The organism is Pseudomonas sp. G5001 (assembly GCF_013385475.1).
Taxonomy (GTDB): domain Bacteria; phylum Pseudomonadota; class Gammaproteobacteria; order Pseudomonadales; family Pseudomonadaceae; genus Aquipseudomonas.
The window spans coordinates 55,831-112,166 of record NZ_JACAPZ010000018.1 but is presented as its reverse complement, the minus strand read 5'-3'; the positions used below and the strand labels follow the sequence as shown (position 1 = coordinate 112,166).

The window sequence follows — 56,336 nt, the reverse complement described above, 5'->3', positions numbered from 1 at the left end:
AAGAGCGGAACCAATATCAGCCGTTACCTAAAAAATGGACAAACACACTCATTCGGCTCCACATGTCAGGCGTGCATGCGAACCCACACGCTGACCAAAATCGTAGCCGCCATCAACCACGCTACCGCCGCCACCGCCAGCGAAGCCTCCAGACGCATCCGGTCAACCATCACATACAACGTCGCCAGGTACACAAAGTACGGAATGATCGACCACATCCCGAACACGATGGTGGTCTTCAGATCCTCCACCGACCGACCCTTGCCGACAATGTAATGCGCAATCAACGCGAACGTCGGAAACAGCGGCACCAACCCTGCAATGTAGTAGTTCTTGGTCTTGGCCAGCGCCGCCAGAATCAACACCACCCCCGCACCCAATGCTGCCTTCAACAATAAATCCACAATGCGCTCCTAGTGGCTCAGCCCGTACTTCTTGACCTTATCGAACAACGTGGTCTTGGCCATCCCCAGTTCCTGGCTGGCCTGGGTCAGGTTGCCGCCGCTGCGTTGCAAGGCATCGTTGAGCAGGTTGCGCTCGAACGCCTCCACCGCTTCGGTAAAGGCCAGCCCATGGTTGCCGCTGCTGGCGCCGCTCTTCTTGAACGCCGGCAAACCGAGGGCAAACCGCTCGGCCACGTTGCGCAGTTCACGCACGTTGCCCGGCCAGTCATGGCTCATCAGGCTGGACAGGGTCTGGTTGTCGAGGTCCGGCGCGGTGCGGTCGAAACGCAGCGACGACTGCTGCAGGAAGTGTTCGAACAACTGCAGGATGTCTTCGCGGCGTTCACGCAGCGGCGGCAGTTCCAGGGTCACCACGTTGAGGCGGTAGTACAGGTCGCTGCGAAACTGGTTGGCGCGGCTCAGGTCGTCGAGGTCGGACTTGGTCGCGGCGATCACCCGGCAATCCACCGCCACGCTCTGGTTCGAACCCAGGCGTTCCAGGGTGCGTTCCTGCAACACCCGCAGCAGCTTGATCTGCAGGTTCATCGGCATGCTTTCCACTTCGTCGAGGAACAGCGTGCCTTCGTGGGCGTGTTCGATCTTGCCGATGCGGCGCTTGCCGGCACCGGTGAACGCGTTGGCTTCGTGGCCGAAGATTTCGCTTTCGAACAGGTTCTCCGGCAGGCCGCCGCAGTTCAAGGCGACGAACTGGTGGGAGTGGCGCCGGCTGAAATCGTGCAGGCAGCGCGCGACCAATTCCTTGCCGGTGCCGGTCTCGCCCTCGATCAACACGTTGGCCGAGGTGTCGGCGACGTTGGCGATCAATTCCCGCAGGTTCTGCATGGCCGGGGAGCGACCGATGATCCGGCCTTCCAGCGAATCGCGCTCCGCCAGTTGCCGGCGCAGCGACCAGACTTCCCGGGCCAAACCGCGTTGTTCCAGGGCGCGGCGGGCTACGTCCACCAGGCGCTCGGGAGAGAAGGGTTTCTCCATGAAGTCATAGGCGCCGTTGCGCATCGCGCCCACGGCCATGGAGATATCGCCGTGGCCGGTGATCAGCACCACCGGCAGGCTTTTATCCAGGGCCTTGAGCCGGGTCAGCAACTCCAGGCCGTCGATGCCCGGCAGGCGAATATCGCTGATGACGATGCCGGCGAAGTTTTCACCGACGAGGGTCAGGGCCTCTTCGGCACTGCCCACGCCCACGCTGGGAATGTCTTCCAGGGCCAGGGCTTGCTGGCAGCCGAGCAATACATGGGGGTCGTCTTCGACGATCAGGACGGTCAGGTCGGTGGTTTTTTCTGCGTTCATTTCGACTCGACTTGTTGAGGGCTCGCCAGCGGCAAACTCAGGACAAAGGCAGTACCACCGCTGGCCGGATGCTCGACGGCGAGGTTGCCGCCGGTCGCCGCCGCGAGGCTGGCCGACAGCGTCAGGCCGAGGCCCAGGCCTTGTTCGCCGGGTTTGGTGGTAAAGAACGGTTCGAACAAATGCTTGCGGGTCTCGGGATCAATCCCGTGGCCGTTATCGCGTACCCGCAGGCGATATTTGCCGTCGGCGATGTCGCCTTCCAGCCACAGTTCGGGGGCCGGTTGCGCCTGCATCGCATCCAGGGCGTTGCCCATCAGGTTGACCAGGATCTGCTCCAGGCGTGTCTGGTCGATCTGCAACTGCGCGCTGCTGAAGTGGCGGTGCACCGTCAGCGGCAGGGTCTCCAGGCGACTGCCGAGGATCTGGAACGTAGCGTCCACCGCCTTGCCCAGATTGGCTTCGCCCTGGTCATCGCCACGCCGGGCAAAGGAGCGCAGGCTGGCGGTGATGCGACCCATGCGGTCGATCAGTTCGTTGATGGTCTTGAGGTTGGCACTGGCGGTGTCCAGCGCCCCACGCTCAAGGAAGCGCACGGTGTTGCCCGACAGGGTACGCAGGGCGGCCAGTGGCTGGTTCAATTCATGGGCGATGCTGGTGGACATCTGGCCGATGGCCGCGAGTTTGCCGGCCTGCACCAGCTCGTCCTGGGCCCGGCGCAAGGTTTCCTCGGCCTGGCGCCGCTCGCGAATCTGGCTCTTGAGCCGCTCGTTGCTGGCCCGCAGGTCGGTGGTGCGTTCGGCAATCCGTCGCTCCAGCTGGTTATTGGCTTCCTGCAGGGCTTCCCGGGCGGCGAGGCGGGTGGCAATCACCTTGCGGCGCTCGTTCCAGGCAATCAGCAGGAATGCCACCAGTGCAAAGGCTACGGCCACCAGGATGCCCTGGTTGATGGCGGCCCGGCGCAGGTCGTTCAGCGGGGTGAGCAGGGTGAAATTCCAGGGGGTGTCGTTCAGTGGGCGGGTCTGGGCAAGGTAGCTGACCTCATGCTCGTCGGCCACCACTTCGCTGTTGGCCGGGAAGGTCAATTTCTCGGTGCCTTCGTTGAGGCGTTCGCGGGCCAGTGGTTCCAGCTCGTTGAGCGTCGCCCAGTAGTATTGCAGGCTGTGGGCGAGGCGGTCCTTGGTGTCATCGCTCAATGGCCGTACGGACTTGAGGCGACGGGCCGGGTCGCTGGAGAGAATGATGATGCCGTTCTCGTCACTGACGAAGGCCTCCAGGCGCGCCCGCTGCCAGCGCTCTTCCAGCGCTTCCAGGCGTACCTTGACCACGGCGACGCCGATGATCTTGCCGTGCTCTTCCAGGCCATGGGCCAGGTAATAGCCGGGTTCGCCGTTGGTGCTGCCGATGCCGTAGAACCGGCCGGGCTGGCCGCGCACGGCATTCTGGAAATAGGCACGGAAGGACAGGTCTTCACCCTGGTAACTGTCGGCATCGCGCCAGTTGCTGGTCGCCAGCACACGGCCGGTGGTGTCCATCACGTAGATCGCCCGGCTGCGACTGCGCCGGTTCAGGCCTTCGAGGTAGTCGTTGACGGTTTTGCGGGTTTCTTGATTCGGGTCGGCCAACAGCCTGGAGACGCTGGATTCCAGCTCCAGGAGACTGGGCAGGTAGGTGTATTTGCTGAGTTCGCTCTCGACGGTGCGGGCGTGCAGTTCCAGCTGGCGTTCGCCGGTATCGCTGAGGGTGCGGATCCCATAGAACTCGCTGATCCAGAAGCCGACGTAACCCAGTCCGATCATCAGGGCGATGATCAGCGGCGGCAGGAACAATTGGCGAATCAGACGAGGCTTCACGGCAAGTGATGGCGGCGCGGCGCGAAAGAGGTTGGGGTCGCATTTCATCACAGATGCCTTGGGTCAACCAGTTGTGGTGAGTGGGGTTGCCCGACCCACCACAACAGGGCAGTGCTTAGTGCTGCAGGATTTTCTCGAGGAAGTGCTGCGCACGCTCGGAGCGGGCGCTGATGTCGCCGAAGAATTCCTCTTTCGGGCAGTCTTCGATGATCTTGCCGGCGTCCATGAAGATCACCCGGTCGGCTACCTTGCGGGCGAAACCCATTTCGTGGGTCACGCACATCATGGTCATGCCTTCCTGGGCCAACTGCACCATCACGTCGAGCACTTCGTTGACCATTTCCGGGTCGAGGGCCGAGGTCGGTTCGTCGAACAGCATGACGATCGGGTCCATCGCCAGCGCACGGGCAATCGCCACACGCTGTTGCTGGCCGCCGGAAAGCTGGCCCGGGTGCTTGTGGGCGTGAGCCGACAGGCCGACGCGCTCCAGCAGTTGCAGGCCCTTCTTGGTGGCTTCTTCCTTGCTGCGGCCCAATACCTTGATCTGCGCGATGGTCAGGTTTTCGGTGATGGTCAGGTGCGGAAACAGCTCGAAGTGCTGGAACACCATGCCAACGCGCGAGCGCAGTTTCGGCAGGTTGGTCTTCGGGTCGGCGATGGAGGTGCCGTCCACGACCACGTCGCCTTTCTGGAACGGCTCCAGGGCGTTGACGCACTTGATCAGGGTCGATTTGCCCGAGCCGGACGGCCCGCACACCACGATCACTTCGCCTTTTTTAACCTCGGTGCTGCAATCGGTCAGCACCTGGAAGTCGCCATACCACTTGTTGATATTCTTGATAGAGATCATACGGCAAACCTTTTTTGCAGACGCTTGACCAGCAGCGAGGCGGAAAAGCTGATGATGAAGTAGACGACACCGGCGAAGATCAGGAACTCATTGGAGCGGCCGATGATGTCGCCGTTGGAACGGGCGGAGTTGAGGAAGTCCACCAGGCCCACGGTGTAGACCAGCGAGGTGTCCTGGAACAGGATGATCGACTGTTGCAGCAGCAACGGGGTCATCTTGCGGAACGCCTGGGGCAGGATGATCAGGCGCATGGTCTGGCCGTAGGTCATGCCCATCGCTTGCGCCGCGGCCATCTGGCCCTTGGGGATCGACTGCACGCCGGCCCGCACGATTTCGCAGAAGTACGCCGCCTCGAACATCATGAAGGCCACGACGCAGGAGGTGAACGCACCGATCGGGGTGTCTTCGCCGGTGATCCAGCGCAGCACGAACGGCACCGCCAGGTAGAACCAGGTGATCACCAACAGCAGCGGGATCGAGCGGAAGTAGTTCACGTAGGCGCCGGCCAGGCGCGACAGCAGTTTGCTGGACGACAGGCGCATCAGCGCGAGGATCGTACCCAGCACGATACCGCCGACCACGCCCATGACCATCAACTGCAAGGTCATGACCATGCCGTTCCACAGGCCCGGGATGGCGGGGATGATGCCACTGAAATCGAATTCCATTATTTACCCCCCACGGAGATCAGGCCGGGCACGGCGACTTTCTTCTCGACCACGCGCATCAGCAGCATCAGGCTCATGTTCAGGGTGAAATAGATCAGCGTGGCCAGGGTGAAGGCCTCGAACAGGTTGGCCGAGAACTCGGCGGTCTGTTTGGTTTGCGCCAGCAGTTCCATCAAGCCGATCAGGGACGCCACGGAGGAGTTCTTGAAGACGTTGAGGAATTCCGAGGTAAGCGGCGGAATGATGATCCGGTAGGCCTGGGGCAGCAGCACGTTCCAGTAGATCTGCGGCAGCTTGAAGCCCATGGCGCGTGCGGCGGATTCCTGGCCCCGTGGCAGCGCCTGGATGCCGGTACGCACTTGTTCGCACACACGGGCGGCGGTGAACAGGCCCAGGCACACGACAACGCTCAGGTAGGCCGAGGTGGTCGGGTTGAGGTCTTGTTTGTACCAGTCCTGCAGGTTCTGCGGCAGCAGGTCGGGTATCAGGAAATACCAGATGAACAGCTGAACCAGCAGCGGTACGTTGCGAAACAGTTCCACGTAGCAGGTCGCGATGCCCGATACGATGCGGTTTGGCACGGTGCGCATGACGCCCAGAATGGACCCCAGCAGCAAGGCGATGATCCATGCCACGACGGCGATGGCAATGGTCCAGCCCAAGCCGGCGATGTACCAGTCGAGATAAGTCTCGCTGCCCACGCCGGTGGACTTGAAGAACACGCCCCAGTCCCAGTTGTAATTCATTAGGGTCTCCCCTCGAGATCGATCGATGTACAAGCACCCGCTTGGGGAAGATCCTTTCCCGCCCGACGGTGAACGCCAGGCACACGCGATCGGCTCGAAAACCGCCAGGTCGAGTGTTCCAAAATTAAAGCCAGCAGGTAGCAACAGACGCCTGAGGGAGGGTTGGCTCCCTCAGGACATAAGCTTAGTCAGGTATCAGATTTTTACGTCAGGCGCTGGCTTGTCGCTTGGGTTGGCGATCAGATCCTTGACCTTGTCGCTCATCGGGAAGTTGAGGTTCAGGCCCTTTGGTGGAATCGGGCTCTCGAACCACTTGCTGTAGATCTTGTTGATCTCGCCGGACTTGTACAGGCCGACGATCGCATCATCCACGGCCTTCTTGAAGGCTGGGTCGTCTTTGCGAACCATGCAGGCGTAGGCTTCGAAGGACTGTGGAGTACCGGTGATGACCCAGTCGTCCGGCTTCTTGGCCTTGGCTTCTTCACCGGCCAGCAGGGCGTCGTCCATCATGAAGGCAACGGCGCGGCCGCTTTCCAGCATCTGGAAGGATTCGCCGTGGTCCTTGGCGGAGATGACGTTCATGCCCATCTGCTTGTCGGCGTTCATCGCCTTGATGATGCGCTCGGACGTGGTGCCGGCGGTGGTCACGACGTTCTTGCCTTTCAGGTCGGCGAAATCGCTGTAGGACGGCTTGCCTTCCTTGTCTTTCTTGACCAGCAGGCGGGTGCCGATTTCGAAGATATTGACGGTGAAGTCAACCTGCTGGGCGCGCTCGGCGTTGTTGGTGGTGGAGCCGCACTCGATATCCGCGGTGCCGTTCTGGATCAGCGGGATACGGGTTTGCGAGGTGACCAGGTTGTACTTGGTCTTCAGGTCGGGTTTGTTCAGGTCTTTTTTCAGGGCTTCAACGATAGCCAGCTGAATGTCGTGGGAGTAGCCCACGGGTTTGCCCGAACCATCCGCGATATAGGAAAACGGAATGGAGCTGTCGCGGTGAGCGAGAGTGATCGTGCCGGAGTCGTTGATTTTCTTCAGTGTGCCGGTGAGTTCGGCGGCGAAAACTGGAGTGCTGATCAGAGCAGCAGCGATAGCTGCGCCCAGGATATGGGGAACGATGCGCATCAATACTTCCTCGACATTTGTTTTTTTTATGAGACCGGTTGGGACGGCCACGTTTTTATATAAACAGTACTGCGAAAGCCTGTGACGGCTCCTGAGGCGCCTCAGGCAATCGCCTACGAGTGTAGAGCATGAGTCGTGCCAGACCAGAAATAAAAGGTTAACCATATGATTTATATAGAGATTAACTTTGTGTTACGGGTTTTTTCTCCTGTTTTGGTCCGGCAAACCGAATAGGTTGAGCTATGGCGTTCGGAAAACCGAATGGCGGCGTGGGCCTGTATCGCCCATGAAAAAGCCCCGGGAGTGTGGCTCCCGGGGCTTTTGGGTGTGGCTCTGTCAGAACGTATAGTCGGCCGACACCACTGCCGCGCGGCCATCGCCGGGCACTGCCCAACCGTTATTGCGGATACGGGTGAGGTACTCCTTGTCGAACAGGTTGTTGATGTTCAGCTGCAGGTTCAACTGTTTGTTGACCTTGTAACCGAGCATCGCACGCTGCACCGCATAGCCGGGGGAAGTCGGCGAGTTGGCGGCGCTGACCAGGTACTGCTTGGTTTGCGCCGTGATGCCGTAGCCCACCTGGAAGTCGTAGGGCAGGTCGTACACCGTCCAGATGCTGGCTGCATGTTTGGGGGTGAAGGTCAGCGGCTCGCCTTTCTGCACGTCGATGCCGGTGGTCGCCAGGGTGTAATCGCTGGCGCTGCGCAGCACACGAGTGTTCAGGTAGGTGTAGTTGGCGAAGACTTTCCAGTGGTCAGTAAGTTGGCCGCTCAGGCCCAGCGCCACACCGTCTGCACGTGCCTTGCCGTCGAGGGTCTGGGTGCCGCTCAGGTTGCTCGGGTCATTGTCGGCGACTTTATAGTTGGTGCGGTCATTGCGGAAGATCGCGCCCGTCAGCGAGAGGGCATTGTCGAGCAGGTCCCATTTGGTGCCGATCTCATAGCTGACGGCGGTTTCCGGGGAAACATCGCAGTTGTTGGTGGCGATGCTTGAGCTTTTGGCCGGGGTGTAGCAACCCCCATTGACGCTGGCCTGGGACGGCGTCTTGCTGTTGCCGTAGGCGATATAGAAGCTGCCGTTTTCCACCGGTTTGTAGACCAGCGCCAGGCGGTAGGAGGTCAGGTCATCCGCCTGGCCGTAGCGAGTGCCGGGCGTTTCCACGCCAGTGCTGGAATAGGCATTGGTCACCGAGCTGCCGGCGTTGTGCTCGTAACGCAGGCCGCCGTTGATTTCCCACTGTGGGTTGAGCTTGAGCGTGTCGAAGGCATAGGCGGCGCGGTTGTTCAGCGCGCCGTCAATGTGGGCGGCCCGGGTGAAGTTGACGGGGCCGGACCATTCGGAGTTCGGGTCGCTGTAGCTGACCGGTGGTGGGACGATGGTGCTGCCGTTGGCGTTGGTCAGCCATTTACCGGTATCCGCCTCGTATTCCTCGCGGCTGATGGCGATGCCGGTCACCAGCGTGTGGTCGATGAACCCGGTGCTGAAGTGGCTGGTGACGTCGGTCTGGTTGGTGAACATCTTGTTCTGGGTGTTGCGCTCGTTACCCAGTGAGCCGCCGCTTGGCTGGAAGTAGCCTGGCTGCAGGCCTGCGGCGCAAGGGGCGCCGGTGATCTGGGTGCCGCTGGCCAGGCAGCCGGTCAATGCACCTTCGGGGCCGGAAGCGCGCAGGTCCTGGCGCACCCGCTCGACGCGGGTGAAGTTGCGCACCGAGACGGCGTCGTTGAAGTCGTGTTCGAGCTTCAGGCTGAACGAGTCCGAGGTGATTTGCTGGTCATTGATGTTGTGGTAGCCGTAGTAGTCACTCCAACCCACGCCCGGCATGGGCTTGCCGTTGTAGATAGGGATGCCGTACTGCGGCGTGTTGTTGTCTTTCTGGTGCTCATAACTGACGGTGACACGTGTCGGCGTGCCCAGGCCAAACGCGATGGAGGGCGCGATGCCCCAGCGTTCGTAATCTTCATAATCGCGGCCAGGTACGTCGTTACCATGGGCCATCAGGTTCAGGCGGAACGCGGTGGTGTCGTTCAGCGTCTGGTTGGTGTCCAGGGTGGTGCGCTTGTAGTTATCGGTGCCGATGCCCGCACTGATGGTGGTTTTGTCGCGTAATTCCGGCTGTTTGCTCACCAGGTTGATGGTGCCACCGACCGCGCCGGAGCCGGAATACACCGAACTTGCGCCGCTGACGACTTCGACCTGCTCCAGGTTGAACGGGTCGGTGCGGCTGTACTGCGCGCTGTCGCGCACGCCGTCCACGTAAATGTCGCCGCTGGCGGAGAAGCCGCGCAGGTTGATGCTGTCGCCATACCCGCTGCCACCTTCGCCGGCCCCGAAGGTGATCCCCGGCACGGTGCTGAGCACGTCGCGCAGGGTCAGCAGGTTCTGGTCATGAATGACTTCCTTGGGCACCACCGTGATGGTCTGCGGCGTGTCGCGCAGGGCCTCGGTGTACTTGGGGGAAGAAGGCGCCACAGGGTTGTAGACGCTCTGGCTCGGGGCCTGGCCTTCGATGCTGGTCGCGCCGAGTTGGATGACCCCTGTGTTGTCTTCTGGTGCGGGCTCCGCCGCGTAACTGAATCCTCCTTGCGCAGCCACTGCCAGGCCCACTGCCGACGCGAGCAAATGCCGCGATGAGAGGGGGGCAGAACTGATGCCGGTAGCCATTGAGTAATCTCTTGTTGGTGTTAGTGAGATGCGATCGTAATTGATAAGCGATCTCAAATGTAATACTTTGTAACCAAATAAATCATGAAACTTTTTGCGGTCCTTGATCGCTACTCGGGGCAGGAATGCAGAGCGCACAGCCAGGCAGCGAGCCCTCGGATATCGGTGATAACCCGCGTGCCTATGTGCGCTGGGTGATGTATGCGGCACAGCTGGGAGATGCCGACGCACAGGCGACCCTGGCCCAGCTGCTGCTCGACGGTCGTGGCGTGCAGAAGGATGAGGCGCTGGGGTTGAGCTGGTTTCGCATCGCTGCGCGGCAGCGTCACCCCATGGCGATCAACATGATCGGGCGCTGCCTGGAGAATGGCTGGGGCTGCGAGGTCGACTTGGAAGACAGTGCGCGGCATTACCGCAAGGCCGCCGATCTGGGGCTGGATTGGGGTTTGTATAACTACGGCCAGTTGCTGACGCGTGGCCGTGGTGTGGAGCGTGACCTTGTCGCGGCATATGAACTGTTCCGCCAGGCTGCGGCCAAGGGGCACGCCAAGTCGATGAACCTGTTGGGTCGGTTCCACCATGAAGGCGTGGTGGTGCCCAAGGATGTTCAACTGGCGCGCCAGTGGTATCAGCGCTCAGCCGAGGCCGGGGATTTCCGCGGGCAATACAACCATGCTGCGGAGCTGGCTCACGACGGCGACGAAGTGCAGGCCTGCCTATGGTTGGAGCGGGCTCTCGCGACGGCCACACCGGGCTTTTTGCAGGCGGCTTATCCCGTGTTGCTGGGCTCTGCCTTCAGCGGGATTCGTGAAATGGGCCTGCGCTATCAGCGTCATCTGCAGGCATGAAAAAGCCCCTGGACCTTTCGGTGCAGGGGCTTTTTTACGTCGGGCTGATCAGGCCGCTTCGATCTTGCCGCGGTTGTGCTCAACCTTGGACAGGTAACGCTGCACGTTCTCCTGCTCCTGCGGCGTGGTGAACAGGCCCAGCTTGCTGCGGCGCCACAGGATGTCCTGGGGCTGAGTGGCCCATTCTTCAGCGCACAGGTAATCGACTTCGCGGGTGTACAGGCCGCCACCGAGGTGGTCACCCATGTCCGCCAGCGATTGCACGCCTTCCAGCAGGCGCCAGGTGCGGCTGCCGTAAGTGGTGGACCAGCGACGGGCAATCTCGCTCGGCACCCAGTCGTATTTGCTACGGATTGCATCGGCCAGGGCTTCTGGCGTGCTCATGTTTTCGCCGCCGGGCAGGGTGGCTGTAGCCGTCCAGCTTGGGCGCATCTGCGTGAAGTAAGGCGCCAGTTGTGCCATCGCCGATTCGGCCAGCTTGCGGTAGGTGGTCAGCTTGCCGCCGAACACCGACAGCAACGGCGCCTCGCCCGAGGTGCCGGACAGCGCCAGGGTGTAGTCGCGGGTCACGGCCGACGGGTTGTCGGACTCGTCGTTGCACAGCGGGCGCACGCCGGAATAGGTGTGCACGATGTCATCGCGGCTCAGTTGTTTCTTGAAGTGCGCGTTGACCACGTTGAGCATGTAGTCGGTTTCACCTTCGGTAATCGCCACCTTCGCCGGGTCGCCGGTGTATTCGCGGTCGGTGGTGCCGATGATGGTCAGGTGATTCAGGTACGGAATGGTGAAGACGATACGCTGGTCTTCGTTCTGCAGGATGTGCGCGTGGGCGCCTTCATACAGCTTCGGTACGATCAGGTGGCTGCCCTGGATCAGACGGATGCCGTAGGGCGAATCCAGCTTCAAGTCATCCTTGATGAACTTGGCCACCCACGGGCCGGCAGCGTTCACCAGCGCTCGGGCGCGGATCGAGAACAGGCTGCCGTCGGCACGTTCCATGTTCATTTCCCACAGGCCTTTGCTGCGGTGTGCGCTGACGCAACGGGTCTGGGTGTGGATGTGCGCACCCTTTTCCCGCGCAGCCATGGCGTTGAGTACTACAAGGCGGGCGTCGTCGACCCAGCAATCGGAGTATTCGAAGCCTTTGGTGATTTCGCTTTTCAGCGGGCTGTCGGGGCCGAACTTGAGGCTCTTGGAGCCTTCGAGTTTTTCCCGCTTGCCCAGATGGTCATACAGGAACAGGCCGGCGCGAATCATCCATGCCGGACGCAGGTGCGGGCGGTGAGGCAATACAAAGCGCATCTGCTTGACGATGTGCGGGGCCTTGGCCAACAGCACCTCACGTTCAGCCAGGGCCTCGCGCACCAGGCGGAATTCGTAATGCTCCAGGTAACGCAGGCCACCGTGGATCAGCTTGCTGCTCGCGGAGGAAGTGTGGCTGGCCAGGTCGTCCTTTTCGCAAAGGAATACCGACAAACCGCGACCGGCTGCGTCTGCTGCAATCCCGACGCCATTGATCCCGCCACCGATAACGGCGACGTCATAGACTTCGGCAAGCGGTGGGGCAGGCAAGGTAGAAGGGTTCATCGGCTGGCCTCGCAATCTTTTTCGTATTGGAATTCGAACATAAATGTTCATTTGCGAAAATGGTAGCTTATAAACGCAGGCACAGCCAGCCCGCTTCGATTGAAAATACTGATCGAAGGGCGAAGAAAGGAAAATTTGTGAACATCAGGGGGCAGGACACCCCCTGTATAGGCTTACACCACTTCCAGTCGAATCTTGTGCTGATTCAACAGTTGCACCAGTGCCGGGACCGGCTGCTGATCGGTGACTAAACAATCGATCAAGCTGATCGGTCCCAGGCGAATCATGGCGTTGCGCCCGAATTTGCTGGAGTCCGCCGCCAGGATCACCTTGCGCGCATTGGCAATGATCGCCTGGGAAACCCGTACTTCCTGATAATCGAAGTCCAGAAGGCTGCCGTCTTCATCGATACCGCTGATGCCCACCAAGGCGAAATCGACCTTGAACTGGTTGATGAAATCAACGCTGGCCTGGCCTACCACACCGCCATCCCGGCGCACGTTGCCGCCGGTCAGGAGTACGTCGAAGTCGTCTTTGGCACTCAGCATCATGGCGACGTTGAGGTTATTGGTGATGATTTTCAGGTGGCTGTGGTTAAGCAGCGCACGCGCGATCGATTCGGTGGTGGTACCGATGTTGATAAACAGCGAGGCGTGATCGGGGATTTGCGCGGCGATGGCTTCGCCGATGCGCTGTTTTTCGTCGCGCATCTGGTCGGCACGCATGGCGTACGCGGTGTTTTCAACGCTGGAATCATAGGCTGCGCCGCCATGGTAGCGGCGCAACAGATTGGCTTCCGCCAGTTGATTGATATCGCGGCGGATGGTTTGCGGGGTGACAACGAAGAGCTGCGCCATTTCCTCGATACTCACATAGCCGCGTTCGCGAACCAGTTCGAGGATTTGTTGCTGGCGGGGAGGCAGATTCATGGTGCGTCCTTTGGGCTGCCGTAAAAAGTGGCCCATGATGACGCAGGAATCTGCTCCCTGCCAGTTACAACCCTATGCGCGTCCGGCGCTTGGCTTATTCAGCGCCTTCGTGGGGTTCCCAGTCGCGGGTGCGGCTGACTGCTTTCTGCCAGCCGGCGTAGAGTTTTTCCTTCGCCGCTTCTTCCAGCTGCGGTTCGAATTGACGCTCGATTACCGCCTTGCCACGCAGTTCGTCCAGGCTGCCCCAGAAACCGCACGCCAGGCCGGCCAGGTAGGCGGCGCCCAACGCGGTGGTTTCGCGCATTTGTGGGCGTTCAACCTGGGTACCGAGGATGTCGGCCTGGAACTGCATCAGGAAGTTGTTGGCGACCGCGCCACCGTCTACCCGCAGGGATTTGAGGCGTTCGCCGGAATCCTGCTGCATGGCATCGAGTACGTCGCGGGTCTGGTAGGCAATCGACTCCAGGGCTGCACGAATGATGTGATCCACGCGTACGCCACGGGTCAGTCCGAACAGCGCGCCACGGGCATACGGGTCCCAGTACGGAGCGCCCAGGCCGGTGAAGGCTGGCACCAGGTACACGCCGTTGCTGTCCTTGACCTTGCCGGCGAAGTATTCGGTGTCGGTGGCATCGGCGATGATCTTCAACTCGTCACGCAGCCATTGCACGGTGGAACCGCCGTTGAACACGGCGCCTTCCAGGGCGTAGGCCACTTCGCCACGCGGGCCGCAGGCGATGGTGGTGAGCATGCCGTGCTTGGATTTCACCGCCTTGTCGCCGGTGTTCATCAGCAGGAAGCAGCCGGTGCCGTAGGTGTTTTTCGCCTGGCCCGGTTCTACGCACATTTGGCCAAACAGCGCCGCCTGCTGGTCACCGGCGATACCGCCGATGGCGATACCGCTTTTGGTGCGACCGTAGATTTCCGAGGAAGACTTCACTTCCGGCAGCATTTCGCGCGGCACGTCGAGAATCTCCAGCATCTTCGCATCCCACTCCAGCGTGTGGATGTTGAAGAGCATGGTGCGCGAGGCGTTGGTGTAGTCGGTGACGTGGGTCTTGCCGCCGGTAAATTTCCAGATCAGCCAGCTGTCGATGGTGCCGAACAGCAGCTCGCCGTTACGCGCACGTTCGCGACTGCCTTCGACGTTGTCGAGGATCCACTTGAGCTTGGTGCCGGAGAAGTACGGATCGGTGACCAGGCCGGTGGTGTCGTTGATGTATTGTTCGTGGCCGTCGCGCTTGAGCTGCTGGCAGATCTCGGTGCTGCGGCGGCATTGCCAGACGATCGCGTTGTAGATCGGGCGGCCGGTGATTTTGTCCCAGACCACGGTGGTTTCACGCTGGTTGGTGATACCGATGGCCGCGACCTGGTCATGGTGCAGGCCGGCTTGTGCCAGGGCCTCGACCATCACCGCGCTCTGGGTAGCGAAAATCTCCATCGGGTCATGTTCGACCCAGCCGGCTTGCGGGTAATGCTGGGTGAATTCACGCTGGGCGGTGCAGACCACGTTGGCGTCACGATCGAAGATGATCGCCCGGGAACTGGTGGTGCCCTGATCGAGGGCAATGATGTAGTTCTTATTCTGAATGTCGGTCATGTCGATTGCCTTGGACGGAGAATAGGGAAGTCAGTAAACAGCCTGGGCCGCAAAAGGGCAGTACGGCCCAGGCTATCGCATCAGGAAGTACGGGTTTTGGCGGTGGCAGCCGCTTCGGTTGCATCAGTTGTAGCAGGTGCGGCGCTGGGCAGGTGACGGGCAATCAGCCCGCGATAGGCGGCAGCACCGAGGCAGGCGCCGACAATCGGCGCAAAGATCGGAATCAGGAAGTAAGGAATGTCGCGCCCGCCAGTGAAAGCCATTTCACCCCAACCGGCGAAAAAGGTCATCAGCTTGGGGCCGAAGTCACGGGCCGGGTTCATCGCAAAGCCGGTCAGCGGGCCCATGGCACTGCCGATCACGGCAATCAGCAAGCCAATCAGCAGCGGCGCCAACGGGCCGCGGGGCAGGCCGTTGTTGTCATCGGTCAGGGCCATGATCACGCCCATCAGGATCGCGGTGATGACCATTTCCACCAGGAACGCCTGGGCCGTGCCCAGCAGCGGATGCGGGTAGGTGGAGAACACCGACGCCAATTCCAGGCTGGCCTGGGTGCCGCGAATCATGTGGTGGGTTTGTTCGTAATCGAAAAACAGGTTGCTGTAGAGCGTGTAAACCAACGCGGCCGAACAGAAGGCCCCGGCGACCTGGGCGATGATGTAGAACGGCAGTTTGCGCTTGTCGAAATCGGCAAAGATGCACAGCGCGATACTGACCGCCGGATTCAGGTGAGCCCCGGAAATACCGGCGCTCAGGTAGATCGCCATGCTGACGCCGATCCCCCAGATGATACTGATTTCCCACAACCCAAAGCTGGCACCCGCGACCTTGAGCGCAGCAACACATCCGGTACCGAAGAAGATCAGCAACGCAGTGCCCAGGAATTCGGCCATGCATTGACTTGAAAGTGAAGGCTGTTGAAGAGCAGTTGTCATGGAAAACCTCTGTTTTTGTTGTTGTCTGGCGTTTTGCCGCAACGGGCAATCGGCGATTTTCACCGTGGCGAGGATCCCCCATCCTGTTCGCGGCTTACTGCTGTGAATCCGTAGGTGCATTCCTACAGTATTCGTAAACGAAAAAATATAGACAAGAATGACGGCTGTCAAAGGTCGAAAGTGAACGATCGGTCATTTTGTAATTATTGGTGTGATGAATGATCGTGCCGTGGGCGCGGGAAGCGGCAGGGAAGGTGCGCGTGAGCGCGTGGCAGAGGGCTTCGGACTAGAGCCTTTTGCTTGTTGTTGGCCTAGAATTGGCTGTCTGTTTTTTCACCTTTTTGCCAAGCCTGGAGCCCACATGACGCCCGCATTGGACCTGTTGAAAAAAGTTCGCGCCGAACATCGAATTCACAGTTACGAACATGACCCCAAGGCAGCGTCCTATGGTCTGGAGGCCGCGGAAAAATTGGGCCTGGACCCGGCGCAGGTGTTCAAGACCCTGCTGGCCAGCAGTGAAAAAGCCGAGCTGCTGGTGGCGGTTGTGCCGGTCGTCGGAAGTTTGGATTTAAAGGCGTTGGCGCAGGCGGCGGGGGTAAAAAAGGTCGAGATGGCAGACCCGGCAGCGGCGCAACGGGCCACCGGTTACTTGTTGGGCGGCATCAGCCCGCTGGGGCAGAAGAAACGCCTGCGCACCTTCATCGATGTGACGGCGCAGTCGTTTCCGACAATTTTTATCAGTGCGGGGAGAAGGGGGCTTGAGGTGGAGTTGGCAGCGACAGTGCTGGCCGAACACACCCAGGCCAAGTTCGCGGAAATTGGCCGGGCGTGATGCGTTGACGTCAGGAGGCGGTGTTGTAGCGTCGAACGCCTGACTCAACCTGAGGGATTTGTGCTGCGGTGCTGCCTGAGGCCTGGAACAACACCAGGTGCTCGGCTGCCACGCGAATGCCCACGTCGGCACCGACCAAGTGATCGGCGTGGCTGGGGAAGATCGACTCCAGCTGAGCGCCTGTCGGCAGCTGCAAGCGATACAGGGTCGACGCGCCGAGGAACGTCTTGCCGACAATCCGCGCCTTCAAGGCGCTGTCCGGTGCATAAACGATGTCGTCCGGGCGCAGCAACACATCCACCGCGCCGCCGGTTGGCCAGGTGTAGGCACGATTGCCGCGCAACTCCCCCAGTTCGGTGGTAACCGATTCCGGCGTGTTCAACTGCCCGCGAATGAAGTAACCCTGGCCAATGAAGCTGGCGACAAAGGGTGTCAGCGGTTCGTGATAGAGGTTGTAGGGCGTATCCCACTGCTCCAGGCGACCTTCCTTGAACACACCGACATGGTCACTCACTGCGAAGGCTTCTTCCTGGTCGTGGGTCACCAGAATCGCACTGGTGCCCCGCGCCTTGAGGATATCGCGTACTTCGTGGCTGAGTTTGCGCCGCAGTTCGCCGTCGAGGTTGGAGAAGGGTTCGTCCAGCAGCAACAATTGCGGTTCCGGCGCCAGGGCGCGAGCCAGGGCGACGCGTTGCTGCTGGCCGCCCGAGAGTTCGTGGGGGAAGCGCTTGCCGAGGTTCTTCAGGTTCACCAGTTCCAGCAATTCAGCGACCACACGCTCTTTTTGCGGGTGCTTGCGAATGCCGAAGGCGATGTTGTCGGCCACGCTGAGGTGTGGAAACAGCGCGTAGTCCTGGAACACCATGCCGATCCGACGTTTCTCCGGAGCCAGTGTGAAACCGGCGCTGGAAATGACTTCGCCTGCCAGGCTGATCTCGCCTTCATGCACCGGCTCAAACCCGGCAATCGCTCGCAGGGTGGTGGTCTTGCCGCAGCCCGAGGAGCCCAGCAGGCAACCGATGTCGCCGGCGTTGAGGTGCAGATTGAGGTTCTGCACCACCCGTTGGTCTTGATAGCCGCATGCCAGATTGCGCAGGTTCAGCAGTAGTGGCTGGCTCATGCAGGACGGTACGCCGGCGCAACCAGAAACTCGAGCAGGGCTTTTTGTGCGTGCAGGCGGTTTTCCGCCTGGGCCCAGGCTACTGAACGTTGATCGTCCAGCAGGTCGAGACTGATTTCTTCGCCACGGTGGGCGGGCAGGCAGTGCATGAACAGCACGTCCGGCGCGGCCAGGTCGAGCAGGGCGCGGGTGACCTGGAACGGGGCGAAGAGCTTGAGGCGCTTGGCGGTTTCCTCTTCCTGGCCCATGGAGGTCCACACGTCGGTGCTCACCAGGTGTGCGCCGATGACCGCCTCACGCGGGTCGCGGACGATGGTCACGCGGTCGCCGGCCTGGGCCAGGAAACGTGCATCCGGCTCGTAGCCTTCAGGGCAGGCAACGCGCAATTTGAAGTCGAACTGGATCGCCGCTTCTATATAGCTGTTGCACATGTTGTTGCCGTCGCCGATCCAGGCCACGGTCTTGCCCTGGATCGAGCCGCGCTGTTCGAGGAAGGTTTGCATGTCGGCCAGCAACTGGCAGGGGTGCAGGTCATCGGACAGGCCGTTGATCACGGGCACTCGGGAGTTGGCGGCAAATTCGGTCAGGGTGCTGTGGGCGAAGGTACGGATCATCACCGCATCCAGCATGCTCGACATCACGATCGCGCAATCGCTGATCGGCTCGCCACGGCCCAGTTGGGTATCGCGAGGTGACAGGAAGATAGCCTGGCCGCCGAGCTGAATCATGCCGGCTTCGAAAGACACGCGGGTGCGGGTGGACGACTTCTCGAAAATCATCCCGAGCACGCGGTTTTTCAAAGGCTCGAACAGTACGCCGCGGTTACGCAGGTCTTTAAGCTCAATGCCTCGACGGAGCACGCTGACCAGCTCTTCGGGCGTGCAATCCATCAGGGAGAGAAAGTGCCTTGCGCTCATCATTAACTACCTTTTTGCAACAGACCGCAGATACTCAAAGCCTGGTTTATTTTGAAAACGGGCGAGACCTGCGGCGAAAGCCGCACGGGGCGACGAAATAGGGGAAGGCGCGATCTTATAATTAAATGTCGCGTCTTACCAATAGGGCTACAGTTTTTAGGGGAGTTCAAGGACGCGGGGAGGGCGCTTTTGAAGCCTGTTTCCTGACAGCAGCGGGTCATTTGTACACTGGCGCTGCGCCACATTGCAATGCGTGAGGGCGGGCTGAGGCCGGGCTGCGTCGGTTTCAGCGGGCTGCCGGAAGCTTCTGAAACATTTCCTGATGTTTCCTCATGGCCTGGCCTGATGCCGCTCGATTCACACGACGAACGTTGCTGGCGCTGCTGCCCCGGGCGGGCCATAGTTTTCGTCCGAAGCGCCTAGCCCACAATAAAAGAGACTGGCCATGACCAAGACTCTCCACCACCGTGCCTGCCATCTGTGCGAAGCCATCTGCGGCCTCACACTGGAAACTACCCAGGGCGAAGACGCAAGCCTGGCGATCACCTCGATCAAGGGCGACCCCCTGGATACGTTCAGCCGTGGCCATATCTGCCCCAAGGCCGTGGCCCTGCAAGACATCCAGAATGACCCGGACCGCCTGCACCAGCCCATGTTGCGGGTGGGCAGCGAATGGCAGCCGATCCCGTGGGAAGACGCCTTTGTACTTGTAGCCGAGCGCCTGGCCGCGATTCAAGCGCGTCACGGGCAGAATGCTGTGGCGGTGTACCAGGGCAATCCGAGCGTGCACAACTATGGCCTGATGACCCACAGCAACTACTTCCTTGGCCAGCTGAAGACCCGCAATCGTTTTTCCGCCACCTCGGTGGACCAGTTACCCCACCACCTCACCAGCCACCTGATGTACGGCCACGGCCTGTTGCTGCCGATCCCGGACATCGACCATACCGATTTCATGCTGATCCTCGGCGGCAACCCGTTGGCGTCCAACGGCAGCATCATGACCGTGCCGGATGTGGAGAAACGCCTGAAGGCCATCCAGGCTCGCGGCGGCAAAGTCGTGGTGGTTGATCCGCGCCGCAGCGAGACGGCGGCGATGGCCGACCAGCATCTGTTCGTGCGCCCGGGCGGTGATGCGGCGTTGTTGTTCGGATTGCTCAATACACTGTTTGCCGAGAACCTGACCCGTGACAGTCACCTGCCGGTGGACGGCCTGGATGACGTGCGCCACGCCGTGGCCGGATTCACCGCCGAGGCCATGAGCCGTCAATGTGCGGTACCCGCCGAGCAGATCCGCCAGTTGGCCCGGGACTTTGCGGCGGCTGAAAGGGCTGTGTGTTATGGCCGCATGGGCGTTTCGACCCAGGCGTTCGGCACGCTGTGCCATTGGCTGGTGCAGTTGATCAACCTGGTGACCGGCAATCTGGATCGAGTCGGCGGGGCCTTGTGCACCACGCCGGCAGTCGATCTGGTGGCTTCCACCTCCGGCGGGCACTTCAATCGCTGGCAAAGCCGGGTTTCCGGGCGACCCGAGTACGGGGGCGAGCTGCCGGTATCGGCACTGGCTGAAGAAATGCTCACTGAGGGTGAAGGGCAAATCCGTGCGCTGGTGACGGTGGCGGGCAATCCGGTGCTCTCCACGCCCAACGGCCGGCAACTGGAGCAGGCGCTGGATGGCCTGGAGTTCATGGTCAGCATCGACCTGTATATCAACGAGACCACGCGTTATGCCGACCTGATCCTGCCGTCCACCTCGGCCCTGGAAAACGATCACTACGACACCACCTTCAATATGTTCGCGGTGCGTAACGTCACCCGTTTCAATCGCGCCATCCTGCCGAAACCCGAGGGTGCGTTGCATGACTGGGAAATCTTCGTCGGCCTGGCCCGGGCGTTTGCCGAGAAGACGGGTAATGCACTCAAACCGACGATGCCGCCTGCGCAGATGATCGACTTCGGGCTGCGGGCCGGGCCTTATGGTGACAGGTTGTCCATTGCCGCTCTGGCCGATCACCCTCATGGCCTGGACCTCGGGCCGCTGAAACCCAACCTCGCAGGCCGCCTGAAAACCGCCAATGGCCATCTGCAGGCCGCACCATCGGTAATCCTTGCCGACCTGGCGCGCTTTGCCGCGCAGCCGGTGCCCGAGGTGAATGAGTTGCTGCTGATCGGCCGCCGGCATGTGCGCAGCAACAACTCCTGGATGCATAACTACCACCGGCTGGTGAAGGGCAAGCCTCGCCATCAACTGCTGATGCACCCGGATGACCTTGCCCATCGCCAGTTGACTGACGGGCAGCGTGTACGGGTCAGCTCGCGGATCGGCATGATCGAGGTGGAAGTGTTGGCCAGTCTCGACATGATGCCCGGTGTGGTCAGCCTGCCTCACGGTTGGGGCCACGGCCGCCCTGGCGTGCAGATGACCATCGCCAGCGGGCAGCCGGGGGCGAGCGCGAATGACCTGACGGATGAGCGGCAACTGGATGAGCTGTCGGGCAACGCAGCGTTGAACGGCGTGCCGGTGCAGGTGGCGGCGGCGTAAGGATTGTCTGTCGGGGAGTCCGAGCGTCACGCTGGGGTTTGCGTTACAATGCGCCACCGTGCCGACCCATGAGTCGGAAAGTTCCAGCCGAGGTGTTCCATGGATATCATCGAAACGATCAAAGAGCAGATTGCCAACAACACTATTCTGCTTTACATGAAGGGCGCCCCTAACGCTCCCCAGTGTGGCTTCTCCGCAAAGGCTTCCCAGGCAATCATGCAATGTGGCGAGAAGTTCGCCTACGTGGATATCCTGCAGAACCCGGAAATCCGCGCCAACCTGCCGAAGTACGCCAACTGGCCAACCTTCCCGCAGCTGTGGGTTGCCGGTGAGCTGGTCGGCGGTAGCGACATCATCACCGAAATGGCGGCTGATGGTTCGTTGCAGGCACTGATCAAAGACGCAGCGGCCAAAGCAGCTGCGAAGACCGAAGCCTGATTTGTTTTAGGCCGCGGCAATAAAAAGCCCCGCTTCTCGAAAGAGAGCGGGGCTTTTTAGTGGCCGGGAATTGTTGGGTTATTCACCCATCTGCGATTGCAGGTAATTCTCGATAGTCACTTTGTCGATCAGGCCGATTTGGGTTTCCAGCCAGTCGATGTGTTCTTCCTGGTCTTCAAGGATATCTTCCAGCAGTTCACGGCTGCCGAAGTCGCCCTTGGATTCGCAATGGGCAATGGCGGCCTTCAGGTCGGTGTGGCTCTTGCGCTCGAAGTTCAGGTCGCAGTTGATCATTTCCTGGGTGTGCTCGCCGATGTTCAGCTTGCCCAGGTCCTGCACGTTAGGCAGGCCTTCCAGGAACAGGATGCGTTTGATCAGCGCGTCAGCGTCCTTCATGGCCTTGATGGATTCTTTGTATTCACGCTTGCCCAGCTTTTCCAGGCCCCAATCGTCATACATGCGCGCATGCAGGAAGTACTGATTGATCGCGACCAGTTCATTGGCAAGGATTTTGTTGAGTTGCTGGATGACTGTGATGTCGCCTTTCATGATTGGGGTCCTGCCCTGTATTAGCTGTATATAAGGCGGAGTTTGAGCTGCGCATTTACTACTGTCAAACCTAAGTTATTGAATAATAAATGAAAATTAATCGGAATAAGAATGTTTGTGTTCCGCGTCTTGGCGCTAACTGTTTGAATTTCGGGCATAAAAAAACCGGACACTAAGTCCGGTTCTTTAAAACACGCTGATTAAGCGTGTGTAAATTCTGCTGAGTAGGGGATCGCAGCCTGGGCAGTTTGCAGCTGCGTCAGGGTTTCCCGTACCACTTGCTTGGCGAGGCAGGCGCATTTGCCGCATTGGCTGGCAACGCCGGTGGTTTCACGTACTTCCTTGTAGCTGCAGCAACCTTCGTAGATTGCTTCGCGGATTTGTCCGTCGGTGACGCCAGTGCAAAGGCAGACATACATAAGGGAGAACCATCGCGGTTTAAGGCTTAAGTGCGACGGATCTTAATGTTAACGAGAATGATTGTCAAAGTAGTTTCTCAAGCCTTGGTGTTTGCACGCGGCTTCACTGACGAACGGCTTTTTTCCGGTATGATGGTCGGTCTTCACGAAGCGTGATCACGTCACAGGCCTGTCGTTTAGCTGCGGCACACTGGGACGGATCCTTTTACTTCAGTCACCACCATCAGGAGATACCCAATGAGCGTACTCGTCGGCAAACAAGCCCCGGATTTCGACGTACCCGCCGTCCTCGGCAATGGCGAAATCGTAGACAGCTTCAAACTGTCTGAAGCCATCAAAGGCAAATACGGCCTGGTGTTCTTCTACCCGCTGGACTTCACCTTCGTCTGCCCATCGGAGCTGATCGCCCTGGATCACCGCATGGACGATTTCAAGGCGCGTAATGTTGAAGTGGTTGCCGTTTCCATCGACTCCCATTTCACCCACAACGCCTGGCGCAACACCGCCATCAATGATGGCGGCATCGGCAAAGTCAAATACACCATGGCTGCCGACATGAAGCACGACATCGCCAAGGCCTACGACGTTGAGTCCGAAGGCGGCGTGGCATTCCGTGGCGCGTTCCTGATCGACGACAAGGGCGTTGTACGCTCGCAGATCATCAACGACCTGCCGCTGGGCCGTAACATGGAAGAGCTGATCCGTCTGGTCGACGCCCTGCAATTCCACGAAGAGCACGGCGAAGTCTGCCCTGCCAACTGGAAAAAAGGCGACAAAGGCATGAACGCTTCGCCAGAAGGCGTTGCGGCTTACCTGACCGAGAACGCTGGCAAGCTGTAAGCCACGTTCGAAGCAAAAAAAACCGGCCTGAGAGGGCCGGTTTTTTTATGCGCGGGATTTGGCTTCAGTCGCCGAAGTCTTCCCAGCCGCCCATCTGTTTCCAACGGTTGACGATGCCGCAGAACAGCTCGGCGGTCTTCTCGGTGTCGTAGCGGGCCGAGTGGGCCTCACGACCGTCGAAGTCGATACCGGCAGCCTGGCAGGCCTTCGCCAGCACGGTCTGGCCATAGGCCAAACCGGCCAGGGTCGCAGTGTCGAAGCTGGAGAACGGGTGAAACGGGTTGCGCTTCATGTCCAGGCGCGCCACGGCGGCGTTGAGGAAGCCCAGGTCGAAGCTGCTGTTGTGGCCCACCAGGATCGCGCGTTTGCAGCCATTGGCCTTCAGGGCCTTGCGTACGCCACGGAAGATGTCGGTCAGCGCCGCTTCTTCACTGACGGCCATGCGCAGTGGGTGATCAAGCTTGATCCCGGTGAATTCCAGGGCCGCCGCTTCGATGTTGGCGCCTTCGAACGGCTCGACGCGGAAGAAGTGGGTGTGTTCCGGGAACACGAAACCCTGTTCATCCATGCCGATGGTCGTGGCGGCGATTTCCAGCAGCGCGTCAGTGGCGCAATTGAAGCCGCCGGTTTCTACGTCGATGACAACCGGCAGGTAGCCACGGAAACGCTCGGCCATCGGGTGACGGGAACCGCCACCACCGCCGCCGCCGTGTTCCTGGTCGTCGTCGTAATGGTCTTCACTCACGGGTGTTCCTCCAGCAGGCGCCAGCGCAGTGTTTCACCGGCGCGCAGCGGGATAACGGTCAGCTCGCCAAACGGCAGGCTGGTGGGGGCGGTCCAGTCTTCACGGACCAGGGTAATGCGGTCGGTATTCGCCGGCAGGCCATAGAAACGTGGGCCGTTGAGGCTGGCGAACCCTTCAAGCTTGTCCAGCGCGTTGCGTTGTTCGAACGCTTCGGCATACAACTCGATTGCCGCATAGGCGGTATAGCAACCGGCACAACCACACGCGGCTTCCTTGGCGTGTTGGGCGTGAGGTGCAGAGTCGGTACCGAGGAAAAATTTCTCGCTGCCACTGGTGGCGGCATCGAGCAGCGCTACCTGGTGCGTGTTGCGCTTGAGAATCGGCAGGCAATAGAAGTGCGGCCGAATCCCGCCCACCAGCATGTGGTTGCGGTTGTACAGCAGGTGATGCGCGGTGATGGTCGCGCCGACGTTGGCCGAAGCCTCGGTGACGAACTGCACGGCATCGGCGGTGGTGATGTGCTCGAACACCACCTTGAGGGTCGGGAACAGCTCGACAACTCGGCGCATGTGCTCGTCGATGAAGATCTTTTCACGATCGAACACATCGACATCGCCACGGGTGACTTCACCGTGGATCAGCAACGGCATGCCCACTTCGGCCATGGCTTCGATGGCCGGCAGGATCTTGTCGATACTGGTGACGCCGGAATCGGAGTTGGTGGTCGCGCCGGCCGGGTACAGCTTGGCGGCGTGCACGAAACCACTGGCCTTGGCCTGGCGGATTTCTTCGGGCTGGGTGCGGTCGGTCAGGTACAGCACCATCAACGGTTCGAAGCGGCTGCCGGCCGGTCGTGCAGCGAGAATGCGCTGGCGATAGGCGTCGGCTTCCGCGGCGTTACGCACCGGAGGTACCAGGTTAGGCATGATGATGGCGCGGCCAAACGTGCGCGCTACATCGGCCACGGTTTGGGGCAACGCAGCACCATCGCGAAGATGAATATGCCAGTCGTCGGGACGCAGCAGGGTCAGGCGGTCGGACATTGGGGATTCCAGGCGGGTCAATCTGGTGGGAATGCTACCGGAAAAGACTCTTGCAGGCACTCGCTATCAAGTTTTGCAGGATGCGACCGATATCCCTGGGTATGCCTTAACGATGTATGACGCCTTGATGTGTTGTAGAAACCAGTGGAGCCTCCCGTGCGCCAGCATTATCTAGCCCTGCTCAGTGTGTTCGCCAGCCTGCCCGCGATGGCCCTCACGTTCCAGACACGTCTGGAGAATATTGAGTGGAAAGTGGAGGGCGATAAATTCGAGTGCCGCTTGACCCAGCCGATCACCGATTTCGGCTCGGGCGAGTTCGTGCGCCGGGCCGGCGAGCAGGCGACGTTTCGCCTGAAAGCCTTTAACGGCTCGTTGGGTGCCGGTTCCGCAACCCTGTTGGCGGCGGCTGCGCCGTGGCAGCCGGGGCGTGGCGATATCAACCTGGGGGCGGTGCGTGTCGGCAGTGGCGATGTGCTGTTCAACAGCTCCCAGGCCCAGGCCGGGCGTTTGTTTACCGGCCTGCTCGAAGGGCGCAGCCCGACGGTGCGCCACTATAGCCGCGACGGCGGTTACTCCGAGATCCGCCTGCTGCCGGCGAAATTCAGCAAGGCCTACAACGACTACCAACTCTGCACCACCAAGCTGCTGCCGATGAATTTCGAGCAGGTCAAACAGACCGAGGTGGGTTTCCCGGGTGGCGGCATCGAACTGGACGCGGCGGCCAGGAAAAAGCTCTCGGTGATTCTCGAGTTCATGAAAGCCGACCCGACGGTTAACCACGTCGAGTTGAATGGCCACTCCGACAACAGCGGCAATCGCCTGACCAATCGCGACGTTTCGCGGCGTCGTGCATTGGCGGTGATGGACTACTTCAAGGCCAATGGCATCCAGGAATCGCAGATTACCCTGCGCTTTCATGGCGAAAGCTATCCGCTGGCGCCGAACACCAACGCGGCCAACCGGGCGAAAAACCGCCGGGTGAATATTCAGCTCGAACGGGTGGCAGCCCCCGAGAAACCGGCGCCCCAGGCCAAGGCGCCAGGCAACGCTGCCGCCACCTCATAAGGTGCGGCGTTTCGTCGCCCGCTCGACATAATCTGTCGCTTTATCTTCATTTGCTGTCGCGCCTCTGTAATTTCACGGTTTTGGTCGGTAGAATCGACGCCTTTCCGTACAACCCCGTGGAGTGATGGCATGGCCGACGTAAACAAGGTCGTTCTCGCGTATTCCGGCGGCCTGGACACTTCGGTGATCCTCAAGTGGCTGCAGGATACTTATAACTGTGAAGTGGTGACCTTCACCGCTGACCTGGGTCAGGGCGAAGAGGTCGAACCTGCACGTGCCAAGGCGCAAGCCATGGGCGTGAAAGAGATCTACATTGACGACCTGCGCGAAGAGTTCGTCCGCGATTTCGTTTTCCCGATGTTTCGCGCCAACACTGTCTACGAAGGCGAGTACCTGCTGGGTACTTCCATCGCACGTCCGCTGATCGCCAAGCGCCTGATCGAAATCGCCAACGAAACCGGCGCCGACGCCATTTCCCATGGCGCCACCGGCAAGGGCAACGACCAGGTGCGTTTCGAACTGGGCGCCTACGCCTTGAAGCCAGGCGTAAAAGTGATTGCTCCGTGGCGTGAATGGGACCTGTTGTCCCGTGAAAAGCTTATGGACTACGCTGAAAAGCACGCGATCCCGATCGAGCGTCACGGCAAGAAGAAGTCCCCGTACTCGATGGACGCCAACTTGCTGCACATCTCCTATGAAGGCGGCGTGCTGGAAGACACCTGGACCGAGCACGAAGAAGACATGTGGAAATGGACCGTCTCCCCGGAGAACGCTCCTGACAAGGCCCAGTACCTGGAACTGACCTACCGCAACGGCGACATCGTCGCGCTGGACGGCGTCGAAATGACCCCGGCCACCGTATTGGCGACCCTGAACCGTATCGGTGGCGAACACGGTATCGGCCGCCTCGACATCGTCGAGAACCGTTACGTGGGCATGAAGTCCCGTGGTTGCTACGAAACCCCGGGCGGCACCATCATGCTGCGCGCTCACCGCGCCATTGAGTCCATCACCCTGGACCGTGAAGTGGCTCACCTCAAAGACGAGTTGATGCCCAAGTACGCCAGCCTGATCTACACCGGCTACTGGTGGAGCCCGGAGCGTCTGATGCTGCAACAGATGATCGACGCTTCCCAGGTCCACGTGAACGGCGTTGTGCGCCTGAAGCTGTACAAGGGCAACGTGATCGTGACCGGTCGCAAGTCCGATGAGTCGTTGTTCGACGCCAACATCGCCACTTTTGAAGAAGATGGCGGCGCCTACAACCAGGCAGACGCGGCAGGCTTCATCAAGCTGAACGCGTTGCGCATGCGCATTGCGGCCAACAAAGGTCGCAAGTTGTTCTGAGTGTTGTAAGTTGCAATGAAAAATGGCCCCTCAAGGGGCCATTTTTTTTTGGTTGAAAATACATCCGGAATCATCGGGCGTGCGCCTGTGTTTATTGTTCGCTTCGAAAAAGTTCAGGTACTCCAGGAGATGATCTGGAGTGTTTATATTTTTACGGGGGCAATGTTTATTAATTTCGCTCGATAAGTGATGCATTGTTGAAAGTGAGATTTTTTCTTGTAGGCAGGAACTATGTACTACAGAAAATTCACTCAGAAATGTACCGCGAATATGTCAGATGCTGACATGCCTGTAGGATTTATGGAGCGTTAGTAATTATGTCGAATGGAACTTTTAAAAACCCGGTTTCCCTCCGGGTTCACAGGTCTTCTGACAGCGCACAAGGGGCATTTCCTGAAACTTGTGTACGGCGCGTTTACCCGGGCCCGCGTAATCCTGGGAATTTTCACTCAAAATATGTTTGTGCTCGGAAAGTTCTGAAAGCCCCAACAAAACTGGATAGCTCCGATCTGGCGTTTTTTTGTAGGTTAAATCCTATGTCTTTGTGGGTTAGGTCTCTGCTTGCTGTTGCTTGGGGGGGAGCGCTATGCCAAGCGAGAAACGACTAGGCTATTGTGCTTACTCTTAATAATTCGAACAGCGAAATTGGACTTGCCCATGAATAAAGTGCTGATCGTGGATGATCATCCCGTCATTCGTCTTGCTGTGCGTATGCTAATGGAACGTCATAGTTATGAGGTCGTTGCCGAGACCGATAACGGTGTCGATGCCTTGCAACTTGCGCGCGAGCATATGCCGGACATTGTCATACTGGATATTGGAATTCCCAAACTCGATGGCCTGGAAGTTATATGCCGGCTGTCATCAACCAAACAGGCACATCCCTTCAAGGTGCTGGTGCTGACGTCCCAGGCGCCCGGGCATTTCTCGATGCGGTGTATGCAGGCGGGTGCTGCCGGCTACGTGTGCAAGCAACAGGATCTCACCGAGCTGTTGAGCGCGGTCAAGGCGGTGCTGTGCGGGTACAGCTACTTCCCCAACCAGGCGTTGAACTCGGTGCGCTCCACAATGGGTAACGCCAGCGAAGCGGACATGGTCGAGCGCCTGTCCGGCCGGGAGATGATGGTGTTGCAGCAGTTGGCCCGCGGCAAGACCAACAAGGAGATCGCCGATGGCATGTTCCTGAGCAACAAGACTGTGAGCACCTACAAGACCCGCTTGCTGCTCAAGCTCAACGCCCGCTCGCTGGTGGACTTGATCGAGCTGGCCCAGCGTAACGGCCTGGTGTAGGCCGGCCTCACATTTACATCCAGTCAGAAAAAAGCCTCCGCAAGGGAGGCTTCTGTTTATCGTTGGATCGATTAGAGATCGAAGTCGTAATCGGCCAACTGTTTTTGCAAGCGCCGCTCTTCCAGAAGGTTGTCGATGGTGCGGCGTTTGCTCAAATTGGTCTTGGCCACCTCTACCGGTGCTTCTGCTGCATCATCGTCGGATTCAGCGCCAACAACGTCGTCTTCTACATCCAGTTGTTCTTTGCCAGTGCTCATAAGGTTAACTCCAGGCTAAGACTGCCGTTGGCGCTCCTTATAACGATAATCTCGGGCCTGGTAAAAAAGATTTTTTCAATCGACTCATCGATAAAAGCAATGATGGCTCAATCGTCGGAAGTCTTTTCCTTGTATTCGCACAGGTCTTCGATGCGGCAGCTGCCACAGCGTGGCTTGCGGGCCTGGCAGACATAGCGTCCGTGAAGGATCAACCAGTGATGCGAGTCCAGCAGGTACGGCTTGGGCACGAACTTCATCAGCTGTTTTTCCACCTCCACCACATTTTTTCCGCGGGCAATACCGGTTCGGTTGCTGACCCGAAAGATGTGCGTGTCCACCGCCATGGTCAATTGGCGAAATGCCGTATTGAGCACCACATTGGCGGTTTTTCGGCCAACACCCGGAAGGGCTTCCAGGGCTTCGCGCGTTTGCGGTACTTCGCCGCCGTGCAGTTCCACCAGCAGCCGGCATGTCTCGATGACATTCTTCGCCTTGCTGTTGTACAGGCCGATGGTCTTGATGTATTCGGACAACCCCTCAACCCCCAGCGCGTAGATCGCCTCCGGGGTGTTCGCCACCGGATACAACTTGGCGGTGGCCTTGTTGACGCCGACGTCTGTGGACTGGGCCGAGAGAATCACGGCGATCAGCAACTCGAACGGCGAGGAATAGGCCAGTTCGGTTTTCGGTTCCGGGTTGTCTTCGTGAAGCCGGCGGAAAATTTCCAGGCGTTTTGCGGCGTTCATGGGGCGAGCGGTTCCTTGCGGACAGTCAGTGTGGTTACGAAAAACGGGCCCAATAACCCAAGCAGGATAAACGCGGCGTGCACCGGCAGTACACGCTTCATCACGTGGGGCCGGTGCTCAAGGGGTTCAGGTGCGGGCATCAGCCACCACCAGTGCTGCAAGCGCCTGCTCTGCCGTTTCGAAGTGCTGTTGCAGAATGATCAACTGCGACTGCTGTTCAAAGGTCGGCGGGTGGCCGAAAGCTTTCAGGGATTTGTGCAATTGGGCGCGGCTCATGGCCAGGTTGATCTTGGCCTTCTTCAAGGCGGCGTCCATGGCCGCGGCTTTTTGTGCACGAACCCGCTCAATGGCCGCCTGGACCGGGTTGACCGTGGCCGCAGCTACCGGGGCGGCGCGCTTGGAGCGTGCCTGGCGTTCGGCAAGTTTCTGTTCCTCTTCGCGTTGCAGCCGCGCGTTGCGCTGTTCAAACCGTCGCCGGGCCCGGTCGCGCTTGAGGCTGCGTGCCTCGCGTTCATGATCATTGGAGGCCAGCCCGCCGACAATCGGTACCACGGTGCTCACCGGACGCATTTCGATGCAATCAACCGGGCAGGGTGCTACACACAGGTCGCAACCCGTGCACTCGTCGACAATCACCGTGTGCATCAATTTGGCAGCACCGACGATAGCGTCCACCGGGCAGGCCTGGATGCATTTGGTACAGCCGATGCACTCCGCTTCACGGATAAACGCGATCTGTGCGGGCGCTTCCCCTCGAGATGTGTCCAACTCCAGCACCGGGAGCTTCAACAGCTGCGCCAGGGCTGCAATGGTTTCCTGGCCGCCCGGAGGGCACTTGTTGATCGCCTCGCCTTGGGCAATGCCTTCTGCGTAGGGCTTGCAGCCAGGATGCCCACATTTGCCACACTGGGTTTGCGGCAGCAGGGCGTCGATACGTTGAATCAGGCTCATGGTTTGATCATTGCGTTGGAACCCGGAAAAGCCACAGCCAACAACGGGCCGACAGCAAACAGAATCCGATTATCCGGCAAGCGAGGAGGGGGTACTAGCTGAAACCGCCCCATGGCCGAGACCATGAGGCAGTTAGCCATTGTTACTTGATGCGCTGACCCGGCTTGGCGCCGCTGTCCGGGCTCAACAGGTAGATCTCTTCACCGCCAGGGCCGGCCGCCATCACCATGCCTTCGGAGATACCGAACTTCATTTTCCGCGGCTTGAGGTTGGCGATCATCATGGTCAGGCGACCATCGAGCTTGGATGGGTCCGGATAGGCGCTCTTGATCCCCGAGAACACGTTGCGTTGTTCATCACCGATGTCCAGGGTCAGGCGCAGCAGCTTGTCGGCGCCTTCCACGGCTTCGGCCTTGAGGATCAGGGCCACCCGCAAGTCCACCGCAGCGAAGGCGTCGAAGTCGATTTCCGGCGACAACGGATCTTTCGCCAGTTCGCCATTGCCCGCAGGTGCAGCGTCGCCGGTATCGGTCTTGCTGGCCTCGAGGTCTTCTTTCGATGCGTCGGTCATGGCCTGCACTTTTACCGGGTCGATACGGGTCATCAGCGGCTTGAACTCATTCAACTGATGGTTGCCGAGCAGTGTCGCGTGGTCATTCCAGGTCAGCGGCGGCACATTGAGGAACGCCTCGGCGTCGGCTGCCAGCAATGGCAATACCGGCTTGAGGAAGATCACCAACTGACGAAACAGGTTGACGCCCGTGGCGCAGATCGCCTGGACTTCAGCCTGCTTGCCTTCCTGCTTGTTCAGCGACCACGGCGCCTTGTCGGCGATCCAGGCGTTGGCGCGGTCGGCCAGGCCCATGATTTCGCGCATGGCCCGGGCAAAGTCGCGAGCTTCATAGGCATCGGCGATGCTCGGCGCGGCGGCCAGGAATGCATCGGTCAACTCAGGTGCGGCATTTTCAGCCACCAGCACCCCGGCGTTGCCCTTGTGGATAAACCCGGCGCAACGGCTGGCGATGTTGACGACCTTGCCCACCAGGTCCGAGTTGACCTTCTGTACGAAGTCTTCCAGGTTCAGGTCCAGGTCGTCGACACCACGGCCCAGCTTGGAGGCGTAGTAGTAGCGCAGGTATTCCGGCGACAGGTGGTCCAGGTAGGTGCGCGCCTTGATAAAGGTGCCACGGGACTTGGACATCTTCTGGCCGTTGACCGTCAGGTAACCGTGCACGGCAATGCCGGTTGGCTTGCGATAGCCCGAACCTTCAAGCATTGCAGGCCAGAACAGCGCGTGGAAGTTGACGATGTCCTTGCCGATGAAGTGGTACAGCTCGGCCGTGGAGTCCTTGTTCCAGAACGCGTCGAAGTCCAGCTCCGGCGTGCGGTCGCACAGGTTCTTGAAGCTGGCCATGTAGCCGATCGGCGCGTCCAGCCACACGTAGAAGTACTTGCCTGGCTCGCCCGGGATCTCAAAGCCGAAGTACGGCGCATCGCGGGAGATGTCCCACTGTTGCAGGCCGGCGTCCAGCCATTCGGCGATCTTGTTCGCCACGGCGTCCTGCAGGGTGCCGCTGCGGGTCCAGGTTTGCAGCATCTGCTGGAAATCCGGGAGCTTGAAGAAGAAGTGCTGGGAATCCTTGAGTACCGGGGTGGCGCCGGAGATGGCCGACTTCGGATCCTTCAGGTCGGTGGGCGCGTAAGTGGCGCCGCATTTCTCGCAGTTGTCGCCGTACTGGTCCTCAGTGCCGCATTTCGGGCAGGTGCCCTTGATGAAGCGGTCGGCCAGGAACATTTTCTTTTCCGGGTCGAAATACTGGGTGATCGAACGCGTGGCAATGTGCCCGGCGTCCTTGAGGCGCAGGTAGATCTGGCTCGACAGCTCGCGGTTTTCGTCGGAGTGGGTCGAGTGGAAGTTATCGAAATCCACCAGGAACTCGGCAAAGTCGGCGCTGTGTTCAGCCTGGACATTGGCGATCAGTTGTTCCGGGGTGATCCCTTCCTTCTCGGCGCGCAACATGATGGCCGAACCGTGGGCGTCGTCCGCGCAGACATAAATGCATTGATTGCCGCGATGCTTCTGGAAGCGCACCCACATATCGGTCTGGATGTACTCAAGCATATGGCCAAGGTGGATAGAACCATTGGCATAGGGCAGGGCGCTGGTGACGAGGATCTTGCGTGGCTCGGACATGGGGCTCGGCTACTTGATGAAACGGAGGTCGGCCACTATAAAGCGCCGGGAAATTTATTTCACCCCGTGCGGCTGTTTCCGGATTTTCCCGCAGGCCGAAAGCGTGCCGCTGGGGCGCTGGAACGGTTAGGATAGCCGCCTGTTTTAGTCAGTCTTTTTTCGGGAGTAGCCCATGAGCGCCGTCAATCGCGCAGCGGTGGAAGCCGTTCTTCGCCAGTACACCGACCCCTACCTGAACCAGGACCCGGTCAGCGCCGGGTGCGTACGCGCCATCGACGTGCAGGGTGACAAGGTTTCGGTCCAGCTTGAGCTGGGCTACGCCGCAGGCCTGTTCAAGAGCGGCTGGGCGCAGATGCTGCAAATGGCCATCGAAGGCCTGGACGGCGTCAGCGCGGCCAGGGTCGACATCCAGTGCGTGATCGCCCCGCACAAGGCCCAGGCGCAGATTCCGGGCCTGGCCAACGTCAAGAACGTGGTGGCCGTGGCTTCCGGCAAGGGCGGCGTGGGCAAATCCACCACCGCCGCCAACCTGGCCCTGGCCCTGGCCCGGGAAGGCGCGCGGGTCGGGATTCTCGACGCCGACATCTATGGCCCGAGCCAGGGCGTGATGTTTGGCATCCCGGAAGGCACCCGGCCGAAGATCAAGGACCAGAAATGGTTCGTGCCGATCGAGTCCCATGGCGTGGAAGTCATGTCCATGGCCTTCCTGACCGACGACAACACACCGATGGTCTGGCGCGGCCCGATGGTATCCGGTGCGTTGCTGCAACTGGTCACGCAGACCGACTGGGGCAACCTGGACTACCTGGTGATCGATATGCCGCCCGGCACCGGCGATATCCAGCTGACCCTGGCGCAGAAAGTGCCGGTGGCCGGCGCGGTGATCGTCACCACACCGCAGGACCTCGCGCTGCTGGATGCCCGCAAGGGTGTGGAGATGTTCCGCAAGGTCAACATCCCGGTGCTGGGCGTCGTGGAAAACATGGCGGTGCACATCTGCTCCAACTGCGGCCACGCCGAGCATCTGTTCGGTGAAGGCGGCGGCGAGAAGCTCGCGACCCAGTACGGCGTTGAACTGCTGGCGTCGTTGCCGCTGTCCATGGGGATTCGAGAGCAGGCTGATGGCGGCAAGCCGACGGTGGTTGCCGAGCCCGATGGCCAGATTGCCATGGTCTACCAGGAGCTGGCGCGCCACGTAGGCGCGCGAATCGTCCTGCAGGAAGCCGAGGCCCAGGCGATGCCGACGATTACTGTCAGCGACGACTGATCCACCGGATGGGAAAAAAGCCTCGACCTTGTCGGGGCTTTTTCTTGCCTGATGAACAGCAACGAGGCGTTTTTTACTCTTTTACGTAATTGCTGGTGTAAGCATTCACTTACTTTTTCGTAAGCGTTTGGGTTTTTTCGTCGGCGGGGGCGTCTTGAATTGATTACCTATATTTCTATCTTATTGAAATATAAAGATTATTTATTCGCGTTTGAGCGCGTAAATCGAAAACCCGGCGGGTTGGATCCCGTTGAACTTCCCCGTGAACTCTCTAAGATCAGTCCTGTGTCCACGGATTGACACAGTCATCAAGGAACGATGATTCAGGGAACCTCGCAGGATGCGATTCATCAGGACGATGAAAAGGAACACAGGGACTAGGGAAAAAATGTGGGCGGGTCATACCGCCCCTTTTTTTTGCCTGTAGAAAAGTGAAACCCGCCCCGCAGAAATGCAAAAAGGCCCGCAAGGGGCCTTTTGGAGGGCATCGACGCTATCAGCGTTCGAGGTCGGCAATCTTGCCTTTTTTGCCATCCCACTCTGCCGCATCCGGCATCGGGTCTTTGCGCTCAGTGATATTCGGCCAGATTTCCGCCAGCTCAACGTTCAACTGAATAAATTCCTGCATCTCTGCGGGGACTTCGTCCTCGGAGAAAATAGCGACGGCCGGGCATTCTGGTTCACACAGGGCGCAGTCAATGCACTCGTCCGGGTGGATGACCAGGAAATTCGGGCCTTCGTAGAAGCAGTCCACCGGACACACTTCTACGCAGTCGGTGTACTTGCACTTGATGCAGTTGTCGGTGACGACGAAGGTCATTTCTAATTTTCTCCTCAGGCGGCGGCAGCGAAACCCTTTGTGGCAGGGCTCGCGAGGTTCGGGAGCGATAGTCTGCAGGCCAGGCTAAAAGCCCGCAGCATCCCAAACCGCGCGAGAGTCTACCAGCTTGCAAGCGTCTGCGTTATATCCGAGTCTTCAGTGCATATAACATTTCGAGCGCTTTTCGCGGCGTCACGTCATCCAGGTCAAGCTTAGCCAACTCATCCAGTACCGGATGAGGCAGGCTGGCGAACATGTCGCTCTGGTGCGGCGCGCTGGGTTTGTTGCTGGCCTTGGCCGGGCTGACCACGGGGATCTCATGGGGCAGCGCGGTTTCTTCCAGGCGGCTCAGGTGCTCGCGAGCACGGGTAATCACCTCGGCCGGCACCCCCGCCAGTTGCGCCACGGCCAGGCCGTAACTCTGGCTTGCCGGGCCGGGCAGCACGTGGTGCAGGAACACGATGCGCTCGTTGTGCTCGGTGGCATTGAGGTGCACGTTGGCTACCAACGGCTCGTTTTCCGGCAGCACGGTCAGTTCGAAGTAGTGCGTCGCGAATAGCGTATATGCCCGCAGGTGCGCCAAACGTTCGGCCGCCGCCCACGCCAGGGACAGCCCGTCGAAGGTGCTGGTGCCGCGGCCCACTTCGTCCATCAGCACCAGGCTGCGTTCGGTGGCGTTGTGCAGGATGTTGGCGGTTTCGCTCATTTCCACCATAAAGGTCGAACGGCCGCCGGCCAGGTCATCGCTGGAACCGATCCGGGTGAAGATGCGGTCCACCAGTGACAATTCGCAGCTTGCCGCCGGCACGAAGCTGCCGATATGCGCCAGCAGCACGATCAACGCGGTCTGACGCATGTAGGTGGATTTACCGCCCATGTTCGGACCGGTGATCACCAGCATGCGGGTGTCGTCGTCCAGCGACAGGTCGTTGGCGACGAACGGCGTGGTCAACACCTGCTCAACCACCGGGTGGCGACCTTGCACGATGCGCATGCACGGCTCGCTGACAAAGCGCGGGCAGTTCAGGTCAAGGTTCAGGGCACGCTCGGCCAGGTTGCTCAGTACATCCAGCTCGGCCAGGGCGGCGGCGGTGTCCTGCAACGGCGCAAGCTTGTCGATCAGGCTTTCGAGCAAGGCTTCGTAGAGCATTTTCTCCCGGGCCAGGGCGCGGCTTTTGGCCGACAGCGCCTTGTCTTCGAATTCTTTAAGCTCCGGAGTGATAAAGCGCTCGGCACCCTTGAGGGTCTGGCGGCGCTGGTAATCGATCGGCGCCTGCTCGGCCTGCTTGCTTGGCAACTCGATAAAGTAGCCGTGCACGCGGTTGTAGCCGACTTTCAGGTTGGCCAGGCCGGTGCGGGCTTTTTCACGGGCTTCCAGGTCAATCAGGAACTGCCCGGCGTTCTCGCTCAGGGATTGCAGCTCATCCAGCTCGGTGTCGTAACCGGTCTTCAACACGCCACCGTCACGGATGATCGCGGGCGGGTTGTCGATGATGGCTTTTTCCAGCAGCGCCGCCAGCTCCGGGTAGGTGCCGGTGGTGACTGCCAGCTGCTGCAGGTGCGGTGCTTCCAGTTCGGTCATCGCCGCTTGCAGTTGCGGCAGGGCGCCGAGGGCATCGCGCAGGCGTGCCAGGTCGCGGGGCCGCGCGTTACGCAGGCCGATCCGCGCCAGGATCCGCTCGATATCGCCGATTTCCTTGAGCTGCGGTTGCAGCTTTTCAAAGCGGTAGCGGTCGAGCAGGCAGGTAATAGAGGTCTGGCGGGCTTGCAGCACGGTCAAATCCCGCAGCGGGCGGTTCAACCAGCGGGTGAGCAAGCGGCTGCCCATGGCGGTCTGGCAACGGTCGACCACCGATTGCAGGGTGTTGTCGCGCCCGCCGGCGAGGTTGGTGTCCAGTTCCAGGTTGCGACGGCTGGCGCCATCCAGCACCACGGTGTCGTCCAGGCGTTCATGACGCAGGCTGCGCAAATGCGGCAGGGCAGTGCGCTGGGTTTCCTTGGCATAGCTGAGCAGGCAACCGGCGGCGCCGATGGCCAGGGTCAGGGTTTCGCAACCGAAGCCCTTGAGGTCTTGCACGGAGAATTGCTGGCACAGGCTTTTCAGCGCCGAATCACGCTCGAAATCCCACGGCGCACGACGCTTGGTCCCACGGCGACGTTCCGCCGGCAGGTCCTTTGGCCAGTCGTCCGGGATCATCAACTCCACCGGGTTGACGCGCTCAAGCTCCGCCAGCAGATTCTCCCAGCCCTTGATCTCCAGCACCGTGAAGTTGCCACTGGTGATATCCAGGACTGCCAGGCCGAACAGGCGTTCGTCCCCCAGTACTGCCGCGATCAGGTTGTCGCGACGCTCATCCAGCAGCGCCTCATCACTCACCGTACCCGGCGTGATGATGCGCACCACCTGGCGTTCCACCGGGCCCTTGCTGGTGGCCGGGTCGCCGATCTGCTCACAGATCACCACCGACTCGCCCAGCTTCACCAGCTTGACCAGGTAACCTTCCAACGAATGATATGGAATCCCGCACATCGGAATTGACTGCCCGGCCGACTGCCCGCGCGCGGTCAGGGTGATGTCCAGCAACTTGGCCGCCTTCTTCGCGTCTTCATAGAAGATCTCGTAGAAGTCGCCCATGCGGTAGAACATCAACTGATCAGGGTGCTGGTTTTTCAGGCGCCAGTACTGCTGCATCATCGGGGTGTGGGAGGACAGATCGGAAATTACTTTATTCATCAGTGGCTTGCGGTCTATTAGGCTCGTGGTTTGGGGCAGATTTGGGGCATTGCGCTATGACAAACCCTAGAGTTAGATGTGGTCATATATTCATCAAAGCGTACCACGCGATGTGCCTGCTTCAGTGCATGGTTTGTATTTTGTGATGGGACGGATGAGCGTTCGTCGGTTCATTTTGATATCACATTGATAGTGTTTCACCTGGCTGGTAACATCTCGCGCCGAAATCGATCAAGCGAGGGATAGCATTGGAGGCGAATATTGGAGTAGAACTGCCGAGCGTTGAGGATACTCGCGCGAAGCTGAAGCTTGAGCTTCAAGATCAAATTTCAGCTGAGACAGTCAATCCGATCATTGACGTTCTCAACAAGGCATCCGAGGGTGACTTGATTGAGATTCATCTGCGTCACAACGCTGGTGGAAATGTGGATCGAATGGTAGCGCTGATTGAAGCGCTGGACAAAACATCTGCTAAAGTTGAGATCACCTTCAGCCGATATGTGATGAGTGCAGCAGCTACCTTGTGGCTCTGGTTTTTTCTGCGTGAATCGCATAATGTCACGTCGCTCTACCCGAAAAAGAAGGGTGTAGTGATGTACCACAGACCACGTCGGCAGAGAGGCGGCTATCTTTGTTTCTGTAGTGAGATGGAAGATGCCCATCCTCTGAAAGCGCCAATGCAAGAAAAGTTGAAGATTTTTGACGACCTGTTCGAGGAATTATTTGTGCGTATGTGCTCTATTTACGCTCAGCAGGAGTCGCAAGAAACGTTGGCTTTCAACCTCATCGTTGAGGATGAAAAGCTTAGCTACCGCCATTCCATGGATCGAATGCGCGAAGCCTATTATGGGAACCAAGACTGCCTGATACCGGTCTAGAACTATCTGAAAGGAAATCGAAGGGTGGGGATGATGACTATCAAATCGCTACGTGACCTCAAGCCTATCTCTGATGAGCAACGCCACGCTAATGCCGCTAAGACTCGACAAAGCTTGGAGTCTTATAAGCGCGCAGCTAAGGATATACAGGAGATTTGTGCCACCAACGGGTGGGTGGAGCCTGTGATCGTAGCTCAGCAGTGATGCTGCATTGATTAAAAACCCTGCATTCGCAGGGTTTTTTATGCTCGGGAATTGACAAAATGATTGACAATTCGATATTATAAAAAGATCGTGGGCCGTGTGCCTATAGGCTCTCCTAGGTGGCCCGCTCGGCAGAGCCGAGCGGGCCACCTAGGAGAGCGAAGTAGATTTTTTCTGGTTTTTATAAAATTCTTAAATATCAGCAGTTTAGGTTTTTCTGCCTGTATTGATTTGTGTTGCTGCTCATCCTGATTGTTGAATACCTGCCCAAATTCGTTGTAATTCCGTATCAGACTCCTCCTCCATCCACCTCGCGTAGACTTCTACAAGCATTGTGAAGTCTTTATGCCCCATCTGTTTTGCGATAAAAGCAAGGTTACCGTTGGCTGTCAGACACCAGCAGGCGTAGGTATGGCGCGTTTGATATGGTCGTCGCGGACGGATGCCAGAACGCTTTTGAATCGCCGCCCACTTGGTGTTCCACGCGGTTGGCACGTACCAGAAATTTATGATCTTCTTGCGTGCCTGGGTGGAGGGAGAAAGCACTGGGGTCACCCTCTCTTTTCGGCTTTCGTGCCTGTTCTGGAATACCTCAATAGGGCGTGCAGGGTGATCGGCAACGAGCGACATCAATACCCGGCAGGCTTCCACCGCTGGCGGCATTAATAATACTGAGCGAGGCTTTCCTGTTTTGGGGACCTTGAATGTGCCGTTGGCAGTTATGGCGCGGGTGATGTTGATCTGACCTGCGTGCAAGTCGATGTCTTCAACAGCCAGCGCACATAGCTCACCTGGTCTAAGCCCGGTATACACGGCCAAGGTAATCGCCGCTGAGTCCTGAGGGTGAAGGCATCCTTTATCGACCAGCAGCTGGAATTCGTCACGAGTAAGCGGATCAGGCTCTTGGCCTTGCATTGCGAACCGATTGCACGCTTCTGATAACCCCTTACGGCAATATCCATTGGTCTCGCACCAGCCCAAGAAGCCGGCGAACGTAGCCAGGTAGTGATTGACTGTTGACGGCGCTCGATCTGCAATCAACAGCTTCCTCAGTAACTGGATGTCTTCGGGCAGCAAAACGCCGGCGAGACGATCAATTCCGACCAAGGCCGTGCAGATGTCCAAGGCGTAGCCGTATTTCTCCTCGGTCATCGGTGTAATGTCGACAGCCTTTAGCGGTTTGTACCGGGCCAGCAGAGCCCCTAGCTTTTCGTCCTTAGCACAACTGTAGTTGGTCGCGTGCTTCGAGTTGGGAAAGTGTCGGCCATAGTCAAAGTGGCCGGTTTTGATCTCATGAAGAATTGCCGCCCTTAATAGGGCGGCGTGTTTAATGTTTGCTTTGGTGATCGGAAGGCCGAGGGATTCGCGGCAGCGTATACGTCGCCACATGAACACGACGCGCAGGTAGCCGCCGTGTATCTCAATCCCCTTGTGCTTTGCCAGCTCGGTTTCTAGGCCGCTTCCTGAGGTGCGCTCTCGGCCCACTTGTCATACTCCGTCATGTTGATAGCGATGCGGCCGTCTGGGGGCTTGCGCCAGATCCGGCCCTGGGCCCAGGTGCCGGTTTTCACTTTGTGTCGGATAGCGTCTTCGCTGTAGCCAGTAAGTTCGGAGGCGCGATTGATCATTAACCAGCGAGTAAAGCTCATGCTGCAGCCTCCAATATGGTGACTGGCTCCCAGGCCGACTCGCAGAGCCCATACGCACTGGAGCAGGCCGTAGAGTCGGTGGAGATCATCAAGTCGTACTGGATGCCGCCTCGTGCGGTTTTGAACCATTCAACCGCCTGACGGACACTCGCGATCTCCATCACCTCCAGGGCAGTCATGTTGGAAATAGAGCCTTTCGGGTGTTTGGCGTTAGAGCCAGCAAAGAACGTAGCTGCACCGCGTTTGCTTGCCTGTTGGACAATCCTCTCCCATTGATCTATACGGTCAATCACTTCGGGGAACCGCAAGGCTATCTCTCTTAATTCGTCCTTCCTGCAGTTGATACAGGGCATGCAGCCGACGCGTCCCATGCCCTGTGAATAAAGCGGGTTCGGTTTTATGCCCATGTAACCGTGAGCCTCGAACACGGCCGGGATATCCCACTTCAAAATCGGTCGGTAGTTGAACAGGCCGCCACCTTCTTCGTCGCACTCGGGCAGATATCGCCTGTTGATCGATTCGTCGGCACGCACACCCTGCCAGCTCATGATCATATCGCCGTCGCCCATCAACGGCAGAATCACTTGCTCAAACATTGGGTCTCGCTTCAGCTCCATGGTGCAGAACTGGGCCTTTCTGCTGGGGAACCGGCCTTTCCAGATGCGCAGGTCAAGGAACGGATTACCTGTGGACTGTAGAACATCCAGCGCCGCCAGTACGACCCGCTCAGCGACGCCTTGCTCCCGCCATTTTGTCTCGATGAATCGGCGTTTACCTTCAATGCGCTGGGTGAAGTCGGTACGCACCCGAGTGATTTTCGTTTGTGTGGCTTGTTCTAGGTAGTCGAGGTACTCATAGGTCTGGATATGCTCGTTGCCAGTGTCGGCGAATACGGCCTGCAGGTTGGGTGCTTCCAGGGCAATGGCGACGAGCAGCGTGGCGGTGCTATCTTTTCCACCGCTGACGCTAATGATGTTTTGAGTGCTCATCACGCCACCTGCTTGCGGTAGTTTGCGTTGATGACCCTTTCGAACCGCTCACGATCAGCAATCGAGCACATTCCTGTTCGGCCGGTCTCGTTAGCCAATTGACCAATCATCTCGTCGGTCACAAGATGAAACTCCATCTTGATGCTATGGGTATCAGGTCGGCTATGGACCTGGCTGAAGCCGATCCGTGGACGCTCCGTAAGAAGTTCAGCATTGTGATCGAGAAGACTGCGAGGGAGTTGGGCGGCACGCCTTGCCTGGAGCTGGATGCGCCTGATCCGCCTAGGCGGGAGATCTGCTGCAGCCGCATGTTTGGTAAGAGGCTGACGGAGCTGCCGCTCATAAAGGAGGCGGTGGCCACCTACATGATGCGTGCCTCTGAAAAGCTCCGCGCTCAGAACTCGCTCTGCAAGAAGATACGTGTGTGCATCCGCACTGGCATGTTCAACCCAGAGGAGGCGAAGTATGCCAATGGGGTGGTGGTAGATATGCCGTATCCAACCGACGACGTGCGGTTGCTTACTCAAGCAGCGGTGGGTGCACTCGATCGGATATTTCGAATAGGTTTTAAGTACAGCAAGGCTGAGGTGATGTTGTTGAACCTCTGCCAGCCTGGTGAGTACATCTATGATTTGTTTGCTATATCACAACCGGTGGAGGCGACTCGGGTGATGAAGGTGCTGGACCAGATCAATGGACGATGGGGCAAGGCGACGCTACGCTTGTGGATGCCGTGTGGGGGATGCGGCGCGATATGAAGAGCCAGAGTTATACGACAAAACTTGATCAGCTTTGGCGGGTTTCGTGCATATAATTAGGTGCGTAAATTTTGGTTTGTGCTGAAGTAAGAACGATGGGGGGTCTAAATATGTTTCATAAAATACCGCTGTCGCTTATGTGGGGACGGATGGTTTTCATGCGGTTTCGGTATGCTAGCCTTATTTGTAGGTTTTTATCCGTGACGAATTGCTTTAAGCGTTGCAATTAGTTCAGGGGCGAGTTCATGAACAAAAGCGAGCTGTGCTTCTGATACCGGTTCCCCGTGTATGGCATAGGAGCATATTGAGTAGACCTCGCGTATTGCTGAGACCAATCTTGGTTCAATCAAGTTGGAATCAGATAAGTATCGTGCTAATTGCTGGACTGGGATTGCTCTTCTCTGTCGTGAAGTGTCACTAATATCAATATGAAGATCTTCTGCAATTCTTCGCATCTCTAATTCAATATTATATCTTGCTGCAAACAAGAAAGCTGTGTCGTCTGGAGCTGTAATTGGAGAAAGGGGCGGAGGGAGTGGCACGCCATGTGCTGCTAAGGCATCATTGAGAGCGGATTTGATGCGGGCTTCTAAATCCGGTAGTTGAGCATCTGCTGCGGGCAAAGGTAGATTGAAGTGCGGGCTGAAGGTGGTGCGTACATCTACAGCATTACGAACATCACTTCGTATTTCCAATACTTGTGCTGAAACAAAACCTTTAAGCTCATCGATTTCGTGTTTTAGTTTTAGGCCAAATAAGGAGACTTCATTAAATAGTGGTGCCAGTAGTAATGCTATCCATATTATGAATACGACTATGTCCGCATGTGAGGCATGGCCTTTAGCAAGCTCGGGGTAGCGGTTGTACAAAAAGGATGTTAGAGCCGCAGTAAGCAGTATCCACCATAAAACTTTAAACCAGTTAGGAAGCTTCAATGTGTAACCCTGTCGTCTTGAAAGTCAATGAAATCACACTGGTGTCAAGCTCTTTCAAAAGAATCAATGTGTGGTAAGCATATTCGCGGGTGAAAACGCATTGAGGGTATTTAATTCGCCGCTTATTACATGAGTGTGGGGGGTAGGTCACGATGTTTTACCTTGATGTTTCCGTTTCAAACGGTAAATCGGAGCCGGTGTCTAAAATTTTATGGTGGGTAGCATTGTCTGGGGTAGCGCTTGTTGTTGTGGCGGTAGCGCTATATCAGTTAATTTGCACAGCATCGGTAATAAAGCTCTGTTTTGGAAAACAGTATGCTCTTTTCCCCAGTAAATGGAAAAAACGCGATTATTACCATTGGGGATAGGGTTGACCCTAGTCTGTCCTGGCCCAGAGTAAACAAAAATCCAGTCTCCAGGGTTAACCCAACCTCTTCCGAACCAGAGCATATGGTCTTTTATTGGGCTCGCAGTTCCATCTGGAGATTGATGACCTATTAGTAGGCAGTAGTCACCTATGTCACATAAGGTATCTACACGAATGGCGATGCGTTCGAGGTTCGGGACGCCTATATCTTGAACTTCATATATGCTTAGGCTCATCCTTGCTTTCTCTTGAAATTGACAACTATCGGTAGGAGTAGGACGCAAAACCCTAAAATGCCCAGTAAGTAGGAAGCGTTGATGTTGCTTTTGTACAAATCGACAGATATTCCTAGTAGAGGGCCGCCTATAAGCCCTGTCCACTGGCCTATCCTAGAGTTTCCATTTGCGGCTTTAAGTTGCTCATCTAGGCGTGCTGCTTTTATTTGTGAGTCGAATAACTGTCTTTGACTTTCGCGCAGTTCTCGGTTTCTACTCTCAAGTTGTAACTTTAATATCTCATTGTCGCTGTTTAGATGTTGTACGATGCCCGCGATAAAAATGGGGGCCGCGTCCTTTCCCATACTTTTAGGGCTGCTATTCACGAGGCCTTGAATCGTTGCAGATAGCACTCCCTGCAGCGGCGCGGGTTCCTGCTCAATTTGGTCCTGAGCCCCTTGCTTCTGGTCGCCTACCCCGGAACTGTTCGATAGTGAGGGAAGTCCAGCGTTCATGTCCATTAATTCGTCTTGGAGGGGCGATGAGCCACTATAGGGGAGCCGAGGCCAGAGTGTCACGTACGAATCGTGATGTAATAGACCAAAATGCTTATTGGTTCAGGGAGTGAGATCAGATTGGCGCGTTAGTAAAGGTGAGGATTAAAATCTTGTGTGTGGCCAACCTTTAAGGATAGTGATGTGTTGTGATGTTCTTGGTTGTTGGTCCAGATGGATATGCCTAAGTGGGGCAAAAATGGGGCAAACCGTACGCCAATCAATGCCATTCAATGCCTATTATGCGTTTATGCAATCCAATGCATGCGGACATTATAGCCAATAATCTTAAGCCTTTCCCTCAGCTCTCCCCATATACCCCTACACAATCGGGGTGTGGGAGGACAGATCGGAAGTGTTTTTACTCATTGAATAGTTGGCAAATTCGTTGAAAGTGATGGGGCAAAGGGGGCGCTTGGCCCAGCATTTTTTGCAATGGGCGCAAGGTTAACACGCGCGGTCGGGGCTTCGCAGTGCACAAGCGGTCAGGTCAAATTCGTTGCTCCATGCATTAAATATGCAAATAAGCATTTGCCAAGCATCAAAACTGCCTGCACTATCCGCGTTATGCAAAAACGCAACGTTTCTATCGTCTTAAGAGAGCTGCTGGACCGCGACCGGATCTCCCCCACGGAGCTTCACCGGCGTACCGGCGTGCCTCAATCCACACTGTCCCGGATCCTCAGCGGCAAGATCGTGGATCCGTCGGACAAGCACATCTCGCGCATCGCCGATTACTTCCAGGTCAGCACCGATCAGCTGCGCGGGCGCGCAGGGCTGGTGCCGGTGCGGTCGGACGAGCGTGACCCGATGCATTCGGAACTCAAGGACATAAGCCTGTGGGACGACGAAACACCCGTTAATGATGACGAGGTGTCGATCCCCTTTCTGCGCGAGGTTGAATTGGCTGCTGGATCAGGAAGATTCGTCATCGAGGAAAGCGAGAAGGCCAGCCTGCGGTTCGGCAAGCGCAGCCTGCGGCATAACGGTGTGCAGTTCGACCAGGCCAAGTGCGTGACGGTGCGCGGCAACAGTATGTTGCCGGTGCTGCGCGACGGCGCCACCGTAGGGGTCAATGCGGGCAAATGCGGGATTGGTGACATCGTCGATGGCGATCTTTACGCCATCAATCACAACGGCCAGCTACGGGTGAAACAGCTCTATCGCCTGCCTTCCGGGATTCGCCTGCGTAGCTTCAACCGCGATGAACATCCGGACGAGGACTACAGCTTCCAGGAAATCCAGGATGAACAGATCAGCATCCTTGGTCACGTTTTCTGGTGGGGCATGTACGCCCGCTAACCCTTCTGTGTAAGACAAAGCCCGCCAGTGAGCGGGCTTTTTTTCGTCTGCGTAAAACCACCAAACCCTTTGCCTGCGGGGCTATAAATGCATCTGTGCATTTCTTGCGCAAAAATAAATGCATTTGTGCATTGACTGTATATGCATACATGCATATTCTTCATCTCAAGCCAGCCAAGAAGGCCTGGTGGAGGCGGCAAGGATGCTGCCAAGGAAGACAAGGACGTTACGCAACACCGGCAAGGACGCCATCGAAGCGATGGCAAGGATGCCAGGCAATACCGGCAAGGATGCCGACGCTCTTTAGTTTCAAACCGCTTCAAGAACAGGCAGCGATGAACCGGCCTTAACGGTTCAGAGGGTTGGCAACTGGCCCGGGTGTGCAGCGTAAAGCACCAGAAGCAGTTATCCGGCAGACAGGGATCGTGGTCGGAAAAACATTGAGGAAAGAACCGTACCGCGCCAGTAGCGCCGAAAGTTCGAGGACATCATTACTGAAAAGCCCGGGCAACCGGGCTTTTTGGAATGCCTACCTAGAGAACCCATTCAAATTGAAACAAACACCTACAACCGGCGACCTGCCGGTATCACTCATTCCAGGAGGCGTGACATGACAAACGAGCAGCAAGCGTTGGCGGAAATGCCTATCTGGCTGGTTATCGTATTGGCGGTGATTGGCGGGGTTTCCGGAGAAATGTGGCGCGCCGACAAGGAAGGCGCCCGCGGTTGGTCGCTTATGCGGCGCCTGGCCCTGCGTTCGGGGGCCTGCATGGTGTGCGGGGTATCAGCCCTGATGCTGTGCTACGCCGCCGGCATGTCGATCTGGACGGCCGGCGCCATTGGGTGCCTGACCGCCATGGCCGGCGCCGACGTGGCCATCGGCCTTTATGAACGCTGGGCGGCCAAGCGCATCGGCGTCAACGAAGGCCCTGGCCGGGACCCGCAGTAACCGTTGCAAGGACGCTACTTAAATGACACTTATCGAAAAACCCTCCCAATTGCCCCAGGCCATCAGCGAGGCACTGCGCAGGGCGTTTCCGGAACTTAAGGTCGGCACTCATCAGGACTTTCAGGGCGCCGCGAACGACACCGGCGTGTTGATCACGATCGAAGGCAATGGGCCGGGCCTTCGCTCCCGCGAGGGGCGCAAGGCCCATGCCCTGGGGATTTCACTCAAGGCCATGGTGGCCCCGGGTGCCTTGCCCTTTGATGCCTGCGACCTGGCCAGCCAACTGATGGACCTGGTGCTGGATAACCGCTGGAACCTGCCGCAGGCGCAGTGCGACCTGCCGACCAGCATTGTCGCTGCGCCTTCAATACGCACCAGCGCGGAGACGGACTACGACACCTGGACCGTCACCTTCACCCAAACCCTCTATATCGGGCCGCCGTTGCTCAACGATCCCACAGGCAAGCCGCTTTTTGCCTGCACCTGGGACGTCTCGAACATCGACGACCCCGACCAATACAAGCCGCTGGCGGAGTAGCCCATGTTCGACGCGCTGTTACGCATGCAGCTGGGGCCGATCGTGGAGCGCCTGGCGGAAATGGAAAGCCAGCTCGAAGACCTGTATCGACGCGCCGAAAGTTTCTGCCGAATCGGCGTGTGCCAAGAGGTCGACGCCGCCAGCAATACCTGCAAGGTCAGCCACGGCGAACTGCTCACCCCGGCGATCCGCTTTTTCAACCCCAGCGCCGGGGCACAGACGGAAACCCGCATCCCGTCAGTAGGCGAGCAATGTTTGCTGCTCAACTACGGCGCCGGGGAGGGCGGGGCGCAATCGGTGGCCTTGTTCGGCTTGAACAGCGACCGCTTTCCACCGGTCTCCAGCGCTTCGACACTGACCCGGCGCCGCCATCAGGACGGTACCCAGAGCGACTACGACGACGCCAGCCATACCTTCAACTGGGTCAATGGCCCCACCACGTTCACAGGTTCCCGCGAACAGGTCGACATCAAGGTCGGCGCCGCCAGCCTCACGATGAGCGCCCAGGGCATCACGCTGCAAGTCGGCGGCACCAGCCTGTTGCTGGACGCCGGCGGCGCGCACTTCAGCGGCCCGGTGGTGGACCACCAGGGTCGAGTCATCAGCCCCTGACAAGGACATCCCATGATCGGAATCGATAGAAACACCGGGGCGGCGGTCGATGACTGGCTGCAATTTGTGCAGCGCGCTACCCGAGCGCTGACCACGCCCTTGGGCACTCGCCAGAAGCGCCCGCTGTACGGGTCGATGATCCCGCAGCTGCTCGGGCAAAACCTCGGCGATGACCTGCTGATTCTCGCCCAGAGCCATGCCGCCCAGGCGTTCTACAACCCGCAGAACGGCATCGCCGACTTCGAGCCGCAAGTCATCGTCGCCAACCGCCAGGGCGCCGGCCTGTTGCTGCGCTTCGCCGGCACCTGGAAAAACCGCAAACAATCCTTCGAGGTGGTGACATGAGCATGCTGATACCCGGCCAGAACCAGTTGGCTGAGCCAGCGATCATTGCCGTCGATGAGTTCGAACCGTTGCTGGCGGAGTTCAAGGCGTTTGTCGTCGATTACGTCGCCACTCGTGCACCAGAAAATGCCGCCAAGCTGAAGGTCAGCCTGGAGAACGAGAGCGAGTTGCTGACGTTGGCGCTGGAAGCTTTTTGCGTTCGCCTGCAAACCCACGAGCGCAAATACAACGCCCGCATCAAGCAGATGCTGGCGTGGTGGGCCACCGGCAGCAACCTCGATGCACGCCTGGCGGACATGGGCCTGCAGCGCCAGGTGCTCGACCATGGTGACCCGGCGGCTTTCCCGCCGGTACCGCCAACATTGGAGAGCGACGATGACGCCCGGTTGCGTTATTACCTCGCGCCTCACGCTCCGGCGGCGGGTTCGCGGATGCAGTATCGGCGGGAGGTTTTCACCCTCGGTGAGCGTCCATCGGTGAAAGTGCAAAGTGCTACGCCGGGTGTGGTGACGGTCACTTATACCTTCGACCCGGACGGTTACGCGGCGCGGGTCAAGGATGGTAATGGCCGTCGAACCGCGCCCGGCGAAGTGATGGTCACGGTCCTGTCCCGAGACGGGGATGGTACACCTTCTGCTGATCTGCTTGACGGTGTACGTCGGCATTTCGCCCGGCCTGACGTGCGACCGGAAACGGATCTCGTCACGGTGCAGGCGGCTCAGATCCTGCGCTACAAAATCCGCGTGGTGGCCAAGATCAACGCCGGCCCGGATTCCGGGCTCACTCAAGTCGCCGCCCAGAAACTGCTGCAAGACTATGCAGAGTCCTGTCATCGCCTGGAAGGGCGGGTGGACCCGAGCTGGATCGACTACGCCATCCACTCGGCGGGAGCTGCACAACTGCAAATCCTTGAACCGCTGGAGCCGATCGTCACCACGGCATTCCAGGCCCCATATTGCACGGGTGTCGAGGTGGAGGTGCGCACGCTATGAACGAGCCCAAAGGCAGTTTGCTGCCCGCCAACAGTTCGCCGTTGGAGAAGGCGCTGGACCTGGGTTTCGGGCAATTGCTCGATCGGGTGACGCCACCCTTTCCCGCCTTGATGAATCCGCTACAGACGCCGGCTGAATTCCTTCCCTACCTGGCCGCTGATCGCGGCGTCAGTGAATGGGACGCCGCTGCCAGCGAGTCGGAGAAGCGCCTCACCGTGGCCTTGTCCTGGCAAATCCAGCGTCAGGCCGGTACGCCCAAGGCGCTGAGCTACGCCGTCGAATCCCTGGGATTCACCCCCAATATCAGTGCCTGGTATCAACAGCGGCCAACCGGCCTGCCTTACACCTTTGATGTGCAGGCAATCATCGGTCGCAGTTGGTCCAGTGGCGATCACAACCGTTTGATCCGCCGCATCAACGCGGCCAAGAGCGAGCGGGACCTGGCCACCATCACCATCGTGCACGAGACCTCCCAGGGTTTACGTGTTGCTGCAGCCGCTGATCCAGGGTTGAGCATCGGCGATGAGGGCCAGCCCGGGGCGTTGCCCGAAGTGAAGCTGCACGGGGTACTTGCTTGCAGCAGCGTGGCGCACACACCGCTCAGCGATGGCGAGTTGCAGTTGTGCGGCGTACTGCCTGAACTCGGGCTGGCGGCCCGGCTAAACAGTGCCGGGGTTGCCCGGCACTACACCATTAACGACTACGACCTCAGGGCGCAGCCATGACAGATGAAATTACACGCCTGGTGCGCTTCACCTCCAAGGGATTGGATGAAGTGCTGCAGGCAAAGAACCAGGGCTTGAAAGGCGAGATCACCCACATTGGCGCCGGTACTGGCCGCTACAACCCCGACGGCACCGAAGTGGCCCTGCGTGACGAGCGCCAGCGGGTCGCCATTGTGGACTACGAGGATCTGGGCGACCGGCAACTCCGGATGGCCGCGCTGTTTGATGGCGAGGCCGAGTATGAGATCGGCGAGTTTGGTTTTTACCTCGCCAGTGGCACGTTGTTGGCGGTGTATTCCGTGGAGGGGAAACTGCTCACGTATAAAGCGGCGGCGGCTCGGGTACTGCAGAAGTTCACGTTGGATATTTCGCCGTTGCCGGCGGATAGCGTGACGATTGTGGTGGGGAGCGAGAATTTGAATGTATTGATGGCTGAAGAAATCGCAATCATGGCGGCGGCTTCGGTTGGCAATATGTCGAGGCATGTTGATTTGATGTTTCGGGTTATGCAATTAGAAGCTAAGCAATAGCGCTTGCAAAAGTGCTGAAAAGATAATTTTTACTAGGGAGTTGATTATGGGGATTGAAACGACGATCACAAAAGTTGTGGACGCATGTAACAAACTGACGGATACGGTGACGAATCAGGTTGGCAAAATAGATTCTCGAATGGATGTTGCCTTGGGTCAGTTCAACGCGTGGCGCGGCAGTGTACAGGCCAAGGATATTAACGGGCGTGCCTCTTACTCCCAGACTATTGATCTGACTGGGCTGTCCACCAACATCTTTTATCCCGTATGGTGGCGCATGCCGGGTAACGAGCAAGGCATGTCTGAGATCGTGATTTCTAGAAACTACGCCACGAATGCCGAGCTTAATCCGTTCAATAATAATTTTGAACCGCACGTTGCGGGCCTAAACCTGCAAATGGAAGGGTGTGGGATTCCGTGGAATGGTGATGCGAACTTTTTGACAATCAAGCGTATATCCCAAACATACCGAGAAACTGTTCGGTGCGCGCAGTTTGGGATGCTTTCTTATGTTCGTCCTGTCACTGGGCTGAAGCCTATTTGGTTGAATCAGGCTGTGGGCACTTTGGTTGGTTCTCCACAAGAGTCGGGATGCTACTTGCGGGGCGGGTTGAGTTACATCATTACCAAAAGCTTTGAAGCCCCTGTTAAATTTAGTCGTTCAGACGCCGAGGTCGAATTGAGCCAAGCCGTTACAGCTGAGTATGAAATTTCGTGGAAGGTCAAGCCTTTCGCAATCACAGCGTCAGAGCTGGGAGCTACTTACCCTGAAAGTAGGATGGCGTATACGTTGGATAACGATCAGCGCTATGCAGTTAAAGGAGTATGAATATGGTTGGGTCTATTAAAACACTACTGCTCGACTCTGGCGAAACGCTCATCAATGTTCCGGCTGATCGCCCTACACTTATCTCACTGGGGTTCAGCGAAGCCCGCGCCGACGAACTCTGCGAAGAAACGATACGAGCTGAAAAGTTGGAAAGCACCATCGCTGCGCGTCGCACGCTTTATGAAACTCAAGCTGACCCGCTGTTTCTCGAGTGGCAATACGACGAAACTCCTGAAAAGGAAAAGGCTTGGCGCGACAAAGTAGCCGAAATCAAGGCGCTTTATCCCTTGCCTGACCGCGACTGAACCCTACCGCGAAAGCGGTTTTTTTTCGCCCGCCCAAAGCCCCTCTCGCAGGGGCTTTGGCGTTTTCCACCCGGAGAATTCCACTCATGTTTAACCGCCAAACCTACACCGTCCTCATTCCATTCCCCACCGGCAACGGCCACTGGTCTACCGCCGGCGAGGAACTGGAACTGCTGGACGTCGAAGCATCCGCCCTGCGCACCGCTGGCCGCCTGGAACTGACCAGCGTCCTCAACTCCACCCCGAAGAAGGCTGACTGATCATGGCTGAGGTTTTGAACTTCGAACACAACGGCATCACCGTGAACGCCACTGAATCCCCCGAGGCCATGGGTGGCCTGGGCGATAACGTCATCGGCCTGGTGGGCACTGCCCCCAACGCCCATGCGTCGATTCCGAAAAACGCCCCGTTCCGCATCAACAGCTTCACCACCCAGGCGCTGCTGGACCCCACCGGCGCTGAAACCGGCACGCTGTTCCACGCCGTGTACCAGATCCTCAAAGTGGTCAAGGTGCCGGTCTACGTAGTGATCGTCGACGAGGGCACCACCCCGGCCGACACCATCAATAACGTAATCGGCGGTGAAGAGCCGGTCACCGGCCGCAAACTGGGCCTCGCCGCCCTGGCCAGCGTCCCCGAAGACCTGACCATCATCGGCGCCCCGGGCTTCACCGGCACCAAGGCCGTGGCCGGCGAATTCGCCTCCTTCGGCAAGCGCATCAAGGCCCGTGTGGTGCTGGACGGCAAGGACGCAACCGTCGCCGACCAGGTGACCTACAGCGGCGAACTGGGCGGTGCCGATCTCGGTTTCGACCGTTGCCTGCTGGTGCACAACATGCCGTCGGTGTACTCCAAGGCCGCGAAGAAAAACGTGTTCCTGGCGCCGTCGTCCCTGGCCATCGCCGCGCTGGCCAAGGTCAAGCAGTGGGAAAGCCCGGGCAATCAGGTGACCTTCGCCGAAGACGTGTCCCGCGTGGTTGAGTACAACATCCTTGACACCTCCACCGAAGGCGACCTGCTCAACCGCTACGGCGTGAGCTACTACGCCCGCACCATCCTCGGCGGTTTCTCGCTGCTGGGTAACCGCTCCATCACCGGCAAGTTCATCAGCTACGTAGGCCTGGAAGATGCGATCAGCCGCAAGCTGGTCAAGGCCGGGCAGAAAGCCATGGCCAAGAACCTCACCAAGTCGTTCATGGACCAGGAGGTCAAGCGCATCAACGACTGGCTGCAAACCCTGGTGGCCGACGAGACCATTCCCGGCGGCAGCGTGTACCTGCACCCGGAATTGAACAGTGTCGAGAAGTACAAGAACGGCACCTGGTTCATCGTCATCGACTACGGCCGCTACGCGCCGAACGAACACATGATTTATCAACTCAACGCCCGCGATGAAATCATCGAGCAGTTCCTGGAGGACGTTCTCTAATGTTTACCAACCGAATCAGACAGGCCATGGCGGCCACCCTTCAAGGCCTGCCGTTGTCCGCAACCGTGGAAGAGTTCACCCCGCCGGTGATTGATTTTGATATGGAACCCATGACCGGTGGCCGCTTCATTGCCGAAGAAATGGCCAAGAGCGGCAAGGTGTTGAACGCGACCCTGGCGCTGCAGGGCGTGGGGCCCGAAATCATGCTGGCGTTGGGTGTGAAGCTAGGCGATGACATCCTGCTGAACGTACGTGAAGCCGGCCAGGATCAGGACGGCAAGACCTACTTCATCTACCACACGGTGGGCGGCAAGCTGAAAACCCTGACCGAATCCAAGCTGAAGATGGGCGATAAGGTCACCACCACGCTGATCCTGACCTGCCGCACCTACAACCGCCTCGAAAACGGCATCCCGGTGATCGACATCGATGTGCGAACGCAGAAGTTCGTGCTCAATGGCGTCGACATCCTGGGCGACGCCCGCCGCGCGGTACTGATGCCGTAAGCCCCTGGGAGCGAGTGTGCTCGCTCCCATACTTCACCAAGGAATTGTCCCATGGCCTGGATGCCTCCGCTGCACATCCTGCTGTCCCCGATCACCGCCGATACCGGTGAGACGATCGAGAAGATCCAACTCAAGCCGCTGTTCTACGCGCCACAGAAAGAAGCCCTGGCTCGCGCTGGCGACGACGAAGACGACCAATTTTTCGAACTCGCAAAACTCGCCACCGGCCTTTCTGAACATGAGCTCGACCAGCTCAAGCGTCCGGACTACGTCAGCATCGCGCAGTACGTGCACGAGATGTCGACCCGCCCGGCCTCGTTTTTCCTCAACGCTAACGATCAGCCACGGGAGTCGCAAACCAGCGAGCACGTCTCGCTGCTGCTGCCACTCGATAAGGCCGGTCGCAGCCTCACCGCCGTCACCCTGGAAATGCCTGCATTGCGTGCCACCAAAGTGATGAAAAAACTCGCCACCAACAAAGAGCGCGCCGAGTTCATCACCGCCCACTGCACTGGCTTGATGATTCCCGATCTCGCCGGCCTGACCGTGCCTGACTGGACGGAACTGCAGGAGCGCATCGACGATTTTTTAAACAAGCCGGCGGACTTCTTTCGGAGCGCGATATCGAAGTAATCCTCGATATCGTTCCGCTCATTTACTCGGTAAATGAAGCGGAGATCCTCGATTGGGACGCTGGAAAAGCATTGCGCCGCTACGACATCGCGATCACTCGCCTTGGCGTCAAACAGGAGTAGAGCGGATGGCAAACAGTGAATATGGACTGAGGTCGGCCATCGCCAAGGATGGCGGGGCGCCTTTTGGCTCACTTGATCGAGCAGAGTCCTACGCCAGTATCAACGCTATTGCGCCAACGCTTGTGACACCCTCCTTTCTGGATACGGTCCCGGGCGACTCGGCCGGCCAGCAGATCAGCCAACTGGTTGCAGGGCAGGCTCGACTTATTGACACGCTGGAGTTGTTCAACGCCTCGCTGCTGAACCTGATGGACGCCCGACAAATCGAATCTGGCAACGCGGCGAGCGGTGCCAAGGCCTCCGAAGTTCCTGATTCGGGGACGCGGTCGCAGATGTTGGACGCGGCGATGACCGACCTGGATCAGTTGCTGGGGTTTGCAGGGCGTGAGCGCAAACATCTGCGCGAAACTAACCTTGCCATGGCGACAGAGCCGGTGGTGGCGGCGAGTGGTGCAAGTGCGGTCGATCTGGCCAAGGTCGAGTATGTGGCGGCAAAGTCCGGTATCGGCAGTGAGCGCGTCGACGCTTCGGGGAACATCGATCGCGCGGCGCGCCAGGTTGACCTGACACAGTTCGCCCGTGACTCCGCGATCATGGCCACGGCTTTCAAGATCGACGTTAAAAATGCTGGCGAAATCATCGGCGGGTGGCGCGCGTCGATGAAGCTCGACCGTGGGCAAGCTCTGGATCTGGCAGACGCGACAAACGTGTTGGGCACCAGCGTCTCGCTGAACGCTGAGGCTGCAGATATCGGTAGCGTTGTACAAGGCCAGGGTGCCGCCGCGATGGCGGCTGGCATGCGCCCTGAACAGATAGCGGCACTCTCGGCAGCGTTACTCAACGCTGGCAACAGCAAAGGTGCCACGGGTGTTGGGGTGGAAAAAATCAGCGCCGCCCTGGCAAAAGGTGAAAACGCCTCAGAGGCCCAGCGCAGTGCTTGGGCAGAACTCAAGCTTGACCCCAAAGTACTCGCGGGCGAGATGAAGCAAGACGCACCGCAAACGTTGGTGACGGTACTTGAAGCGCTCAAGGCGCAGCCTGCGCAACGACAGGCGGCGTTGGCCACACAGCTGTTCGACGGCAACCAGTCGATCCTGAGCCTGATGCCGGCAGTCGACAGTGTGAAGCAGGCCTTCTCGCTGGTGGCGGACAAGTCGACGTATGCCACCTCGGCCGTGGGCGCGCAGGGTTCAGTCGTGCGTTCGGCGGAGCTTCGTGCCGACTCCACACAAGCGCGCCGGCAGGCCTTCGACGCAAGCACCACACGGCTGGACACTGCCAGCGATACGGCGATGGCACCGATCGTGAATACCACGCTGACGGCGATGACCGCGTTGGTCAACGGCGTGGGTTGGTTGGCTGAAGCTTTGCCCAAGACGACTGCCACTGTCACGGTGGCTGCCGCGGTAATGGGGCCGCTTTTAAGCGGCGTGTTCGATGCCGTGAAGGACAAGGTTTTCGACAAGGTGGCCGGGAAGATTTTGCGCGAAGGCGGTACAAGTCCCGGCAGCGGCTCCAGGAAGAAAGGCAACTCCACAAACAAGAACCGCCAAAAAGGCAAGGGCACGTCCAAAAATGCCAAGCCTTCTGCCGGCCCGACGTGGGGCTTGTCCGGCAAAACCGCCAAGCTCGCCAAATGGGCAGGTCCTGCGATGGTCATGGCAGACGCCGGCTTCGATTTCGTCAAGGGTGCTGTGACGGGAGATAAACAGCTGATGGGCTCCGCCGCCGGTTCTGCGGCAGGTGGGATTGCAGGCCAGTTCGCCGGCGCGGCTATTGGCCAGGTCGTGGGTGCAGCCGCCGGGGGGTTGCTGGGTACCGTTGTACCCGTTATCGGCAATGGGGTGGGGTTGGTTGTGGGCGGTGCAGTCGGTAGGTATGTCGGTGGTGCCTTGGGCACTGTCATCGGCAGCGACATCGGCAGCAACATCAGCGCGTGGTTAGGTGAAAAGTTTTCGAGCCCTGCCGACCGCCTCCCTCCACCCACAGATGTCAGCAAAAACCTCTCCAATGCTCAAGCCGATAATCGGCAAATCAACTTCGCCCCGCAGATCACCATCACCGCGCCCGAGCAGGCCAACTATCAACAGCTGGCGGCAATCGTGGTGCAGCAGATCGAGGCGCAGTTCAGGCCGTTATCGATGGACAACCTGCTGGCGACGCGACGCGACGCAGCACTGACCGATGGAATGGTGTGATGCGACAACAAATGGTGTTGGGTAGTTTTATTTTCGGGCTGTCGCGCGGGTTTGCCTACGACACGCTTGGTCGTGTGAGCAGTGGTGGTTGGGTGAGTCTGGAGAT

The 56,336-nt window shown here is 58.7% G+C and carries 55 protein-coding genes and 2 pseudogenes (1 of these 57 running past the window's edge); 27 read left to right on the top strand and 30 right to left on the bottom strand.

Annotated elements, in window-relative coordinates:
- Nucleotides 1–65: 65 nt before the first annotated feature.
- The 8 genes from HX805_RS17720 to HX805_RS17685 form a co-directional block, all read right to left on the bottom strand.
- Complete coding sequence (locus HX805_RS17720; protein WP_174717800.1) at nt 66–395, bottom strand: GlpM family protein; 330 nt, start codon at nt 393–395, stop codon at nt 66–68.
- Between the two features lie 18 nt (nt 396–413).
- Nucleotides 414–1,754, bottom strand: a complete 1,341-nt coding sequence (locus HX805_RS17715) for a sigma-54 dependent transcriptional regulator (RefSeq protein WP_003208736.1) — start codon at nt 1,752–1,754, stop codon at nt 414–416.
- Nucleotides 1,751–3,652, bottom strand: a complete 1,902-nt coding sequence (locus HX805_RS17710) for a sensor histidine kinase (protein ID WP_003208735.1) — start codon at nt 3,650–3,652, stop codon at nt 1,751–1,753. Before HX805_RS17710 ends, HX805_RS17715 begins: the two co-directional genes overlap by 4 nt.
- 67 nt (nt 3,653–3,719) lie before the next feature.
- Nucleotides 3,720–4,454 carry an amino acid ABC transporter ATP-binding protein gene (locus tag HX805_RS17705; protein WP_003208734.1) on the bottom strand — a complete coding sequence of 245 codons (735 nt, stop codon included), beginning with the start codon at nt 4,452–4,454 and terminating at the stop codon, nt 3,720–3,722.
- Nucleotides 4,451–5,122 (bottom strand): amino acid ABC transporter permease, encoded by a 672-nt coding sequence (locus HX805_RS17700; protein WP_046384547.1) that lies wholly within the window; start codon nt 5,120–5,122, stop codon nt 4,451–4,453. The genes HX805_RS17705 and HX805_RS17700 overlap by 4 nt, the downstream gene beginning before the upstream one ends.
- Nucleotides 5,122–5,868: an amino acid ABC transporter permease gene (locus tag HX805_RS17695; protein WP_003208731.1), complete on the bottom strand. Its 747-nt coding sequence runs from the start codon at nt 5,866–5,868 to the stop codon at nt 5,122–5,124. Before HX805_RS17695 ends, HX805_RS17700 begins: the two co-directional genes overlap by 1 nt.
- A gap of 195 nt (nt 5,869–6,063) precedes the next feature.
- A complete protein-coding gene (locus tag HX805_RS17690) occupies nt 6,064–6,990 on the bottom strand; it encodes a glutamate/aspartate ABC transporter substrate-binding protein (RefSeq protein WP_008433481.1) in 927 nt (308 codons plus the stop codon).
- 336 nt (nt 6,991–7,326) lie between these two features.
- Nucleotides 7,327–9,651 carry a TonB-dependent siderophore receptor gene (locus HX805_RS17685; protein ID WP_003208728.1) on the bottom strand — a complete coding sequence of 775 codons (2,325 nt, stop codon included), beginning with the start codon at nt 9,649–9,651 and terminating at the stop codon, nt 7,327–7,329.
- A gap of 125 nt (nt 9,652–9,776) precedes the next feature.
- Here HX805_RS17685 and HX805_RS17680 point away from each other — a divergent pair, with 125 nt between their 5' ends.
- On the top strand, nt 9,777–10,499 hold the full coding sequence (locus HX805_RS17680; protein ID WP_177036170.1) for a tetratricopeptide repeat protein: 723 nt from the start codon (nt 9,777–9,779) through the stop codon (nt 10,497–10,499).
- Between the two features lie 48 nt (nt 10,500–10,547).
- Here the strand turns inward: HX805_RS17680 and glpD are convergent, their stop codons facing one another.
- The 4 genes from glpD to HX805_RS17660 form a co-directional block, all read right to left on the bottom strand.
- Nucleotides 10,548–12,086, bottom strand: a complete 1,539-nt coding sequence (gene glpD / locus HX805_RS17675) for a glycerol-3-phosphate dehydrogenase (RefSeq protein WP_008433488.1) — start codon at nt 12,084–12,086, stop codon at nt 10,548–10,550.
- A 173-nt stretch (nt 12,087–12,259) separates the two neighbouring features.
- Nucleotides 12,260–13,015: a DeoR/GlpR family transcriptional regulator gene (locus HX805_RS17670; RefSeq protein ID WP_003208723.1), complete on the bottom strand. Its 756-nt coding sequence runs from the start codon at nt 13,013–13,015 to the stop codon at nt 12,260–12,262.
- A 94-nt stretch (nt 13,016–13,109) separates the two neighbouring features.
- A complete protein-coding gene (gene glpK, locus HX805_RS17665; protein ID WP_003208721.1) occupies nt 13,110–14,615 on the bottom strand; it encodes a glycerol kinase GlpK in 1,506 nt (501 codons plus the stop codon).
- Nucleotides 14,616–14,695: 80 nt separating this feature from the next.
- Nucleotides 14,696–15,550: an MIP/aquaporin family protein gene (locus HX805_RS17660; RefSeq protein WP_008433490.1), complete on the bottom strand. Its 855-nt coding sequence runs from the start codon at nt 15,548–15,550 to the stop codon at nt 14,696–14,698.
- A 361-nt stretch (nt 15,551–15,911) separates the two neighbouring features.
- On the opposite strand from HX805_RS17660, the gene ybaK reads away from it, so the two are divergent.
- On the top strand, nt 15,912–16,382 hold the full coding sequence (gene ybaK, locus HX805_RS17655; protein ID WP_003208718.1) for a Cys-tRNA(Pro) deacylase: 471 nt from the start codon (nt 15,912–15,914) through the stop codon (nt 16,380–16,382).
- Between the two features lie 10 nt (nt 16,383–16,392).
- On the opposite strand, the gene HX805_RS17650 is transcribed toward ybaK, so the two are convergent.
- Nucleotides 16,393–17,502: an ABC transporter ATP-binding protein gene (locus tag HX805_RS17650; RefSeq protein ID WP_102604893.1), complete on the bottom strand. Its 1,110-nt coding sequence runs from the start codon at nt 17,500–17,502 to the stop codon at nt 16,393–16,395.
- A complete protein-coding gene (gene argF, locus HX805_RS17645) occupies nt 17,499–18,419 on the bottom strand; it encodes an ornithine carbamoyltransferase (RefSeq protein ID WP_003208712.1) in 921 nt (306 codons plus the stop codon). Before argF ends, HX805_RS17650 begins: the two co-directional genes overlap by 4 nt.
- A gap of 445 nt (nt 18,420–18,864) precedes the next feature.
- Here argF and HX805_RS17640 point away from each other — a divergent pair, with 445 nt between their 5' ends.
- Nucleotides 18,865–20,961 carry a molybdopterin oxidoreductase family protein gene (locus tag HX805_RS17640; protein ID WP_177081937.1) on the top strand — a complete coding sequence of 699 codons (2,097 nt, stop codon included), beginning with the start codon at nt 18,865–18,867 and terminating at the stop codon, nt 20,959–20,961.
- A gap of 99 nt (nt 20,962–21,060) precedes the next feature.
- Entirely contained in the window at nt 21,061–21,399 is a 339-nt protein-coding gene (grxD, locus tag HX805_RS17635; RefSeq protein ID WP_003208710.1) for a Grx4 family monothiol glutaredoxin, read from the top strand.
- Nucleotides 21,400–21,477: 78 nt separating this feature from the next.
- On the opposite strand, the gene bfr is transcribed toward grxD, so the two are convergent.
- The gene (gene bfr, locus HX805_RS17630; protein ID WP_008433502.1) at nt 21,478–21,948 is read right to left on the bottom strand and encodes a bacterioferritin; all 471 of its coding nucleotides are present in this window, start codon (nt 21,946–21,948) and stop codon (nt 21,478–21,480) included.
- A 200-nt stretch (nt 21,949–22,148) separates the two neighbouring features.
- Complete coding sequence (locus HX805_RS17625) at nt 22,149–22,367, bottom strand: bacterioferritin-associated ferredoxin (RefSeq protein ID WP_003208706.1); 219 nt, start codon at nt 22,365–22,367, stop codon at nt 22,149–22,151.
- Between the two features lie 237 nt (nt 22,368–22,604).
- On the opposite strand from HX805_RS17625, the gene HX805_RS17620 reads away from it, so the two are divergent.
- Complete coding sequence (locus HX805_RS17620) at nt 22,605–23,207, top strand: peroxiredoxin (protein WP_003172097.1); 603 nt, start codon at nt 22,605–22,607, stop codon at nt 23,205–23,207.
- A gap of 64 nt (nt 23,208–23,271) precedes the next feature.
- Here the strand turns inward: HX805_RS17620 and rnt are convergent, their stop codons facing one another.
- Together rnt and pyrC are read right to left on the bottom strand one after the other, a co-directional pair.
- The gene (rnt, locus tag HX805_RS17615; RefSeq protein ID WP_177081938.1) at nt 23,272–23,952 is read right to left on the bottom strand and encodes a ribonuclease T; all 681 of its coding nucleotides are present in this window, start codon (nt 23,950–23,952) and stop codon (nt 23,272–23,274) included.
- Nucleotides 23,949–24,995, bottom strand: a complete 1,047-nt coding sequence (gene pyrC, locus HX805_RS17610) for a dihydroorotase (RefSeq protein WP_003208703.1) — start codon at nt 24,993–24,995, stop codon at nt 23,949–23,951. Before pyrC ends, rnt begins: the two co-directional genes overlap by 4 nt.
- A 156-nt stretch (nt 24,996–25,151) precedes the next feature.
- Here pyrC and HX805_RS17605 point away from each other — a divergent pair, with 156 nt between their 5' ends.
- The 3 genes from HX805_RS17605 (at nt 25,152) to HX805_RS17595 (ending at nt 28,697) form a co-directional block, all read left to right on the top strand.
- A complete protein-coding gene (locus tag HX805_RS17605; RefSeq protein WP_087695280.1) occupies nt 25,152–26,060 on the top strand; it encodes an OmpA family protein in 909 nt (302 codons plus the stop codon).
- A gap of 129 nt (nt 26,061–26,189) precedes the next feature.
- The gene (locus HX805_RS17600; protein WP_003208700.1) at nt 26,190–27,407 is read left to right on the top strand and encodes an argininosuccinate synthase; all 1,218 of its coding nucleotides are present in this window, start codon (nt 26,190–26,192) and stop codon (nt 27,405–27,407) included.
- A 657-nt stretch (nt 27,408–28,064) separates the two neighbouring features.
- Nucleotides 28,065–28,697, top strand: coding sequence for a response regulator transcription factor (locus HX805_RS17595; protein ID WP_003208698.1), 633 nt, complete (start codon nt 28,065–28,067; stop codon nt 28,695–28,697).
- A gap of 71 nt (nt 28,698–28,768) precedes the next feature.
- Here the strand turns inward: HX805_RS17595 and HX805_RS17590 are convergent, their stop codons facing one another.
- The 4 genes and pseudogenes from HX805_RS17590 to metG form a co-directional block, all read right to left on the bottom strand.
- Nucleotides 28,769–28,954 (bottom strand): PA3496 family putative envelope integrity protein, encoded by a 186-nt coding sequence (locus tag HX805_RS17590; protein WP_003208696.1) that lies wholly within the window; start codon nt 28,952–28,954, stop codon nt 28,769–28,771.
- Between the two features lie 107 nt (nt 28,955–29,061).
- Nucleotides 29,062–29,700 carry an endonuclease III gene (nth, locus tag HX805_RS17585; RefSeq protein ID WP_003208694.1) on the bottom strand — a complete coding sequence of 213 codons (639 nt, stop codon included), beginning with the start codon at nt 29,698–29,700 and terminating at the stop codon, nt 29,062–29,064.
- Between the two features lie 558 nt (nt 29,701–30,258).
- Nucleotides 30,259–30,672, bottom strand: a pseudogene (gene rsxB / locus HX805_RS32615) (electron transport complex subunit RsxB); the annotation flags it as partial.
- Nucleotides 30,673–30,793: 121 nt separating this feature from the next.
- Nucleotides 30,794–32,845: a methionine--tRNA ligase gene (gene metG, locus HX805_RS17575; protein WP_003208690.1), complete on the bottom strand. Its 2,052-nt coding sequence runs from the start codon at nt 32,843–32,845 to the stop codon at nt 30,794–30,796.
- Nucleotides 32,846–33,017: 172 nt separating this feature from the next.
- On the opposite strand from metG, the gene apbC reads away from it, so the two are divergent.
- On the top strand, nt 33,018–34,112 hold the full coding sequence (gene apbC, locus HX805_RS17570; protein ID WP_102369833.1) for an iron-sulfur cluster carrier protein ApbC: 1,095 nt from the start codon (nt 33,018–33,020) through the stop codon (nt 34,110–34,112).
- A gap of 496 nt (nt 34,113–34,608) precedes the next feature.
- Here the strand turns inward: apbC and fdxA are convergent, their stop codons facing one another.
- Both fdxA and mutS read right to left on the bottom strand, forming a co-directional pair.
- Nucleotides 34,609–34,932, bottom strand: coding sequence for a ferredoxin FdxA (fdxA, locus tag HX805_RS17565; RefSeq protein WP_003208688.1), 324 nt, complete (start codon nt 34,930–34,932; stop codon nt 34,609–34,611).
- Nucleotides 34,933–35,074: 142 nt separating this feature from the next.
- Nucleotides 35,075–37,654, bottom strand: coding sequence for a DNA mismatch repair protein MutS (gene mutS / locus HX805_RS17560; protein WP_177081966.1), 2,580 nt, complete (start codon nt 37,652–37,654; stop codon nt 35,075–35,077).
- Between the two features lie 260 nt (nt 37,655–37,914).
- Between mutS and HX805_RS17555 the strand changes: the two genes are divergently transcribed.
- Nucleotides 37,915–38,544 carry a hypothetical protein gene (locus HX805_RS17555; protein WP_177081940.1) on the top strand — a complete coding sequence of 210 codons (630 nt, stop codon included), beginning with the start codon at nt 37,915–37,917 and terminating at the stop codon, nt 38,542–38,544.
- A 447-nt stretch (nt 38,545–38,991) separates the two neighbouring features.
- Here the strand turns inward: HX805_RS17555 and HX805_RS17550 are convergent, their stop codons facing one another.
- Genes HX805_RS17550 through HX805_RS32405 form a run of 4 tightly spaced genes read right to left on the bottom strand, consistent with a single transcriptional unit; the run spans nt 38,992 to nt 41,508 of the window.
- Nucleotides 38,992–40,233, bottom strand: a complete 1,242-nt coding sequence (locus tag HX805_RS17550) for a site-specific integrase (protein WP_177081941.1) — start codon at nt 40,231–40,233, stop codon at nt 38,992–38,994.
- Nucleotides 40,200–40,397 carry an excisionase gene (locus HX805_RS17545; RefSeq protein ID WP_177081942.1) on the bottom strand — a complete coding sequence of 66 codons (198 nt, stop codon included), beginning with the start codon at nt 40,395–40,397 and terminating at the stop codon, nt 40,200–40,202. Before HX805_RS17545 ends, HX805_RS17550 begins: the two co-directional genes overlap by 34 nt.
- Nucleotides 40,394–41,386: a phosphoadenosine phosphosulfate reductase family protein gene (locus HX805_RS17540; RefSeq protein ID WP_177081943.1), complete on the bottom strand. Its 993-nt coding sequence runs from the start codon at nt 41,384–41,386 to the stop codon at nt 40,394–40,396. Before HX805_RS17540 ends, HX805_RS17545 begins: the two co-directional genes overlap by 4 nt.
- Nucleotides 41,386–41,508: a hypothetical protein gene (locus HX805_RS32405; protein WP_256344670.1), complete on the bottom strand. Its 123-nt coding sequence runs from the start codon at nt 41,506–41,508 to the stop codon at nt 41,386–41,388. The genes HX805_RS17540 and HX805_RS32405 overlap by 1 nt, the downstream gene beginning before the upstream one ends.
- On the opposite strand from HX805_RS32405, the pseudogene HX805_RS17535 reads away from it, so the two are divergent.
- Nucleotides 41,500–42,200: pseudogene (locus tag HX805_RS17535) on the top strand (DUF4113 domain-containing protein); the annotation flags it as partial. The gene HX805_RS32405 and the pseudogene HX805_RS17535 overlap by 9 nt on opposite strands.
- A 138-nt stretch (nt 42,201–42,338) precedes the next feature.
- On the opposite strand, the gene HX805_RS17530 reads toward HX805_RS17535, so the two are convergent.
- Entirely contained in the window at nt 42,339–43,079 is a 741-nt protein-coding gene (locus HX805_RS17530; RefSeq protein ID WP_177081944.1) for a hypothetical protein, read from the bottom strand.
- A gap of 599 nt (nt 43,080–43,678) precedes the next feature.
- Nucleotides 43,679–44,176 (bottom strand): hypothetical protein, encoded by a 498-nt coding sequence (locus tag HX805_RS17525; protein WP_177081945.1) that lies wholly within the window; start codon nt 44,174–44,176, stop codon nt 43,679–43,681.
- Nucleotides 44,177–44,782: 606 nt separating this feature from the next.
- On the opposite strand from HX805_RS17525, the gene HX805_RS17520 reads away from it, so the two are divergent.
- The 16 genes from HX805_RS17520 to HX805_RS17445 form a co-directional block, all read left to right on the top strand.
- Complete coding sequence (locus tag HX805_RS17520) at nt 44,783–45,517, top strand: XRE family transcriptional regulator (protein ID WP_032899152.1); 735 nt, start codon at nt 44,783–44,785, stop codon at nt 45,515–45,517.
- Between the two features lie 610 nt (nt 45,518–46,127).
- Nucleotides 46,128–46,466, top strand: coding sequence for a phage holin family protein (locus tag HX805_RS17515; protein ID WP_003208680.1), 339 nt, complete (start codon nt 46,128–46,130; stop codon nt 46,464–46,466).
- A 22-nt stretch (nt 46,467–46,488) separates the two neighbouring features.
- On the top strand, nt 46,489–47,004 hold the full coding sequence (locus HX805_RS17510) for a hypothetical protein (protein WP_177081946.1): 516 nt from the start codon (nt 46,489–46,491) through the stop codon (nt 47,002–47,004).
- 3 nt (nt 47,005–47,007) lie between these two features.
- Nucleotides 47,008–47,616 carry a phage baseplate assembly protein V gene (locus tag HX805_RS17505; RefSeq protein ID WP_177041848.1) on the top strand — a complete coding sequence of 203 codons (609 nt, stop codon included), beginning with the start codon at nt 47,008–47,010 and terminating at the stop codon, nt 47,614–47,616.
- A gap of 12 nt (nt 47,617–47,628) precedes the next feature.
- Nucleotides 47,629–47,961, top strand: a complete 333-nt coding sequence (locus HX805_RS17500; RefSeq protein WP_003208675.1) for a phage baseplate protein — start codon at nt 47,629–47,631, stop codon at nt 47,959–47,961.
- Nucleotides 47,958–48,953: a baseplate J/gp47 family protein gene (locus HX805_RS17495; protein WP_177081947.1), complete on the top strand. Its 996-nt coding sequence runs from the start codon at nt 47,958–47,960 to the stop codon at nt 48,951–48,953. The genes HX805_RS17500 and HX805_RS17495 overlap by 4 nt, the downstream gene beginning before the upstream one ends.
- Nucleotides 48,950–49,678 carry a phage tail protein I gene (locus HX805_RS17490; RefSeq protein WP_177081948.1) on the top strand — a complete coding sequence of 243 codons (729 nt, stop codon included), beginning with the start codon at nt 48,950–48,952 and terminating at the stop codon, nt 49,676–49,678. Before HX805_RS17495 ends, HX805_RS17490 begins: the two co-directional genes overlap by 4 nt.
- On the top strand, nt 49,675–50,208 hold the full coding sequence (locus HX805_RS17485; RefSeq protein WP_087695288.1) for a phage tail protein: 534 nt from the start codon (nt 49,675–49,677) through the stop codon (nt 50,206–50,208). Before HX805_RS17490 ends, HX805_RS17485 begins: the two co-directional genes overlap by 4 nt.
- A 46-nt stretch (nt 50,209–50,254) precedes the next feature.
- The gene (locus HX805_RS17480) at nt 50,255–51,037 is read left to right on the top strand and encodes a phage tail protein (RefSeq protein ID WP_087695289.1); all 783 of its coding nucleotides are present in this window, start codon (nt 50,255–50,257) and stop codon (nt 51,035–51,037) included.
- Nucleotides 51,038–51,039: 2 nt separating this feature from the next.
- Nucleotides 51,040–51,342 carry a hypothetical protein gene (locus HX805_RS17475; RefSeq protein WP_256344671.1) on the top strand — a complete coding sequence of 101 codons (303 nt, stop codon included), beginning with the start codon at nt 51,040–51,042 and terminating at the stop codon, nt 51,340–51,342.
- Between the two features lie 86 nt (nt 51,343–51,428).
- Complete coding sequence (locus tag HX805_RS17470) at nt 51,429–51,602, top strand: hypothetical protein (RefSeq protein ID WP_003208665.1); 174 nt, start codon at nt 51,429–51,431, stop codon at nt 51,600–51,602.
- A 2-nt stretch (nt 51,603–51,604) separates the two neighbouring features.
- Nucleotides 51,605–52,771, top strand: a complete 1,167-nt coding sequence (locus HX805_RS17465) for a tail protein (RefSeq protein WP_003208663.1) — start codon at nt 51,605–51,607, stop codon at nt 52,769–52,771.
- A complete protein-coding gene (locus HX805_RS17460) occupies nt 52,771–53,277 on the top strand; it encodes a phage major tail tube protein (RefSeq protein WP_087695291.1) in 507 nt (168 codons plus the stop codon). The genes HX805_RS17465 and HX805_RS17460 overlap by 1 nt, the downstream gene beginning before the upstream one ends.
- Nucleotides 53,278–53,328: 51 nt before the next feature.
- Complete coding sequence (locus HX805_RS17455) at nt 53,329–53,910, top strand: phage tail assembly protein (protein ID WP_177081949.1); 582 nt, start codon at nt 53,329–53,331, stop codon at nt 53,908–53,910.
- Between the two features lie 127 nt (nt 53,911–54,037).
- A complete protein-coding gene (locus HX805_RS17450; RefSeq protein ID WP_177081950.1) occupies nt 54,038–56,230 on the top strand; it encodes a phage tail tape measure protein in 2,193 nt (730 codons plus the stop codon).
- A protein-coding gene (locus tag HX805_RS17445; RefSeq protein ID WP_087695294.1) for a phage tail protein crosses the window boundary here: on the top strand, nt 56,230–56,336 show its 5' portion. 277 nt of this gene lie beyond the right edge of the window; the window shows 107 of its 384 coding nt (coding positions 1–107); the start codon lies at nt 56,230–56,232; the stop codon falls past the right edge of the window. Before HX805_RS17450 ends, HX805_RS17445 begins: the two co-directional genes overlap by 1 nt.

What these genes read in the sequence shown, in the direction of transcription:
- HX805_RS17625 (WP_003208706.1), bottom strand. Translation starts at nt 22,367, where the DNA reads ATGTATGTCTGCCTTTGCACTGGCGTCACCGACGGACAAATCCGCGAA.
- HX805_RS17500 (WP_003208675.1), top strand. Translation starts at nt 47,629, where the DNA reads ATGATCGGAATCGATAGAAACACCGGGGCGGCGGTCGATGACTGGCTG.
- HX805_RS17480 (WP_087695289.1), top strand. Translation starts at nt 50,255, where the DNA reads ATGGGGATTGAAACGACGATCACAAAAGTTGTGGACGCATGTAACAAA.
- HX805_RS17485 (WP_087695288.1), top strand. Translation starts at nt 49,675, where the DNA reads ATGACAGATGAAATTACACGCCTGGTGCGCTTCACCTCCAAGGGATTG.
- HX805_RS17515 (WP_003208680.1), top strand. Translation starts at nt 46,128, where the DNA reads ATGACAAACGAGCAGCAAGCGTTGGCGGAAATGCCTATCTGGCTGGTT.
- HX805_RS17490 (WP_177081948.1), top strand. Translation starts at nt 48,950, where the DNA reads ATGAACGAGCCCAAAGGCAGTTTGCTGCCCGCCAACAGTTCGCCGTTG.
- HX805_RS17700 (WP_046384547.1), bottom strand. Translation starts at nt 5,122, where the DNA reads ATGGAATTCGATTTCAGTGGCATCATCCCCGCCATCCCGGGCCTGTGG.
- HX805_RS17620 (WP_003172097.1), top strand. Translation starts at nt 22,605, where the DNA reads ATGAGCGTACTCGTCGGCAAACAAGCCCCGGATTTCGACGTACCCGCC.
- HX805_RS17475 (WP_256344671.1), top strand. Translation starts at nt 51,040, where the DNA reads ATGGTTGGGTCTATTAAAACACTACTGCTCGACTCTGGCGAAACGCTC.
- bfr (WP_008433502.1), bottom strand. Translation starts at nt 21,948, where the DNA reads ATGAAAGGCGACATCACAGTCATCCAGCAACTCAACAAAATCCTTGCC.
- HX805_RS17460 (WP_087695291.1), top strand. Translation starts at nt 52,771, where the DNA reads ATGTTTACCAACCGAATCAGACAGGCCATGGCGGCCACCCTTCAAGGC.
- HX805_RS17545 (WP_177081942.1), bottom strand. Translation starts at nt 40,397, where the DNA reads ATGAGCTTTACTCGCTGGTTAATGATCAATCGCGCCTCCGAACTTACT.
- HX805_RS17680 (WP_177036170.1), top strand. Translation starts at nt 9,777, where the DNA reads ATGCAGAGCGCACAGCCAGGCAGCGAGCCCTCGGATATCGGTGATAAC.
- nth (WP_003208694.1), bottom strand. Translation starts at nt 29,700, where the DNA reads ATGAACGCCGCAAAACGCCTGGAAATTTTCCGCCGGCTTCACGAAGAC.
- HX805_RS17660 (WP_008433490.1), bottom strand. Translation starts at nt 15,550, where the DNA reads ATGACAACTGCTCTTCAACAGCCTTCACTTTCAAGTCAATGCATGGCC.
- ybaK (WP_003208718.1), top strand. Translation starts at nt 15,912, where the DNA reads ATGACGCCCGCATTGGACCTGTTGAAAAAAGTTCGCGCCGAACATCGA.
- apbC (WP_102369833.1), top strand. Translation starts at nt 33,018, where the DNA reads ATGAGCGCCGTCAATCGCGCAGCGGTGGAAGCCGTTCTTCGCCAGTAC.
- HX805_RS17685 (WP_003208728.1), bottom strand. Translation starts at nt 9,651, where the DNA reads ATGGCTACCGGCATCAGTTCTGCCCCCCTCTCATCGCGGCATTTGCTC.
- HX805_RS17455 (WP_177081949.1), top strand. Translation starts at nt 53,329, where the DNA reads ATGGCCTGGATGCCTCCGCTGCACATCCTGCTGTCCCCGATCACCGCC.
- HX805_RS17505 (WP_177041848.1), top strand. Translation starts at nt 47,008, where the DNA reads ATGTTCGACGCGCTGTTACGCATGCAGCTGGGGCCGATCGTGGAGCGC.
- HX805_RS17695 (WP_003208731.1), bottom strand. Translation starts at nt 5,868, where the DNA reads ATGAATTACAACTGGGACTGGGGCGTGTTCTTCAAGTCCACCGGCGTG.
- HX805_RS17470 (WP_003208665.1), top strand. Translation starts at nt 51,429, where the DNA reads ATGTTTAACCGCCAAACCTACACCGTCCTCATTCCATTCCCCACCGGC.
- HX805_RS17540 (WP_177081943.1), bottom strand. Translation starts at nt 41,386, where the DNA reads ATGAGCACTCAAAACATCATTAGCGTCAGCGGTGGAAAAGATAGCACC.
- HX805_RS17650 (WP_102604893.1), bottom strand. Translation starts at nt 17,502, where the DNA reads ATGAGCCAGCCACTACTGCTGAACCTGCGCAATCTGGCATGCGGCTAT.
- metG (WP_003208690.1), bottom strand. Translation starts at nt 32,845, where the DNA reads ATGTCCGAGCCACGCAAGATCCTCGTCACCAGCGCCCTGCCCTATGCC.
- glpK (WP_003208721.1), bottom strand. Translation starts at nt 14,615, where the DNA reads ATGACCGACATTCAGAATAAGAACTACATCATTGCCCTCGATCAGGGC.
- HX805_RS17510 (WP_177081946.1), top strand. Translation starts at nt 46,489, where the DNA reads ATGACACTTATCGAAAAACCCTCCCAATTGCCCCAGGCCATCAGCGAG.
- HX805_RS17525 (WP_177081945.1), bottom strand. Translation starts at nt 44,176, where the DNA reads ATGAACGCTGGACTTCCCTCACTATCGAACAGTTCCGGGGTAGGCGAC.
- argF (WP_003208712.1), bottom strand. Translation starts at nt 18,419, where the DNA reads ATGAGCGCAAGGCACTTTCTCTCCCTGATGGATTGCACGCCCGAAGAG.
- HX805_RS17710 (WP_003208735.1), bottom strand. Translation starts at nt 3,652, where the DNA reads ATGAAATGCGACCCCAACCTCTTTCGCGCCGCGCCGCCATCACTTGCC.
- HX805_RS17450 (WP_177081950.1), top strand. Translation starts at nt 54,038, where the DNA reads ATGGCAAACAGTGAATATGGACTGAGGTCGGCCATCGCCAAGGATGGC.
- pyrC (WP_003208703.1), bottom strand. Translation starts at nt 24,995, where the DNA reads ATGTCCGACCGCCTGACCCTGCTGCGTCCCGACGACTGGCATATTCAT.
- glpD (WP_008433488.1), bottom strand. Translation starts at nt 12,086, where the DNA reads ATGAACCCTTCTACCTTGCCTGCCCCACCGCTTGCCGAAGTCTATGAC.
- HX805_RS17670 (WP_003208723.1), bottom strand. Translation starts at nt 13,015, where the DNA reads ATGAATCTGCCTCCCCGCCAGCAACAAATCCTCGAACTGGTTCGCGAA.
- HX805_RS17465 (WP_003208663.1), top strand. Translation starts at nt 51,605, where the DNA reads ATGGCTGAGGTTTTGAACTTCGAACACAACGGCATCACCGTGAACGCC.
- HX805_RS17640 (WP_177081937.1), top strand. Translation starts at nt 18,865, where the DNA reads ATGACCAAGACTCTCCACCACCGTGCCTGCCATCTGTGCGAAGCCATC.
- HX805_RS17495 (WP_177081947.1), top strand. Translation starts at nt 47,958, where the DNA reads ATGAGCATGCTGATACCCGGCCAGAACCAGTTGGCTGAGCCAGCGATC.
- HX805_RS17705 (WP_003208734.1), bottom strand. Translation starts at nt 4,454, where the DNA reads ATGATCTCTATCAAGAATATCAACAAGTGGTATGGCGACTTCCAGGTG.
- HX805_RS17520 (WP_032899152.1), top strand. Translation starts at nt 44,783, where the DNA reads ATGCAAAAACGCAACGTTTCTATCGTCTTAAGAGAGCTGCTGGACCGC.
- grxD (WP_003208710.1), top strand. Translation starts at nt 21,061, where the DNA reads ATGGATATCATCGAAACGATCAAAGAGCAGATTGCCAACAACACTATT.
- HX805_RS17600 (WP_003208700.1), top strand. Translation starts at nt 26,190, where the DNA reads ATGGCCGACGTAAACAAGGTCGTTCTCGCGTATTCCGGCGGCCTGGAC.
- fdxA (WP_003208688.1), bottom strand. Translation starts at nt 34,932, where the DNA reads ATGACCTTCGTCGTCACCGACAACTGCATCAAGTGCAAGTACACCGAC.
- HX805_RS17690 (WP_008433481.1), bottom strand. Translation starts at nt 6,990, where the DNA reads ATGCGCATCGTTCCCCATATCCTGGGCGCAGCTATCGCTGCTGCTCTG.
- HX805_RS17715 (WP_003208736.1), bottom strand. Translation starts at nt 1,754, where the DNA reads ATGAACGCAGAAAAAACCACCGACCTGACCGTCCTGATCGTCGAAGAC.
- HX805_RS17590 (WP_003208696.1), bottom strand. Translation starts at nt 28,954, where the DNA reads ATGAGCACTGGCAAAGAACAACTGGATGTAGAAGACGACGTTGTTGGC.
- HX805_RS17595 (WP_003208698.1), top strand. Translation starts at nt 28,065, where the DNA reads ATGAATAAAGTGCTGATCGTGGATGATCATCCCGTCATTCGTCTTGCT.